The sequence below is a fragment of the Flavobacterium sp. DW-iso2 genome (assembly GCF_058725285.1).
This window is the reverse complement of sequence record NZ_JBZXDY010000001.1, coordinates 1-57,671: the sequence shown is the minus strand read 5'-3', so window position 1 is coordinate 57,671 and position 57,671 is coordinate 1. Positions and strand designations below refer to the sequence as shown.

Sequence of the window (57,671 nt, the reverse complement as noted above, 5' to 3'; positions counted from 1 at the left end):
TGAAAGTGCTAACAGCGGGGCATTTTACGAATTTTATATATTTGATGGCCACCAATTAGTAATAGAAGAATTTTTAACCACGGAAATTATGCGTTTTCCTTCAAAATTTGATAGCAAAAGTAAAACTATTTCCTCTTTATCACGTGGTGGACTTGGTGGTTATTATGAAAAAATATTCAAGTATAATTCGGTTGATAAAAAATGGTTATTAATTGAAGACCAGTATCATAATTATGAATAGATTTTTACACCTTAGCATACAATTGTAAATTTTCGGGTTTGGCTTCTTAAAAGAAGCTAAACCCTTTTTATTTTTCCTATTTAGAAAAATATGTATTTTATGCTACCTTAAAAATTATAGTTCTGAGCATTATTTAGATAATCAAAACCAGACAATCCATCTTCAATAATTTGTATTATCGACCTATCAATCTGCTCCCCACCAAACCAGCTTACAACAATATAACTACCATCAAATTCATTTTCGAGGTCATTAACTGGGTCAGAATCTAACCATGCTGTATAAATTACTGCTTTAGGAACACTTTTGTGTAGATAGTCTTTTTGTAAATGAAAAACAGATTTTCGTACACCCCAATTTAAGGGATATCTAAATTCAGCTAAAATTTCATTAATGGTTTCTTTATCTGGACTACCGACTAACATACCAGCAAATGCGTGTGAAAAATGAAAATTTTCAATTGAAAATTCTCTATTACCAAGTTTAATATTCCCCATAATATTTTTTATTTAAAAGTTGGTAAGTGAAATTGACGTTTAAAGATTTCCTTTTAAAATCAGAAGACTTTTCTCTAATAATGCTTTCGCTTCCTCAACTTCACTTTCTGTAATAACACTACCTTTTGTTGAAACAAACATTTCTCGAATATCAACATCCAAAGCTTCCGCTATCTGAAGCAGTAAACTTATGGTAGGTAGATTTTTTTCTGAATTTATGTTAGAGATTGTTGTCATTGATACCCCAACTCTATTTGCTAATTCTTCACGGTTCATTCCCTCTTGTGACATCAACTCCTTTAATCGTAGAATTCCCATATTTATTTTTTACAAATATATGAAATTAAATAAAGTAATACTTATTTTTTTTTAAAATAAATAAAGCAATATTTGCTTTTAAGTAAAATATTACTTTACTTTGCATTGACTTAATCAAGTTAAACTTTATTTATATGGAAATTGCTAAAACAATCATCACCCAAATTAAATATGCTGATAAATGGGCTCTAGGAGCTTATGGTTCTAAAAACTTTATAGCTCTACCTGAAACCAAAGATTACCAAGGCGGTTTGCAATTTAAAGTAAACGGATTCAAACACAAAGGTATTGTTAGGATTCAGTTAAAATGGATAGACACTTATACAATCACATTCATTAATAAGAGTGGCGAAGTTACGAATGAGGTCGAAGATGTTTACTGTGATATGCTGGTAGATATTTTAGATTACATCGAGGGGAAGTAATTCCCTTCTTTAAATTCAGGTTTTAGATTTAGACTATAACCATAAAATGAAACACATTAAAAAACCAAAGACCCAACAAAACCACGACTAATGTTTTAGAATAATTTAGACTCTAATTTTAAAACAAAATCACCTAAAAATCATCACTATGTATTACTTCTATTCAAGAATCTCAACCGCCCAACAAAATTCAAGTCGCCAGCTAGAAAATTTCAAATCTCATGTTGGGTACGATGTCGAAAAAGTGTTCATTGAAAAAATTCAGGGTAACATTCCTTTTTTCGAACGTCCCGAAGCAAATAAGATGTTTGATAAAATAACAGACGATTCACAAAGCTGTACGGTTGTTGTTGATTCAGTTGACCGATTAGGTAGAAACCTATTAGACATTCTCCATACCATTGAAACATTCACTAAAAATGGTATCAACTTAAAATCATTAAAAGAAGGTTTCACCACCTTACTTGATAACGGTGATGAAAACCCACTGGCAAAGCTTGTAATTAGTGTAATGGCTTCGATTGGAGAAATGGAGCGTAACCGTATCAAAACTAGAACCGCTGAGGGGATTGCTATAGGTAAGGCCTTGGGCAAATTTACAGGACGTAAACTAGGAACCACGCAATCGGATGAAAAATTATTACAACGTCATCAGATGGTTCAAAAGAAGCTCCAGAAGAGGTTCACGATTCGTGAAGTAGTAGAAATTACAGGGGCATCCTCAGCGACTATTATTAAGGTCAAAAGAGTAATGCAAAAAAGAAGCATGGTATAATATACATCCCTCCCTATGTAGTCCTTCCCCTGTTACCGCCGTCCCATAGGAGGGGGTGTGAGGCTTGGTAACTAGGGGTATGATACTGTAAATAAAATATTTACCAAATTTTGTGATAAAAATATTTTTAGAAAATTTTCACTATTTTTTATTACACTAATAAAGTTTTGACTACTGTTTGCTAGCGATATATTATTTTTTAGGAAAGTTTGAGATTTCTGATTCATCTCGACCACCGAAATATGCAACTACTTTACAAACCATTAAAAATCCTCAAATATACCTAAACCAAACAAGGCAAAATCATATTTAACAGGGTCTTTGAGGTCAAGTAGTCTCAATGAGCAATCTAGTTCGTTTAAGGATTTGGTATCGTTTTGTTTTCTGGTAAGAAGACCTAGTTTACGAGCAACGTTACCAGAGTGCACATCTAGAGGACATGATAATTTAGATGGTGATATTGATTTCCATAATCCAAAATCCACTCCTGTACTATCGTTTCTTATTAACCATCTCAAATACATATTGATTCTTTTTGAAACAGAACCTTTGTTTGGATTAGCTACGTGTTTACGTGTTCTTTCTAGATGTGGTATTTCAAAAAAGGCTTTATGTAGTTCAAATATCGCTGGTTGTAATGAATCTTCAGTTTGATACTTGTTAAAAACACCTTCTAAACCACTATGATTGGTGTAAATGTGTTTGAGTGCAACGATAAAATGTTTAAAATCATCTGAATTAAATGTTCTATGGACAAAACCTTCTAGTCGTTCTAGCTGGTAGTCTTCATGACTCATAACAAAGTCAAAAGGCGAATCGCCCATTATGTCCATCATACGATGACCATTTTTAGTAATCATGGTTCGATTTCCCCACGCTATTGTTGAAGCGAGAAACCCAGAAATTTCAATATCCTCTTTTAATGTATAACGATGTGGGATACTTATTGGGTCAGGCTCAATAAAATCAATAGTATTATATTGTAGTACCTTTGCATCAAGAAAATCTTTAAGTTCATTTTTATTAATGACCATTATAAGTGGTGTTTAGACTTTAGTTCACTTGCAAATATAGTGATTTATGATTTTAGGATAACGCCACCTTAATTGAGCGTGTAAACATGTTTTTGAGATGGATGTGCCGTCAGGATAGCAAAGGAGTTGACTTAGGAATATGGAAAAGTATTCCTCCTGCAATCCTATCATGCCCTTTAGACGTACATTCTGGAAATGTAGCCCGAAAACTTGGGCTTTTAGCTCGGAAACAAAATGATGGTAAAGCAGTGGCTGAATTAGATGCAAAACTGCGGAAACTTGACCCAAACGACCCTGTTAAATATGATTTTGCACTCTTTGGCTTGGGTGTTTTTGAAGGGTTTTAAGTTTCTTATATCTGTTTACCATTGACTAAGGTATTGATCGTCTACTGCACAATTGTAGGAGTTTAAACCCCAATTAGCATCTTTACTTTCAAAAACCGTATCTTTGCAAAAAATATACGTTTTATGACCACTTTCGAGCAATTCAATCTTCCCAAATCAGTCCAAAAAGCAATAGACGATTTAGGATTTACTACCCCTACTCCTATTCAGGAAAAAACTTTTTCTGTGATAATGTCTGGTCGTGATATGATGGGAATTGCCCAAACGGGAACTGGTAAAACATTTGCCTATTTATTACCCTTATTAAAATTATACAAATTCCTTCCTGGACATACTCCAAAAATAGTAATCCTAGTCCCTACGCGTGAACTTGTAGTTCAAGTTGTAGAGGAAGTGGAAAAATTGACCAAATACATGTCGGTTCGTACCGTTGGTATTTTTGGTGGTGTAAACATCAATACCCAAAAAACGACAATCTATCAAGGTTGTGATATTCTTGTAGGAACACCGGGAAGAATCATGGATTTAACATTAGACAATGTGATTCGTTTTGAAGAAATGCAAAAACTGGTTATTGATGAATTTGATGAAATGTTGAATTTAGGGTTTCGTACTCAACTGACTGCTATTTTAGCCATGATGCCTAAAAAACGACAAAACATCTTGTTTTCTGCAACCATGACAGATGAAGTAGATGCTATTTTAAATGACTATTTTGATTATCCACAAGAGGTAACATTGTCGGCTTCTGGAACACCATTGGAAAACATTCAACAAGTCGCTTACAATGCAACAAATTTTAATACGAAAGTAAATCTATTGAAACACTTGTTACAAGAAAACGAAGACATGAGTCGTGTTTTAATTTTTGTAAACAACAAGAAAATTTCAGATATGCTTCACGTTCGTATCGATGAAGATTTTGCAGATCAATTTGGAGTAATTCACTCTAATAAATCTCAAAATTACCGTTTGAGTACGATGGCTTCTTTCCAAGAAGGAAATCTACGCGGACTGATTACTACAGATATTATGGCTAGGGGTTTAGATATTTCTAATATTACCCATGTTATCAACTTTGAGATGCCAGCGATGCCGGAATTATACATGCACCGTATAGGTAGAACGGGACGTGCTGATAAAACTGGAATAGCAATAAGTTTTATTGCTCCTCGAGAGGAAGAAGCAAAAGTGGAAATTGAGGTTTTAATGAACATGGAATTACCTATTGAAGCGTTTCCTGAAGCTGTAGAAGTTTCGGCAAAGTTAATTGAACCAGAAAAAGAAAGACAAGTCGTTAAGTTCTTAATGAAAAAGAAAACGCTTGATGGAGATGGTGCTTTTCAAGAAAAAAGTAAGAAGAATAAGAAAGTCAATTTAGGAGGACCTGGTGTTACCAAGAAAAAAACTCATGGTTCTGTCAATCGTAATATGTTAAAAACGAGAGACAAGAAAAGAAAAGACAAGAAGAAATAGTAAGCAGTATTCAGTTATTAGTAGTCAGGCCATATACTACTGAAGACTAATAACTGAATACTGAACACTAATTACTAGCTGTAAAAACCAAGCATACAGGAGCGCACAACTCAATTCTTTTTCCGCTATCTGTTAGCGCACCAGTAGTACTATTTCTTTTAAATATAACAATGTCATTCGTATATTGATGTGCTACTAAAAGAAAATTTCCAGATGGATCAATCGCAAAATTTCTTGGACCTTTACCCAGCGAACTAACTTGTCCTTTCGATTCTAATTTTCCGTTTTTTAAGATCTTAAAAATTGAAATAGTATTGGCTTCCCCGCGGTTTGAAGCATATAAAAATTTACCGTCAGGAGAAATATGTATGTCGGCTCCAGTGAAACTTCCTTTAAAATCTTTGGCTAAAATAGTAGTTTGATCCACTTTTTTCAACTTTCCTTTAGAATAACAAAAGACCGTCAAACCTCCAGTAAGTTCTTGTAATAGATAAACATACTTCCCATTTTTACTAAAGGTCAAATGCCTTGGACCACTTCCTGACTCAACAGCAAAACTATCTTTCAGTTTTAATGCTACCGTGCTCGCATTTGGATTGTATTCATATGAATATACCTTGTCATTCCCTAAATCATTCGATAAAACAAACTTTTTATCTGGAGAAAATTGAACCATATGAACGTGCGGTCCTTCTTGTCTACCAGCGTTACTTCCCTTCCCATAGTGCTGAACAACTTGTTTGGCTTCGCCAATACTTCCGTCTTCATTTTTACCAAAAACGGAAATATTTCCGCCAGAATAATTAGCGGCAATTACATTTTTATTATCATTAATAATATAACAAGGGTCTGCTCCCATCGAATTCTGAGAATTTAGAAAATCTAATTTACCAGTATTTGGCGTATAACTAAAAGCGCTTACTTTACTTTCTCCACCGTCTTCATTTACGGAATAAACAAACTTATTATCTGCAGAAACAGTTAAATAACTAGGGTTTACCGTATTTTCAGAAGCATTTTTAAAACTGAAATCCCCTGTTTTCGAATCAAAATCATAAACATAAATTCCTTTGCTTTCGCATTCTTTTGTATACGTTCCAATAACCAAATTGAATTTATTCCCTTGAGCTTGTATACTGTTGCAGATTAAAACGAATAGAAGGATGGTAATTTGCTTTTTCATTTTCGTAAATTATATTTAAAAGCTAAAATACGTAATATATCACTGTCTATTTGCAGTAGTTAAAAAATATAAAGTCAATAAAAATATGATTTGTTATAAATTGAAAAGAAAAGAACATCTTCAATAAAAAATTTAAAGAATAGCGTATTACAACTGTTAACAAATTTGTATTTTTGGTTGCAACTTCATTGAGAATATAATCTAATGAAGCAAACTCGACATAAGAATGCAATTTAAACATCCTGAAATTTTATACTTTCTGTTCCTTTTGATCGTACCAATTTTGGTTCATTTATTTCAATTTCGCCGTTTCAAAAAAGAATACTTCACTAACGTTCAGTTCCTTGCAGCACTTTCTGTGCAAACTAGAAAAAGCTCTAAAATAAAGAAATGGTTGCTTCTTAGCTGCCGATTATTATTACTTTCTTGTATCGTTGTAGCTTTTGCCCTACCTTTTTTTGCGGCAAAAGATAAAGAGAATGCATCAAATGAAATGTATATTATTTTAGACAATTCATTTAGCATGCAGGCCAAAGGAAAAAAAGGAGAGCTAATGAAACGAGCCGTTCAGGAACTACTTGAAGACACTCCAGAAAACACTACCTTTTCTTTGTTGACGAATTCTGAAGATTTTTGGGACACTGATATTAAATCAATTCGGAGTTCCCTCCAAAATCTAAAATACAGCGCTTCGCCGTTTCAAATAGATCCTATAATTTCAAAAATAAAAGCACATAAGTCTGCATTTAAAAAAGATATCATTATTATTACAGATGCAATTGGTCTTACTGAAAAACAACTTAAAAACAGAGACAAAAATGATGTGCCTTATTTTATAATTCCAAAAGCAGAACAAAAAAATAATACTGCTATCGATAGTGTTTATATTAATGAAATATCAGATGATTTCTATGATATAACGGTCGAATTATCACATTATGGCACTGATTTTAAAGCGGTACCAATTGCAATTTACAATCAAAATAAGCTTGTTGCAAAAACCGCCGTTAACTTTGAAACTAAAAAGAAGAGTATCAATTTTACTATTCCAAAACAACCTTTTCACGGTTATGCCTCTATCACTGATAATGGTCTCGCTTATGACAACACTTTATATTTCACTATTTCGAAAATAAAAAAAACCAATATTATTAGTATTGGTGAACCCGAAAAAAGCAACTTCCTAAGTCGGATTTATACCGATAATGAGTTTAATTTTGTCAATTCGACTATTCGCTCATTAGATTACAACAGCATTGAAAAACAAGATCTAATCCTATTAAATGAACTAGATGATATTCCGCAAGCGTTACAAACTACTTTACGATCTTTTGTAGAAAAAGGCGGTAGCCTTGTCATTATCCCTTCAGAAAAAGACGCACCAGCAAATCTGAATCAGTTTCTTGGGAATTTTGGAGCCATCCAATTTAAGTCTTTTGAACGAATGGAGAAAAGGATTACCAAAATCAATTTCAATCATCCGTTGTTTAAAGCTGTTTTTGAAAATAGAATTACTAATTTCCAATATCCAAAAACAAACAGTTCCTTTACAATATCAAATACAAATCCGGCAGCACTATATAATGACGACCAAAGTACCTTTTTAACTGCATTACCAAATGCACTTTCTACCGTGTATGTTTTTTCGGCTCCAATAAACACTGCAAATTCCAATTTTCAGCAATCTCCGCTTATCGTTCCCACTTTTTATAAAATGGCAATGAATAACCAGCCAAAAGGTATAAATGCATTTACGATTGGAAATACAAATCCATTTCTTGTTGATGCTGCACTATCTAAAGATGCGGTCTTGACCGTTACCAATTTAGCTGAAAGTTTTATACCTGTGCAACGAATCATCAATGACAAGGTGAAATTAACTTTTAATAATTATCCAGAAGAAGCGGGTAATTACGGAGTCTACAACCAAAAAGAACTTTTGGAAAACATCAGTTTTAACTACGACAGAACAGAAAGTGATCTTAGCGCAGTCAATGAAAATCTACTTTCTGAGTATAAAATAATTGATTCCGTGGCAAATGTATTTGATACTTTACAAACCAACCGATTGGATAATCAAATTTGGAAATGGTTTGTTATCTTTGCACTGCTCTTTCTAGTCACTGAAATGGCAATCATACGATTCGTGAAATAAATTATTTATTTTTAGAATCCAGAATTAAAAAAAAAGTCTCTATATATGAAATTTATCCTCCGAAGCGCCAAAATTATCGATTCAAACAGTCCTTTTCACAATCAGACAGTAGATATTTTAGTGGTAGATGGTATTATCAAAAAAATAGCACCTTCCCTTCCCAATACAGATAAAACCGAAGAAGTAAAACTCGACAATCTCCATGTATCTCAAGGATGGTTTGACAGTAGCGTTTCACTGGGAGAGCCGGGTTATGAAGATAGAGAAACGATTGCTAATGGATTAAATGTTGCGGCAAAAAGCGGCTTTACTGCTATCGGGTTGCAGCCCAACTCCTTCCCTATCATTGACAATCAGTCCCATGTTAATTTTGTTCAAAATAAAGCTGTAGGAAGTGCTACGCAACTTTTCCCAATTGGTGCTCTGACTAAAGGAAGCGAAGGAAAAGACCTGGCAGAATTATTTGACATGACAAATTGCGGAGCCGTTGCCTTTGGCGATTATAATAAAAGCCAAGACAATGCTAATTTGCTGAAAATTGCCTTACAATATGTTCAAGATTTTGACGGATTAGTGATCGCGTTTCCACAAGACGAAAAAATAAAAGGTCAAGGTGTTGTTAACGAAGGTGTTGTTTCCACTCGATTAGGGTTAAAAGGAATTCCAAATCTTGCCGAAGAATTACAAATTGCAAGGAATTTATTTTTATTAGAATACACTGGAGGTAAGTTGCACATACCAACTGTTTCTACTGCAAAATCAGTTCAATTAATCAAAGACGCCAAAGCAAAAGGATTACAAGTTAGCTGTAGTGTAGCGGTGCATCATTTAGTATTGACCGATGAAAAACTGGAAGGTTTTGATACCCGATTTAAAGTTTCGCCTCCCTTACGCACGGAAAAAGATCGCAAAGCACTACTCGAAGCAATAGTGGACAATACCATTGATATGATCACATCAGACCATAATCCTATCGATATTGAACATAAGAAAATGGAGTTTGACATGGCTAAAAATGGGACTATCGGATTAGAAAGTGCCTTTGGCGCTCTGATGACTGTTTTACCATTAGAAAAAGTAGTAGAAAAACTAACTTCCGGAAAAACAGTTTTTAGTATCGAAAGTCATCCTATTGCAGAAGGAGCCAAAGCAAACATGAGTTTATTCACAACCAAAGGAAAAGGTGTTTTCACCAAGGCAGCCATTTTATCCAAATCTAAAAACTCAGCATTTCTGGGAACAGAAACAAAAGGAAAAGTGTACGGAATTGTAAACCAAGGAAAATTAATAATAGCATAATCATACAACATGAATAATACGATTGAAAAAGGAAAAACGGCAGCGATTACCAGTTATATTTTAGGTATAGGAGTTTTTATCGCCATGTCTATGAATTCCGAAGATAAAAATACATTTGCTTCATTTCATATCCGTCAAGGACTGGGAATAACGCTTACTTTTATCTCACTAGGCTTAATTATTAGTAATTTTGACAGCCTGCTAATATCCGCTCCAATGTGGATTTTCGTTTCCGTACTGTGGTCATATGGTATCTTCAGTGCAATAAAAGGAGAAACAAAACCGATGCCTTTATTGGGAGCATTATTCCAAAAATGGTTTTCAAATATCTCCTAAATATTAATTTCAAAAATTCCTCAACAATGTCAAAGTTTAAAACTTTGACATCGATTTTTTAAACCCATAAACAAAATGAATTCATCTTTACAATATCTCATTAGAGAGCCAAAAATAAAACTAGACAAAAACCCACTTTTACTTTTACTTCACGGATACGGTAGCAATGCCGAAGATTTATTTTCGTTTGCAGATGAGCTTCCTGACGAGTATTACGTGATATCTGCACAAGCGCCTTATGATATGCAATACGGTAGTTATGCCTGGTATGCGATCAATTTTGATGCAGACCAAAATAAATTTTCAGATAACGAACAAGCAAAATCTTCTAGAGATTTAATTGCCCGTTTCATTGATGAATTAATTCTTAATTATCCGATTGATCCAAAAGCAGTTTCGTTGCTAGGCTTTAGCCAAGGAGCGATATTGAGTTACGCAATTGCGTTATCACATCCAGAAAAGATCAATAAAGTAATTGCTTTAAGCGGCTATGTAAATGACGAGATTTTTGAAGAAAATTATCGAAATAACGATTTCTCAAAACTAAGTATATTTGCTTCTCACGGTGTCGTTGACCAAGTAATCCCAGTAACTTGGGCAAGAAAAACAAAGCCTTTTTTAGACGCATTAGGAATCAATTCTATATACAAAGAATACCCAATTGGACACGGAATATCACCTCAGATATTTGCTGATTTCAAAAACTGGTTATAAAAAAAAACAAAAAAAAAGGTTCCAAAATTTGGAACCTTTTTTTTATTTCTGATACAATAAGGTTTGATTTACTTCAAAAGAAATACTTTCATCACTATTTACGAAATACTTCAGTAGTACTTCACCCCAAATTTCTCCATCACTATAATCAGCAATAATCCATCTGTGGTTTAGAATTTTTACTTTATTAATAATAAATTTATGAGCCCCTATTTGATCTTGGCCTACATAAGGATTCCCTTTTGGATTTGTATTGAAATCCAGTAATTTTTCTGTTACATAAGGAATTAATTCTTCATACTTTATCATTTTTTCCGAATCTCCCGATTCAAAATAATTCTGAGCATTTTCATTTTTTTCCAAAGAAAAATAATTAGCATCATTCAACTTAGCAGTAATTGAGTTCAAGCTATCTTTTAATTTTTTAGTTGTTTTTTCATATCTTTTTTGTTCAAAACTGACCTCGCTACTATAAAAGCTATAGGTAAAAACATTCATAAGAACCAGTATTATAAAGGCATAGAGTAAAAACGATTTTTTCATTTTATTTTTTTGTTATAGTGTAATTTCTAAATTATCATAAGCGAGGAAAACATTTTTAGGTAACTTTTTTTGTACCTCTTCATGAAAACCGAACACATGACTTATATGAGTTAAATATGTTTTTTCAGGTTGTAGCAGTGCAATTAAATCTAAGGCTTCTTCCAAATTTAAATGGGAGAAGTGAGGTTCTTCTCTTAATACATTTATTACTAGTACTTTTAAACCTTGAAGTTTTAGTATTTCACTTTCATCGATTGTTTTAACGTCAGTAAGATAAGCAAAATCATCAATCCTATAACCAAATACTTGTAATTCACCATGCATTACATTTATAGGAATGGCTAGTTTATCCCCTATTTGAAATGGTTGATTATTGACAACAGCAATGGTTTTTACGGAGGGTGCTCCAGGATATCTATTTACTGCTGTAAAAATATAATCAAAACGTTCCTTGAGATTATCTATCACCCGATGATGGGCATAAATAGGAATCTCTCCCTGTTTAAAATTAAACGGTCGAATATCATCTAAACCAGAAGTATGGTCAGCATGTTCATGAGTAAAAAGAATTCCATCTACTTTTTGACAATTAGACGCCAGCATTTGTTGCCTGAAATCAGGGCCACAATCAATTACATAAGAATGGTCGTTCCACCTAATCCAAACAGATACGCGCAGCCTTTTGTCTTTCAAATCAGTGCTTTTGCATACTGGATGATTACTCCCAATAACAGGTATTCCTTGTGATGTGCCAGTGCCTAAAAAATATACTTTCAATTGCTCTTTATTTTTTTTACAAAAATAGGATTAATTATCTTTCATTAGAAACCTATTTAACTAACTTTGTATCATATTAGCCATATTTAAAATATAATGGATACAGAAATAAAACTAAAAGGTGACAAAGTCATCGCACAAATACCCTCTATAAAAGATAAAGCCCTCCGTATCAATTTGAACGAAAATATATATGGGACCTTTGCCGAAATTGGTGCTGGACAAGAAACTGTAAGACATTTTTTTAGATCTGGTGGTTCTTCTGGAACTATTGCAAAAGCGATGTCAGCTTATGATAAAGATTTTAGTGATGCGATATATGGTATAGAAAAAGACGGACGATATGTAACAGAAAGCCGACTTAAAAGAATGATTACCATGGAAGGTGAGCTAATTGAAAAGCGATTGAGCAGAGAAAAACACCCGAATAAAATGTTTTTTAGTTATGCCAATACTGTTGCTACAATCGATTTTGCCAAACAATTTAAAGGCCACGGATGGGTAGGTATCCGGTACCAGATTGAGCCAGATGAAGATTATAACGAAATTATACTTCATATCCGTTTTAAAGAGACTGATGCGCGATTACAACAAGAAACCCTTGGTATCCTTGGGGTTAATTTAATATACGGTGCGTACTATAAATACAATGATCCAAAACGATTACTGCGGTATTTATATGATCATTTAGACAAAGACCAACTGGAAATAGATACCATAAATTTCTCAGGTCCTCGTTTTGCAGATGTAGACAATCGTTTGATGAGTTTACAATTAGTAAAAAACGGAATGACTGATGCAGTTATGTTTGATCCTCAAGGAAGAAACATACTTCCAGCAGCAATCTTGTATAAAAAGAATATTCTTGCTCTAAGAGGTAGTTTCCGTCCTGTTACGAAAGTAAATATGGATATGTACGAGAAATCATTAAAGATGTTTCTAGAGGAAAATAAAGTTGAAAAAGAAAATACACTAGTTGTTTTTGAAATTACCTTATCAAACTTACGTTCCGATGGTGAAATTGACGAACGCGATTTCATGGACCGAGCCGAATTGCTTTGCTCCCTGGGACAAACGGTAATGATTTCAAATTTCCAGGAATATTACAAAGTGGTCGAATATTTTGCCAATTATACTAAAGCAAGAATGGGATTAGCTATGGGAGTAAACAACCTGGTTGATATTTTTGATGAAAAATACTATCGTCATTTAAGCGGAGGAATTCTGGAAGCTTTCGGGAAGTTGTTCTTCCGTGATATGAAGGTATTTTTATATCCAATGCTTGACGAAAATGGGGATATCATTACTTCTGAAAATCTAAAAGTACATCCTAGAATGAAAGAATTATACAAATTCTTTAAATTCAATGGAAAAGTGGTAGATATCGATGATTATGATCCTAAAATTTTAGAAGTATTCTCGCGAGAGGTATTAAAAATGATTAGTGACGGCAAACCAGGCTGGGAACCAATGCTTCCTCACGGTATTGCTGAAATAATCAAAGAGCATAGCCTTTTTGGGTATAATCCAATGAAAGTACTGAACGAAAACAACTTGAGTTCCGATTGTTAATACAAACGATTCAGTGCTAAAAAATAAAAAGCCAAGAAAGTAATTTTTACTTTCTTGGCTTTTTATTTTAGTGAAAATGATTACTCCGTGCTCTTAAATTTCTTTTAGAATCTGGTCTGCATGGGCTTTAGTTTTCACTTTGTCGATCACCTCGTCGATAATTCCATTTTCATCAATAACAAAAGTGGTTCTGTGAATTCCGTCGTATTCTTTTCCCATAAATTTTTTAGGTCCCCAAACACCAAAAGATTCTATTACTGATTTATCCTCATCTGCCAATAGCGGAAACGGGAAATCATATTTTTCTTTAAATTTAGCTTGTTTTGCTGGTGCATCGGCACTTACACCTAATAGTTCATAATTATTCGCTTTAAAGCGTTCAAAATTATCTCTAAGGTCACAGGCTTCGGCCGTACAACCTGGTGTACTTGCTTTTGGGTAAAAGAAAACAACTAATTTTTTTCCTTTGTAATCTGCTAATTTATGAGAGTTCCCGTCTTGATCTAATCCTGAAAAACTAGGTGCTTTATCCCCTTTTTTTAATGTTGTCATATTTTTTTTATTTATAATCTATGAAATGCCCCAGATGGTAATAGAAAGCCCGGACTGAAAAAAACTATTTTTTCTTGTTTATAAAGAGCGACCGGCAGGAAGCTCCTTTATAGACTTAAAAAAAAGGTTTTTTGAAGGAGGACTTGTAATGAACAGCTGGATTAGGCACATCCTAAAATTTATATTATTTTTACAAGATATAAAAATACAAAAATGACGAAGCAAGAACGGGTAACATTTGTTATAAATACGTTAAAAGAATTATACCCTACGATTCCTATTCCCTTAGATCATAAGGATCCATATACTTTGTTGATTGCTGTTTTACTTTCGGCACAGTGCACAGATGTGCGTGTTAACCAAATTACTCCTTTACTTTTTGCCAAGGCGGATAATCCGTATGATATGATAAAAATGTCCATCGAAGAGATTAGAGATATTATACGTCCTTGTGGGCTTTCGCCAATGAAATCGAAAGGAATTCATGGTTTATCCCATATTTTGATTGATAAGCATGGTGGCGAAGTACCTCAAAGTTTTGAATATCTAGAGGAATTACCAGCTGTAGGACATAAAACAGCAAGCGTAGTGATGTCTCAGGCATTTGGAGTTGCTGCTTTCCCAGTAGATACTCACATTCACCGCTTGATGTACCGCTGGAATTTGACTAATGGTAAAAATGTCGTTCAAACAGAAAAAGATGCTAAACGTATTTTTCCAGAGGAGATATGGAACGATTTGCACTTGCAAATAATATGGTATGGAAGACAATATTCTCCTGCCCGAGGTTGGGATTTAGAAAAAGATATCATCACTAAAACTGTAGGAAGAAAAACGGTTTTAAATGAGTATTATAAAAAATAAATTTCACTAGTTTGATATACAAATTAGTGAAATTTATCAATTCAAGTTTTAAAATAGTACGTGACCTTTACCCATTGAAATAACAATAGTTCTAGTTAGAAATAATTTCGAAACTATGATTGTCAATTTCTATCATGCTTAGTGCCTTTGAATAGTTTAACAAAAAAGAAACGACTTCTTTTCTTGGTTTCATTACCTTATTTGGTAATGATTTTTTAGAGTAAATTTTTGCCATGCTGTGCTACAATTAGTTTTTAATATTAACGCAGCATATATTTATATATTGTTAATTAGTTAAAACAATTTGATGTTTGTCAATAACTTTTCTCAGATTCATTAAAGCATAACGCATTCTACCTAAGGACGTATTAATGCTTACCCCAGTGATTTCTGAGATTTCTTTAAAACTCATATCCTGGTACATACGCATCACCAAAACTTCCTTTTGATCAAGCGGTAGCTCTTCAATTAGTTTCTTTATGTCAATTTCAACTTGATCTGCAATAATTTTATTTTCGATTGTAGGGGAATCATCTGACATTATCGAAAAAATAGAAAACTCTTCTGTTTCTCTAAACAAAGGCATTTTTTTATTTTTTCTAAAATGATCAATAATCAGATTGTGAGCGATTCGCATAACCCAAGGCAGGAATTTACCTTCTTCATTATAGGAATTTGACTTTAATGTCTTAATTACTTTAATAAATGTATCTTGAAAAATATCATTTGAAATATCTCTATCAGAGATTTTAGAGTATATAAAGCCATAAATTCTAGATTCATGCCTTTTGATTAATGTAGACAAAGCCTGTTCATTTCCTGCTACATAATGTTGTACCAATAAAGCATCTGGAGTTTGTATATTAGCTATCATAGTAATACTTTTTAGTTTAGTTTAAAATTTGGGTAATTTTTCTAAAAAGTAATTTTTTACTATAGGCTAATTTTGATTTGTGGTTTATCTAAAGGTCAAATCTAATAAAAATTTATTTTAAATAACAACAAAAATTAAGAAAATTTAACACACTAATTTTGAAAGTATTAAAAACAAGGAATTAAACATTCTATTTAAATTTTTTTAGAAAAAAACGATACAGCTTAAAGAACATTGGCGTCCATATATTGAACTTGGTATGGACTAAAAATAAAATATCTAAAGTTGAATGCCCTCTAAAAGCAAAAAAGCAGCAAGTGTAAATTTACTTGCTACTTTTTTATGGTGTACAATCCTATTTATTGATATACTCTAATGTAATCTACAGAAAAATCTTGTGGAAAAATAGAATCCTCTACTGCTGGTCCTCCAAAATTTCCTCCAATTGCCATATTTACAATGAAATAAAAAGGTTGATTGTATGGCCATATTGCTTCCGTTTTATTCGCTGGATTGAAAGTGTAGACTAAATTATTATCAACAAAAAAGTCTATTTTATCTTTTGACCAGTCCATCGCGTAGACATGATATCCGACTTCTATGTCTTCAAACTTTGTTTTTTTAGTGTTGATTGTATTTCCGTGACTATCCTGTGTATGCAAAGAAGTAAAAACCATATCTGGCTCTCTTCCTACATACTCCAAAATATCAATTTCTCCACATTTTGGCCAACCAACTTTATCAATATTAGATCCCAACATCCAAAAAGCAGGCCAAATGCCATTCCCAACGGGTAATTTAGCTTTGGCTTCAAAATACCCATATTGAAATTCTTTTTTCCCTTTGGTAGTGATTCGGGTAGAAGTGTATTTTTCATCTTCTTTTCTAGCGGTAATTACTAATTTTCCTTTTACTAATTGATGATTTTCATTGGTATACAATTGGCGTTCACTATTACCCCAACCACAATTAGGGCAACCATCTCCAAGTTCAACGTTCCAAATTGACTCGCTTAAATTTTGGCCATTGAAGTTTTCCTCCCAAACTAATTTTTTTCCTTTTGGCTGTGCCAAAGAAATCGAACATACCATCAGTAAGATTAAAAATTTATTCATTTACTACTTATTTAGATATTGAAAATCACCTTCTAAATTTTGGGCGGAACTGCCACCAACAAATACTTTAAAATCACCTGCTTCAGCTTCCCATTTTGAATTAGCCGTAAAAAATTCGATTGCTTTTTTATTGATTACAAAAGATACTTTTTTAGATTGACCAGGTTGCAATTCAATTATTTCAAATCCTTTTAACTCTTTTACTGGTCGTGTAACCGAGGCAAATAAATCACGGATATACAACTGAACTACTTCTTTACCCGTGTATTTACCAGTATTTTTTATCATAACAGACACTTCAATTTGTCCATTGTCTGCAAACGATTTTTGACTTAATTCTAAATTAGAATATTCGAATTTAGTATAACTCAACCCATAACCAAAAGGATACAAAGGTGTGTTTTTCTCATCAATGTAATGTGACCAAAAAACACTCTCTGGTTCATTCATCGCCGGACGACCTGTATTTTTATAATTGTAATAAATAGGTACTTGCCCAACGTTTCTAGGAAAAGTCATGGGTAATTTTCCGCTTGGATTATAATCACCGTATAATACTTGCGCAATTGCATTTCCACTTTGAGTTCCAAGTTGCCATGCTTCAACAATCGCTGGAATATGTTCATCTGCCCAAGGAATGGCTAATGGTCGCCCATTATTTAATACCAAAACAATATTAGGATTCACTTTATAGACTTCTTCTAACAATTCTTGTTGTACTCCTGGCAAACCAATATCGGTTCTACTTCTACCCTCTCCAGATTGCAATCCGTGTTCTCCTAGAGACATCAGCACTACATCAGCAACTTTGGCAGCATTGATTGCCTCGGCGAATCCGCTTTTATCGGTCATGTTGATTTTGGTTTCCCAAACAAATTGGGTTCTACCTATAGCTACATCAGCACCTTTTACATAAGACAGATTGTTGTCTTTGTAATTTTGCATTCCTTCTAGTAAAGAAACTGCAGAATTATCATCAGCTGCAATCCTCCAACTTCCTAAAGGACTCGTTTTATCATTTGCCAAAGCGCCAATAACTACTATCTTTTGACCTGATTTTTTAAGGGGTAAGGTCTCTTTTTCGTTTTTCAATAATACAATTGACTTTTTGGCCATTTCTAGAACTGCTTCTTGAAAAGCAGGTTTTCCTACTGTTTCTTTTTCATAGTTTTCGTCACAATACAAATACGGATTATCAAATAAACCCAACTCAAATTTCACTCTTAAAATTCTTCGAGCAGCATCATCAATTGTACTTTCTTTTACTTTTCCTTCTTTTACTAATGCCGCTAAATGTTCTACATAAGCACTTGATTCCATATCCATGTCAGAACCAGCGTTGATCGCAATTTCGGAAGCTTGTTTACTATCTTTGGCATAACCATGAGCGATCATTTCGTTAATAGAACCCCAATCAGAAACTACAAATCCATCAAATTTCCAATCGCCTTTTAAGATTTGTCGTTGTAAATATTTATTTCCTGTTGCTGGAATTCCGTTTAACTCATTAAACGAATTCATAAAGGTTCGCACACCTGCATCAACAGCCGCTTTAAAGGGAGGAAAGACAATATTTTGTAAAGTAGATTCTCCTACATCTACGGTATTGTAATCACGACCCGATTCGGCAAAAGCATAACCTGCAAAATGTTTGGCGCAAGCCAAAATCGTATTCTTAGCTTTTAAATTATCTCCTTGAAAACCTTGTACACGAGCAATTGCAATTTGGCTTCCTAAATAAGGATCTTCTCCCGCGCCTTCCATCACGCGTCCCCAGCGGGCATCACGAGCAATGTCTACCATGGGTGCAAATGTCCAATTCAATCCTACTGAAGCTGCTTCTTCGGCTGCAACAGCTGCTGATCTTTTAATTTCCACCAAGTCCCAGCTCGCCGCTTCCGCTAATGGAATTGGACTTATCGTTTTATACCCATGAATAACATCAAATCCAAAAATTAATGGAATTCCCAATCGGGTCTCTTCCACTGCAATTTTTTGCAAGGCCTTAACATCTTTGACTCCTTTGACATTTAACATCGAACCTACCAAACCGTTTTTCAAGTCTGCATATTTTTTGGCAGCTTGTCCTTCTTTTGGCGTAGGTCCTGTTATTTCCCAAAAACCATTGTATTGATTGAGTTGCCCAATTTTCTCTTCTAAAGTCATCAATTTTAAAACAGAATCAACTCTGATTTCTAAAGGATTATCTTTCACGTAAGAAACGGATGGTTTCATGATTTTATCACTACAAGCAACTACTGCAAGGCTGGCTGAAATAATCGTTAACATAAATTTCAAATTATTTTTCATGTCTTTCTATTTTTATGTTATTAAAATTAAAAGGCCGGTAAAAAACTCCGACCTTTTAATCTTATTAAATATATGCTTAATTATTGATAAACTCTCACATAATCAATCTCCAATGAAGATTGAGTAAAAGCAGGATCAATCACTCCACCGAAAGATCCTCCCATTGCAACATTAAATAGCAAGAAAAAATCTTTATTGAATGGTATGGTGTTATTATTGACTATTGAATGGACTACCGTATCGTCTACTAAAATTTTAATAGATGTAGGACTCCAAATCGCTTTATACACATGAAACTCAGTTGCCGCATTTGAAATAGGTACTTTATTTCCATCTGCATCTGCGCCAGAGCGTCCAGGGTAATGGAATGTACCGTACACAACATAAGGTTCATTTCCTTTATGCTCCATAATGTCTATTTCACCACATGCAGGCCAAGCATTAGTATCAATATCAGCTCCTAGCATCCAAATAGCCGGCCAAGTACCTCCTCCTGTAGGAAGTTTTGCTCTGACTTCAATTTTACCATATTTGAATTCATATTTATCTTGGGATTTTAATCTAGATGAAGTATATCCCGTACCTTCTTTTTTGGCAGTGATTTTCAAACTCCCGCCCTGTACAATCACGTTTGTTGCACTGCTCGTATAGTTTTGTTTCTCATCATTACCCCAACCTCCAGCACCTAAATCATAACTCCATTTTGTTGGATCTGGTGCACCATCAGTATCAAACTCATCCGAAAATTTAAGTGTTGTATAATCTACAGCGACAGTTTGAACTGGCTTTGTTGTTGTAAAAATCATATACCATGCTAATCCTGGATTATTTCCCTGTACAAAACGCACAAACATTCGGTTATCTGTAATTGATAGAATTTCGTAAGAACTTTGTCCTACATAATACCCCATAAATCCACCATCTGAGAAATTCATTGTTGTACCTCTTGTTTGTGTCAACCGATTAGGGTTACCCATCACAACTGATTCTGAAGGGCTCAATACTACTGTTTTAAGACCTCCTGTATCATAACTCAAACAAGCATCTACGCTTCCACTTCCACCACCAACACTTAAAAAAGCAGCGTTAAAAAATGTAGAGCCGCCATTATCTAATTTGAATTTCATGACATCTCCATCCAAACTGAACGTCAATACATTATCATAGAAACAACTAGTTGGTGCTCCAAGTGGCAATGCTTTTTCAAAAACTTTAGCTTGATAATAATTAGCAAAATAATTCTTAGTTGCATCGCCATCATTTTGTCCTACGCCTAAATGACCTAGTTCTGAGGCAGACACATACCATTTTTTAGTAGTACCACCTGTTAAGAACTGAATAGCCTCTGCATCTTCAAAATTACTGACTACCGTTACTTCAACAGTACTATTGGTCAGTACTCCTCCTTTACCGGAAGCAATTACAATTACCGTATAAGACTGTACTCCAACTTTTGTGAACGTTTTCTCAAAAATACCACTTGGTACATTTGTAGACGTACCATCAGGAAAAACAAATTTATAGGATATTGCATCATTAGCGGTAGCTGTAAATTTAACTTTACCAGAACCATCCCCATTTGGAAGATCTGCTGTTTTACCAACCAGCTCTACTTCCACTTTCAAGTTTGTTGGAGCAAGTAATGAACCGAAAGAGAAATCATCTTTCGAACAATTCACCATTAATAACAATATAAAAATGGAGATTGTGTTTATAATTATTTTTTTCATCTTTTCTATTTTTAGTTAGATTGTTTAATGTCGTCAAAATAATAGGTTGTTCCAGCTCCAATTTGACCAAAATCAAAGAAAACAACTACTCTTTGGTAATTATTAGAATTTATAACACCTGGAAAATCAAAAGTCAGTTCTTCCCAACCATTAGCGACTGTTGACGTGGCATCTACCTCAATATTTGTGGCATCTGTGGCAACTTTTGTCTCCAATTTCATTTTTACTACAATTCCAGCTTTTTCAGACCAAACTTTCATTTTAATCTTTTTCATCACCGCAAAATTGATAGGGCTATCTAAATCCAATGAACCACCTGCCCATACTTCAGCCCCATCTCCTTTAGTCAAGGCCGCAACTTTAGTAGATGTATTGATTCCTGAATCTTTAAGATTAGTAATGACGGTTGAGTTAGCACCACCAAAATTCCCAAAATTATAGGTCAAAGTTGCTGACTCAAAAGAAAGAGGCAAAACCAAGGTTTCAGCTCCCGTTACCAATTCAATGTCATCATAATAATAATCCGCTCCCGTACCTGAATTTCCAAAATCAAAAAATACCACAACTCTTTGATAATTATTTGCGTTGTTAATTGTCGTAAAATCATAACTCAATTCTTCCCATCCATTGGTAATAGTTGTAGTTACATCCGCTTCAATATTTGTAGCATCAGTTGCCACTAATTTTTCTAACTTCATTTTTACAACAATTCCTGCTTTAGGTGACCAAACTTTCATTTTAATCACTTTTTTGGTTGAAAAGTCGATTGGCGCTGCTAATTCCATTGTGGATCCTGCCCAGACTTCTGCTCCAAGAGGCTTAGTTAATTTTGCCACTTTAGCACTTCCATTAATGACTCCAATACTTGGATTGTTTGCGCCTACTGATATTGCCCCACCAAAGTTTCCAAAAGACGGTACTGCAGTTTCAAATGTAATTGGTAAGTTGATAGGATTTGAGATAACCACAGTTTGCGTAGTAGTTGTTTTAGCTACTCCACCACTCAAGGCTACTATTTTTACCTCATAATTTCCTATTTCTGTATATTTATGCGTAATCGTTTCACCTTCCATGAAATCTACAGGAACTTCATTTAATACATCTCCAAAATAAACTTGAAAAAAGGTTTCTAAATTTGCTGTAGCCGCAACTGTTATTGAGTAATTATCTCCCAAAACAGTACTAATAACAGGTGCTAAATTAGTAGGTGCTAAAAAAGAAACCGTTACTTTTTGAATTACTTCTGTTTTTTTCCCGTTGATAGTAGTTCCTATAATTTTAGCATCATAGATTCCTTCCTTATAGGTATGATCTATTGTTTCTCCTGCACCTACATAGGCAGGTTCAGTAGTTCCGTCTCCAAAATAAATTTCATATTGTGTTGCTCCTTCTCCACGAGGTAAAAAAGTAACTTTCCCTGTATTATCTTGCGTCACGGTGGTCAATGCCGAAATATTAGTTGGAGCTCCGAGAGTGTCTACATCAATTAGATCGTTCTCTGTCGAGCAACTAAAAACTAGTGCCGCCACAATAAGGCTTGTTATATATTTTAAATTTTTCATAGTTGCTATTTTTTAATATCCAGGATTTTGTTCCCAATTTCCACTTGAAAACTGCATTTCTTCAATCGGAATAGGAAATAATTCGTTTTTTCCAGCCGTAAATCCAACAATTTCTTGAGCTGCTTTCCCAGTTCTCACTAAATCGAAGAAACGAAAACCTTCACCAGCCAACTCTACTCTTCTTTCATTATAAATAAAATCAGTTAATGCCGCTCCTGATGCTGAAATGTTATGATTATTATCTCCAAAAGCTCTTGTTCTAACCTCATTTAAATATTTTCGAGCAGAAGCATCATTTGCTACTTTGCTTTTATTGTTCGCTTCAGCAGCCATCAAAAGAACATCAGCATAACGAATGGCTCTATAATTATTTGGGCTGGTTAATTTAACATCGCCAGCTGCTTCAGGTCTTCTTGTTCTCGGTATGTATTTTCTATTAAAATATCCGGTATCTTGATTTTGCTTAGTATATTTAGTACCTGGATTTTGAGCAATCCACGCCACCATATCTAAAATGGTTACCGGTTTTCTAGTGTCGCCCACTTCAAATGCATTAACTATTTTAGGAGTTGGTAGGTTAAAATTATTACCATCGGCAAAAACAGGTCCAACGTAACCAAACGGTCCTGCAAAACCAACAGCAACATTCCCTTCAACAAATTGCAACTGTTCGTAATTACCCCCTTCAACATCTGTATATTGAATTTCGAAAACAGATTCTGGACCATTTTCTCCCTCCGTTTCAAAGATGCTTCCATAAGGAGTAAGACCGCCACTAATTTGTTGTGGAGTTAAATCAGAAGTTTTTACTAAATGATACTTACCCGTTACAATCAATTTTTCAAAAGTGCTTGCAGCTTCATCATATTTTTCATCATACAAATATGCTTTTCCTAACAAGGCTAAAGCTGCACCGCTAGTCGCTCTCCCTTGTTGTGATGGAATTGCCGATAAATTTTCGGATGCGTAGATTAAATCTTTCTCTATTGAGGCGTATACGTCAGCAATTGAAGAACGTGGAATTGATTTTTCGTCTCCTGGAACGAATCTTGAGTCTCCTTTCATTGGAATACCTCCAAACCATTTCACTAATTCAAATTGATAGTAAGCTCTTAAGAAACGAGCTTCAGCAATAATCTGTTCTTTACCTACAAAATTAGTTTTGTCCTTAAATTCCAAAATATAATTAGCTCTTTGAACACCGGCAAACATCCAATCCCAAAGTTGTTTCAAATTAGCGTTCACAGGTGTTTGAATCATTTGATCGATTTGTTGGTATCCAGGAACATCTGTTGGACTGTTTCCACCAGCAAATGTATTATCTGAGGCTATTTCTCCCATCAAAACGTTGATAAAAGTGGACTGTAAAAGGTCATATGCTCCAATTAAAGCATTATCATAATCCGTTTTAGAATTAAAATAATTCTCGGAATCAATCGAATAGGCAACAGGACGATCGACAAAATCATCGCTACAAGAAATGGCCACTGTTGAGAAGACCGCTATGCTTGCTATTGTAATAAATATATACTTTTTCATTTTACTTCAAATTAAAAATTAATGTTTAAACCTAACAAATAGGTTCTTGGAGTAGGATAGAAACCATAATCGATACCACCACCTATTGGAGCACCATTGGAAGCACCAGGATCAAATCCTTTATATTTTGTGAACGTATAAAGATTATTTACACCTACATACAATCTTACTTTAGAGATCCCTGCCTTTTCAGAAACATCAGAATTCAAGGTGTACCCCAATTGGATATTTTGGATTCTGATATAAGAAGCATCTTCAACAAAATAATCAGAAAATAGTTTATTAGCTGTCGCTACCGTAGTCACTCTTGGTGTAGTATTACTGCTACCTTCTCCTGTCCATCTGTCTAAAACATAATTCAAACGATTTGCATCAGGAGAAATACTTTCATAATTACGTACCATATTATTTCCTACAGAAGCAAAAGTGTACATAGAAAAATCAAGCGCTTTGTAATTTAACTGAACATTGAAACCCATTGTTGCTGCTGGAATGGGGTCCCCAATATCAGTTCTATCATCAGCAGTAATTTTTTTATCCCCATTTACGTCAACATATCGAATATCACCAGGAGCTGCTATTGCACCTAAAGCAGATTGATCAGGAGCGGCATTAACTTCTGCTTGGTTTTGAAAAATCCCATTTGTTTTTAACCCATAGAAATATCCTATAGCATGTCCTACTTGCATTCTCGATGGTGCCAGTTGACCAATACCAAATGTACCTCCCTCAATAAAATCAGCACCAATTATTTCTGTCACTTTATTTTTAAGAACAGTTACGTTATATCCAACACTCATTTTAAAATCATCTGAAAATTTATTACTATAATTTACAGAAAACTCTAAACCTTCATTTCTTACCGTTCCAGCATTAATAGTTGGATTAGAAGCCCCAGGAGCTTGTCCACCTAATATGCCTGAAACTGGAATACCTGGAATTAATAAATCAGCTCTGGTATCAATAAAATAATCAGCAACTATATTTATCTTATTATTGAATAAATTCATATCTAAACCAACATCAAATTTTTTGGCCTCTTCCCATTTAAGATTCGGATTTGGTATTTGACCGCCAGCACGACCGTTAATTAACGCCCCATCAAAAACATAAGTGGCTTCCCCTCCTAATTGAGAAATGTAGCTATTAGCTGGAATTGCATCATTTCCTACTATACCATAGCTTCCTCTAAATTTTAAGAAATTTACGATCCCTGGCTCTCCAAAGAATCCTTCATCAGACACTACCCAACCAGCTGTTACAGATGGAAAATAGCCCACTTTGTTTCCTGGACCAAATCTAGTAGATGCATCACGGCGTATCATCCCTGATAAAAGGTATTTTCCCTTGTAGTCATATTGTATCCTTCCAAAATAAGAAAGCCTTCTATCATCATAAACATAAGACCTTACGGGTACAGTACCCACAGCAGGTGCTCCATTTGCTAATGCAATATCCGCAAAATCCCATGAATTGTTTGGAACATCATATCCTGTCGCAAATAATCCATTTCCGTACTCTTTATAAATCGTATTACCGACAACTCCAACAAATTTGTGATTTTCGGCTATTGTTTTGGTATACGTTCCATAAATATCAAAAGAATAATTATTATCATTTATAGCATCTTGAGAAACAGAGCTTCTGGTAGTGTTAAATACTTTTCCACTGCCGTAATCAAGTATCTTTGCAAAAGATTTAGACTCACTATTAGCCATTTTGAAACCTATTGTACTACTTAGGACAAAGGAGGGTGTAACTTTATAATCTAATCCAAAATTTCCGCTTATTTGCTTGAAATTATAATCGTTATACGAATTTGCAATTTGAGCCAGAGGATTAATCATTTCATTACCCAAAGACCCTCCTGGAAATAAGGTGAAATTCCCATCTGCATCATATGGGCTAAGAGTAGATGGACTGTTAACCGCATTTAAAAGCACCGAAGCATTTCCATTTTCTGGCAAAGTTTTTCTATTGAAATAGGTATAGATTACATTCGTTTTTAATTTTAATTTATCCGTAACATCAGCACCTAAAGATACTCTAGCCGTATTTCTCAAAAATCCAGATTTAGGACCTCCAACGATACCCTCTTGATCCAGATGCGAACCGCTAACAGAATATGTAATCTTATCAGAACCACCAGAAAATGTTAAATCATGACTAATAATTGGAACACCTTTACCAAGAATTTCATCCTGCCATTTGGTTCCTTTTCCAATACCGCTTACATTTGGAAACGGAATTGCTTTGCCGCTATTTGCATAACTTTCATTAAGCAATAAGGCATATTCTGTAGCATTTAATGTTGGTAAACTGCGCGAAGTTTCTTGAAAACCAGTATAAGTATTAAAAGATATCTTACCTTTAGAATTCTTTTTACCCATTTTTGTAGTTACCAAAATAACTCCATTTGCAGCAGCAGAACCATAAATAGCAGCTTGCGCATCTTTCAAAACAGTTATTGTTTCTACATCATTAGGGTTTAATAATCCCAACTCCCCAATATATCCATCTATAATAGTTAGCGGTTTGGCATCTCCATTAGTGGCAATACCTCTAATGCGAATATCTAGTGCCGCTCCTGGCGACCCTGACTGTGATGTCACATTGACACCAGAAATAGTACCCTGCAAAGCTTGTTCTATTCTCACAGGTTTTAAAGCCTCCAGTGTTTTGCTGTCTACAATCGAAACTGCACCGGTAATTTCCTTTTTTTTCTGAGAACCATACCCAATTACAACAACTTCGTCTAAGCTTTTAGCATCTTCTTGCATTTCGACACTAATACTGCTATTAGAAGCAGAAACTTTATATTCAAAATTTTTATATCCTATATAAGTGAATACAAGTGTCGAACCAGATGGAATTCCTTTTAAAGAAAATTTACCATCAAAATCTGTTGCAGTTCCCTTTGTGGAATTTTTAATTTGAACATTTACTCCTGGTGTGGGTAAACCAGAACCTTTTTCTTTTACAGTCCCTCCAATATCAAAATTCTGGGCGAAACCAAAAGTAGAAAGGAATAGAAAAATAATTAATAGATAATTAAACTTCATAATTTATGTTTTTTGTGAATGATAAAAATAGAATGAAAACTAAATTATTTGTTAAAAGAGACCTTTACAAAAAACATACATCGTAAAAAAAATACGTATTTTTATAGATTTTAAAAAAAAAACCACGTATTTACTAAGGAATTAAGAATGATATATTTCACTATGACATAAGGAAAAACAGCAACTACAACGTGAATGTTGTGGTAATGTATAGTTATATTGAAAGAATTTTAGAGAAACTATACAGCCAAAATATACTCTACAAGACCCTGTTCGTGAGATAACTCCATTTTCTTCCTCAAACGGTATCTTTTTATTTCGACACTGCGTACAGAAATATTCAATAATGGAGCAACTTCTTTAGAAGAAAGATTTAATCTTAGGTAAGCACAAAGTCTAAGATCATTTGGCGTTAAGGAAGGATGGGCTAGTTTTATTTTTTTCAAGAAGTCCTTATCAGCACTGTCGAAAGCTTCTTGAAAAACATTCCAAGTGTCATCCTTGGAAATATTTTTATTTATAGTTGATATAACTGATTTGATACTCCTACTTTCGTTTTCATTTGTTTTCTTCAAATCTTCTTTGATGTACGCCAACAATTCATTCTTACTATTTAAACTCATCGTTGATACTGCTAATTCTCTCCTTTTTGAATCGACATCCTGAGAAAGCTGTTCATTCCTGATTCTCATCATTTGTTGTTCGTTCTCTAATTCTTTTATCTCTAATAAAAGATTGTTTTCCTCAATCAACTTCTCTTCTTTTTTATGGTAATAATTTTTATATGCTTTATGAATATAATAAACCATAACAAGCATAAAAATGAGATATAAAAAAATGGCTATATTAGTTCGATACCAAGGTTTGAGAATCGTAAACGAGTATATGGCGGTATTATCTAAAGTTGCATTCGCAAATTTTGCTTTAACTTTAAAGGAATAATCACCCGGCGGCAAGTTTTTAAAATTTACCGAAGACTTTGCACTCCATTCACTCCATTCGTCTTGAAATCCTTTTAATAAATACTGGTACTCAACATTAATATATTTATTATACTCCGGCACAGTATAACTAAAGCTAATGTTATTGTCATAGTATTTAAACTCCCCATTTTCCTTGATAGACTGACTAACAATGGTTTCATTTCGTTTATTTATAGCTATGTTAACTATTGAAATAGTATAGTTTTTAAAACTAAGATCATTAATATTCATGATATAATAACCATCTGTTGTACCTATAAGGTATTCAGAATTTGACAACTGTGCTATGTTTTCATACCCCAACATTGAATTGGTCAATGACGAAGGAATAGAAATTACATTTTGCTTTAGCTGGTTATTAATTTTACTCAAAGAAAAGTAATGAATATAATTCTTTGAAAACAACCAGATTTTATTCGAATCATCTACAATCAATTTCCCCGATGTATATTCATCTTTTTCAAAAACCGCACTTAATAATTTATCTTTTTCAAATCGCTTAGTTTTATCATTTAACTTGAAAACACCTTCTTTGTAAGCATAATAGATTTTATTATTAAATTTTAATAAACTGGCATTTTTTCCTTTTTTTGGAGTTTCATAAGAAGTAAAAGAACTTACTTTCGAAAATTTATTATCTAATTGCAATCTAAAAACACCTTTATATTCATGACTGATATATATTTCATTTGTGTTTAAAATTTCAAAATACTTTGACGAATAGTCAAACCCTGAAATTTTGTTTCTAAAAACCCATTGATTATTGATTTTTTCTAATACTGAAATACCGTAATAATTCCCTTGAAGCAATAGCTCTTTTTTATGGGGAACCGTTTCAAACTTCCATGTTCCAGAAAAAGGAAAGATGTTTTTTGCAGTACCGACCCCCACAACAAATGTTCCTGAGTCGTGACCACAAAATAAAGTTCCATCGTATTCAAATAAAGACCAAACCTGACCTTTAGTACCTGAAATCAATTTAAAAGAATCACTACTGGGATAGTTTTTGTAAAACAACCCTTGATTGGTTCCGATAAATAATTTATTATTATACAATTTAGAACAATAAACTGTTCCCAGAACACCTGTATTATCTACAAAATTATGAATAGGTGACTGAAGGTTAATACAGTTTATACCATTGTCCAGCCCAGCCCAGAGATTTTTATCAGTATCTTCAAACAAGCATAATGCGGTATTATTACTCAGTCCTTGAGTTTGCGTTATATGGTATACTATTTTACCCTCACTATTTATGATGAAAATTCCATTAGATACTGTCCCAATTGCAATAGTACCATCCGAAAGCAATTGACTGCTATAAACACTAGTTGCTGTTAACTGGGCATCTGCTTCGGTTGAAAATTTAGACAAATCACTACCTATTAGGGTATAAAACCCATTTAATTGGGTCTGGATTAAAAGGCCCTCATTGATCGATAAAATATTGATTATCCTATTGTTTTTCAAAATAGCATGGTCAGAAACTAATCTTCCCTTACCACTTTCAATTTCAAAAAGTCCCCCAGTATTTGTTTGAAAATAAATAGAATTGTTTGTTCTAAACGATTTGTTTACGCCCGTATTAGGCGAAATAATTTTAAAATTGTCTTCCTTCGAATCATATATATATATTCTATTTAACGATTGAAAAATAACCCATTGGTCGAAATTTAATATATTCCAAAACTGCTCGTCGTCAAGAATTTTATTTTTTATAGTTTGACTTAAGGAAGTGTATTTAAGTTGTCCATCTGATTTTCTTGTCCAAAAACCAAATTCCATATAACTGCCCGTATAAATTTTACTGTCGATTACTTTAACAGAACGAATAATTGTTTCATTAGGAGATGGGTATAACTTCCAATTAGAACCATTATATTCCAAAAGTCCTTCATTGTTCGCAAAAAACAAATAACGATTTTGATCCTGAGAAATCATCCAATTTTGATTTCCTGCACCATAGTAATTTGGAGCGTATTTCACAATTGGAGGTAACTCTTGGGAAAAAGCAAATGAAGAAACTAAGTAGAAAAGGATATATAATTTTGTTTTCAATGGCTGGAGATTTTATTACATTTCAAAAATAAAACTAAAAACGGAATTTATCATTAGATAAATATTTTTTAAAAGTACACACTAATAAAAATAAGGATTCGAAGACAAAACTAATTTAAAATACTAGTATTAGCTAAAATTTGTGAATTGTTCAATCCCGCTTCTCTATCGAAAATTGATTACTTTTGTGAAAATACATTATTTTTTATGCAAGTTGACTTTTCAAAAATAGATCCAAAGAAAAATATAATTATAAAAGGCGCACAAGTCCACAATTTGAAAAATGTGGATGTTGTCATTCCGCGCAACAAATTGGTTGTGATCACCGGTCTTTCTGGTTCTGGAAAATCCAGTTTGGCTTTTGATACTTTGTATGCTGAGGGGCAACGCCGTTATGTAGAAAGTTTGTCTTCTTATGCGAGACAATTCCTTGGAAGGTTAGATAAACCTAAAGTAGAATACATCAAAGGTATTGCCCCTGCTATTGCCATTGAGCAAAAAGTAAACACTACTAACGCCCGTTCTACAGTAGGAACTTCTACTGAGATCTACGACTATATGAAATTATTATTTGCTCGAATTGGAAGAACATTTTCACCAATTTCCGATCAAGAAGTAAAAAAAAATACCGTTACCGATGTTGTTGCTGAAGTCAAAAAATTTGATTTGGATAGCAAATGGTTACTCCTAGCGCCAATACATCTCGAAGAAGGTCGAAAACTAGAAGATAAGCTTAAAGCATTATTACATCAAGGATTTGCTAGAATTTTAGTTGACGATCAAATGATTCGTTTAGACGAAATCGAGCAGCATGCACTTGACAAAAAAGATATATTGTTAATCATCGATCGAATTGTAGTAAAAGACGAAGAGGAATTCTATAATCGTCTTGCAGATGCGGTACAAACTGCTTTCTATGAAGGAAAAGGCATCTGTCATTTACAAGAATTAAATTCTGATAAAAGGTTTTCTTATTCCAATAATTTTGAACTGGATGGAATCACTTTCTTGGAGCCAAATGTGCACTTGTTTAGCTTCAATAATCCTTACGGTGCTTGTCCCGTATGCGAAGGATATGGGAATATAATAGGTGTCGATGCTGAACTTGTTACCCCGAATACCTCTTTATCTGTATATGAGAATGCCATTTTCCCTTGGAGAGGCGAAAGCATGAGCTGGTTCCGTGATGAACTGGTAAACAATGCTTACAAATTTGATTTTCCCATTCACAAACCTTTCTATCAACTGAACGAAGAGCAAAAAGAGTTGATATGGCAAGGAAACCAATATTTTCAAGGATTAAATGATTTTTTTAAAGAATTAGAAGAAAAAAATTATAAAATACAAAATCGCGTCATGCTTAGCCGTTACCGCGGTAAAACCAAGTGCCATTCCTGCAAAGGTAAGCGTTTGCGCATTGAGGCTTCATATGTTAAAATCAATTCAAAGACCGTTTCTGACTTAGTCGACCTTCCTATTAAGCATTTAGTCTCTTTTTTCGAAGGAATAGAATTAGATGTGTATGAAAAACAGATTGCAAGACGTTTGCTATTAGAAATAAACAACAGATTGTCTTTTTTGACTGAAGTAGGTTTAGATTACCTTACCTTAAACAGAAATTCCGCTACACTTTCAGGCGGAGAGTCTCAACGTATTAACTTGGCCACTTCACTAGGAAGTAGTTTGGTCGGTTCAATGTATATTTTAGATGAGCCGAGTATAGGGTTACACCCAAAAGATACGGAACGATTAATAAAAGTATTACTATCGCTTCGCGACTTAGGCAATACCGTAATAGTCGTTGAACACGATGAAGATATTATGAAAGCTGCTGATATGATTATCGATATCGGTCCGGAGGCCGGTTCCTTTGGTGGAGAATTAGTTGCGCAAGGTACCTTTGATGAAATTTTAAAATCAACGTCATTAACCGCAAAATATCTCAACGGAGAGTTAGAAATTTCAATTCCTAAAAAACGTAGAAAATTTAAAAATTTCATTGAAATAAAAGGAGCGAGAGAAAATAACCTGCAAAATATTGATGTTACATTTCCACTAGATGTCCTTACTGTAATTACAGGTGTTTCGGGAAGTGGAAAAAGTACCCTAATCAAGAAGATCTTGTTTCCTGCCATGCAAAAAAAATTAGATAATGCTGGCGAAAAAGCGGGTCAATTTAGTGAGATATCAGGCTCTTTTTCACAAATAAAGCACATAGAGTATGTAGATCAAAATCCAATAGGGAGAAGCTCTCGTTCTAATCCAGTAACCTACATCAAGGCTTATGATGACATTAGAGAATTGTATGCAAAAGAGAAATTATCAAAAATAAGAGGCTATCTCCCAAAACATTTTTCTTTCAATGTAGATGGTGGCAGATGCGAAACCTGTAAAGGAGAAGGTTCTATAAACGTAGAAATGGTTTTTATGGCCGATGTTCAATTGCCTTGTGAAACCTGCAACGGCAAACGATTTAAGAAGGAAGTACTCGAAGTTGCTTTTGCCGGAAAAAATATCAATGATATTCTGACCATGACTATTGATGATGCAGTAGCCTTTTTTGAAACTAATGCCCAACAAAAAATCACACAGAAATTAAAACCATTGCAAGATGTTGGATTGGGATATGTGCAATTAGGACAGTCCTCCTCTACCCTTTCTGGTGGTGAAGCACAAAGAATAAAACTGGCTTCTTTTCTGGTAAAAGGAGCGACAAAAGAAAAAGCTTTGTTTGTATTTGACGAACCTACGACTGGATTACATTTCCATGATATAAAGAAACTTTTAGCTTCTTTTGATGCTTTACTAGAAAAAGGGCATTCTATAATGGTAATAGAACACAATTTAGACCTTATAAAATGTGCGGATTGGGTTATTGATTTAGGCCCTGAAGGTGGAGAAAACGGAGGGCAATTACTGGCTGTAGGAACACCAGAAGAAATTGTAAAAAACAAAAAATCAATTACTGGAACGTATTTGAAAGCAGCCTTAAAACTATAAAAAAAAGCAGAAAAATCGTAATTGATTTTTCTGCTTTTTTATTTATTTTAATCTTTAAAATCTATATCCTAAACTTATACCACTACGAACACCTCCCCATGGTCCGCTTATATTTATTGTAGCCCCATTTGCATTAGCCTTGGCATTTACATCAGACAAGGGAAGCTCAATTTTATCAAGCTCTTTTTGAAGTTCTGCTTGTTCTGTAGGTGTTAAAAGTCTGCTAGTTACACCCGCGAAATCCCCTTTAGAAGTACCATAATGAGGTCCTACAATCCACCAATCTAAAATAAGATGTTTTCCTAAATTAAATTGTGCTCCCAATTGCAATCCAAACGTATTTGCTGAAAGCTTTCCTCCCATAGCAATGTCTTCTTGGGCACCTAAATCACTTGTGTAAGTAAAATTAATATCCGTAATATCGTATTGTAAGTGTCTATAAAAAGGAGCTATATAAAATCCTTTTCCATACCCTTTTCCTAAATAGAATCGAACTTCAGGTGTAATAGCAGTATACCCTAATTCTGCATTAGTAAACATATCTTTTGTGTCAGAACTACTTGATGTTAAATCATTTATTTGACTTTTAAAAGGAACACTCCCTTTTGGTATAAAACTATATCCAAAAACAAAACCAATACGTTTTGTAAGACTTCTTTCATATTGAAATTGAAAATTCTTAAAAACAAGACTTGTCAAACTTACTTTTACATTATTTTTTTTAGGTAAAACTACCTCATTATCTGTTGATACAGAAGTTGTTGCTGTTGTATCTGTTTGCGACGAAGCTACAAAAACATTGAATAAAACTGCCGTTAAGCATAGTAAAATTTTTTTCATAAAGAATAGGTAATAAATTTATTAATAATTTGATCTTAAATTCTGTCAAATATACTAAAAACATTTATCTTCAAAAGTATTTCCGTCTTCATCAATCGCAACTAATATTCTTTTTTCACGAGAAGAAACAAAACTTTGATACATCCATGGAATAGACCATAAACCTAGTGTAGCGCAAGAAAAAATAAAATTGACATTATGATTTACTTTCTGTCCTTTTTTGGATAAAACAGCAAAAGGTAATTTATCATTTCTTTCTACTATTACAAACCCCTTTTTCATTTTCTCTTTTAGAATTTTTGAGAATTTAATTCTATCCTCTTCCTGGGTTAACACTTGATTTTTCATAATAATCGTATGATTTAAATTCAACCTTGTTTTACTCGAACAATTATGACGCAACAAAATTACGAACTTAGAGCAGCTATCACAATACCCACTTTTAGTGATTAACATTTGTCTTAAAAAACTAAATGAATTTATGAAAAAGAACCTAACCTATTTTTAACTTTTTTAAGACGTTGTCAATTACCTGATTAATCTCTTTAGAAATCACCAATTTATAGTTTAGGTATACATACGAAATGGTTACTAAAATCGATTTTAGACCTATTGCAATTATTGGATGAAAAGGAAACTGCCAAAAATAAAACAATAAAAATAATACAATAGTTAACGCTATAGAATATAAAGTTTGAGCTGTGAAAGGATACAAATGCAAGCGCTTTACAACAAACATTAGCTTAGCCAAACTATAAAGAGTAATTGACAACAAAGTTGCAAAGGCAGAACCTAAAATGCCATATATAGGAATGAAAATCATATTTAATCCTACGGTTAGAAGAACCAACAAAACCCCCAAAAACAAAACTGCTCGATAATATTTTGTATTAAAAATGATCGCATTATTATTGCCTAAAATCAGATCAAAATATTTAGATATACCTATCATAAATACCACTAAAATCCCTCCACTATATTCTTTTGGAATCATTTCATACAATTGCTCAATATTTACAAAAATGCATAACATTACAAATCCGCCCACAATTTGTAAATTAATAGACGTTTTTTTATACAAATCGTTCAGTTCATCATGTTGATTATTGTGCATTAACTTTGCGGTAATAGGATACACAATTTGATGCATTGCTCTACTTGGAACCGAAATTACCAAAGCAATGTAAGTCGCAACCGAATAAAATGCAATATTACCAATGGCCATATATTGATTCAGCATTATTTTGTCTCCATCCAAAAGCAAATTAGCCACACTACCCGATAGAATAATATAAAATGTATATATTAATATTTCTTTTACATTTGACGGTATAACAAACTGAAAAACAGGTTTTTTTATTCGAAAAGCATATAACATAGTTACTAAAAATGCAAGGAAGTAGATTACTGCAGTGAAATAAATAAACTCTACAATTGTTATCCATTTAAAATAAATTGCCAGCAAACCCAATAAAGAAACAAAACGCAAACCCACTTCTTTTATAAAATTACCAAAAACAGAATGCATATGCACTCTTGCCCAAGCATAAAAAATTTCGAAATAAGCCATACACAATCCAATGAATGGGATAAGCCAAATAAAATCTTTTACAATTGCATTTTTCTTGGTTAGAAAATAAGCGATATCATCAAAAAAAAGCAACCCGATCAATATCAATGGAACACTTAATAAAAGTGGAAAAAGAACTGTAAAGGATAAAAAGCGACTTTCTTCCTCATCTGTTTTACATTGTGAATAAAACTTCACCAATGTATTTTGCATTCCAATAGCGAATAAAGGCATGATCACATTAGCACAGGATAGAATATAATTTGAGAGTCCGTAAAAGGTTTTACCTAATATATAAGGAAATAAAAAAATAGTACTTATTCCTCCAATACCAAAACCGATATAGGTTATAATTGTGTTTTTTAACGACTGATTTAGTACTATTCCCATTCGGAGATTAGAAGTTTTATGTTAGATTTTGAATATTTACTTTATTAAAGCAACTAATTCTTTTGTGAGATTCTTTCTGGAAAATTTTTGCAAACCTACACCATTCGATTTTAGTTTCCCTTCTAAAAATTGATTGTAAAAGTCCAAAATTACACTTTTCAATCTTGTTTTCTCCGAATATTCAAAAAATACTCCTGTATTGGTATTCGTAATGATTTCGGCAAAATCAGAATCTTTTGGTCCGATAGCAACAATTGGCCTGTTGGAAACCATATACTCAAACAACTTACCTGGAATAATGCTCTTAGTGTCTTGAGAATCAATTTCGATCAATAACAAAACTTGTGATTTGCGTTGGTGAGCAATCGCTTCTCCGTGCGAAACATATCCTAAATTATTCAAATAGGGATTTAATCCAAATTGTGAAATAGTTTCCAGTACTTCCTGACTTACTGCTCCTATTAATTTTATCTCTAAATGCGATTTGAAATCTGGAATATCATTGATTAACTCCACTAAACATTCCCATAAAATCGTAGGGTTTCGCTCGGAAAGAAAGGAACCAATGTGCGCCAAACTAAACTTGGTGTCCAATGGCTGGATTTCTATATTCTCGACATCATATCCATTTGTAATCACTGCAATAGGTTTCGTTGTAATGGCTTGAAATTCTGTTTTTGTAGTCTTGCTCGTAACAATAATCGTGTCTGCAGTATTCAAAACTTTATGTTCTAACCTCTTATGCTTCTTAGTGGCATAATTTGATAATCGCAACGATTTATGATAGCCAATAGTAGTCCATGGATCCCTGAAATCAGCAAACCACTTTAAATCTAACTTCTGTTTTAACTGCAATCCGATGAGATGTAAACTATGCGGTGGCCCCGAAGTGATAATCGTATCAATATTATTTTCTGCAATGTATTTTTCTAAATAAGAAACCGATGGTTTTACCCATAAAAAACGGGCGTCGGGAATAAACAAATTCCCTCTTATCAAAAGAAAAAGGGCATCCATAAAGGACTGCTTTTTCTGGTTTGGAATGATTCCGGAACTTATTTTATTGGTTTTATTCTTAGAAAAAAAAGAAGCCAATTGATAAGGCTCAAAAATTTTATGCTTCAACACAATTACCTTATCCGAAACTTCTTTTATTAAATTTTCATCAACAATGGGATATGTAGGGTTCTCTGGCACATAAACTATGGGCTGAACTCCAAAATCAGGTAAATATTTTGCAAATTTAAGCCAACGTTGAACACCTGGTCCTCCTGCAGGCGGCCAATAATAAGTTATGATTAAGATTTTTTTGTTTTCCAATTTATGATTTAATATTCAATTGATATTGATTGATTTTTGAATGAAATTAGTGATTTCAGATTTCTTACAAATTAAACGATCAATTTCCATTTAATTTTTCCAATTCCTCGATATCTAGAATGTCTTTTGGTCTATTTGTTGCTTTTTTGGCAATAATCAAATTATCATAATCAATAAAATAAACAGGAGTTTCTTTAATCATCAAAACAGTGGCGTCATTTAAAAGCGAATCAAATGATTTATCTTCCAAACCTTTAACGGCGGTCATAATATCCAATCGCAAACCATAACTCAATGTAAAATCTGTCCAACCAGGAATAAATTGCATGGTTTCAATGGCTTCAAAATCTCCTAAATCAATAGATTTTAATGCCTTTCTTAAATTAATTCGATTCTCAGGAGTGTCTTCTAAATAAATATCAATATCTCCTGTATTGCGATTATAACCATAAATATTTACGGCAAAACCTCCAATAGTTAAATATCTAACTTTGTTTTGAAAAAAACTATTCCAAATGGCAACTATTTGCTCATTCATTATTTTTTAGATTGTATTTTCTGCGCTGTTTTAAGCATATAAGAAACCTCTAAAATCGCCATTAATCGTTCTAATCTTTCGAGATAAGAAAGCGATTTAATTTCGACAATTCTTTTAGCTTCTAACTCCTTTGGAGTCCCACAATTAAGCACTACCTTTTTCATTATTGCTTTTTTTTAGATTACAACAAAGATACTAAATGAATAATGAAGTAATAAGATCAATAAATAATGAACACTACTTCTAAAGTTCTTAAATCAGAAATCATTAATCAACATTCTTAAATCTATTCTTTCTTTCATAATAAATCCCACCTACTAAAAGCAATAACATTCCCATAGCACTAATTAAGGTAATTGTACTTCCTGTTTTAATAACTTGGGGCTCAAATTTGAATTCAATCGTATGTTCTCCTCCAGGTACGATCAAAGCTCTCAATACATAATCAACAGGGAAATGTTCTGTCTTTACATCATCAATGTATGCATTCCATCCATTTTCATAATAGATTTCAGAGAAAACCGCTAATCCTTCATTTTTATTATTGGAACTGTATTTTATATAATTGGGTTTGTATATATCTATTTTAATTGTCCCTGTTGTGTCTAAATTCCTCTTTAAACGGGCATTCTTAAATTTATCACCATACAGATGAATATTGAAAATAGCCGCACGCTTTGTGTCAATCTTATCCAGCAATTTCATCTCATCATTCGCCTTATTCACTAACTTAACATCATTAACAAACCATGCGTTACCATTAGCGTCTGGGTTGATTACTGGAAAATCTTTTCCCTCTTTATCTTTTTGAATTACATATTTAACATTTAACATGTTAAGTACTTCTAAGTTATTTTTGGTCAATTGGTAATCAAACAATTGCTGCACTCTTCTCGGTCTTACAGCACTATAACCTCCAATAGATTTATGAAAATAAGATGATCTTGCTCCCATAAGATCTTGAACCTCAAAAACTCTATAAATACTAGTGTCTTTTAAAATCTCATTATCAACTGGAGTTTCTTGAAAAGGCACTTCGACTTGTCTTCCTGATACAAAATCTTCATTAGAAACATATTTTTTATCAACAAGAAACAAGTCTGAAACCATAAATAGACCAACCAAAATAATCGCTGTGTTCTGAGCAATTTTATTTTTTATAAAAAGCCATAAAACGCCTGAAACAAGCACAATAAAGAATCCTGAACGTAACAAATCAGCGGAGTATAACGTTTTTCTATCTGCTATTAAGGCTTCAATAAATTCGTTGCCAAAATTAGGATCACCACCTTGTTGGTTAAACATTTCTACCAGTCTGCCGTCAAATGCACCTGTAAAACTAAAAAGTCCTTTAAACAAAAACAGGAGAATCAATAACCCTAAACATACTGCACTAGTTTTTCTTAAAGATCTCCATTGCTCGTCTCTATTGGTTTTAAAAAAACTGTGTAATCCCATTATTGCTAAAACTGGAAAACATATTTCTAAAATAACTTGAATAGAAGAAACAGCTCTAAACTTATCGTACATTGGTACAAAATCAATAAAAAAGTCTGTCAATACTGGGAAGTTTTTCCCCCAAGAAAGCAACAGTGATACTATAGCACCTGATAGAAAAACGTATTTTATTTTTCGTTTATCAACAAACAAAGCTAAAACGCCTAAAAAGAAAACTACTGCACCTATATAAGCTGGAGCTGCCACTATCGGCTGATCACCCCAATATGTTTTTGCATAAGCTTCTGTAAAATCAAGTGCCTGTTCATTATTTGCTCCTTTTTTAGAAATAAATTCATAAACGCTTGATTGGCTTCCTAAATGCTCAGAATTAGATCCTCCAAATAATCTTGGCGCAATCAGATTAAAACTTTCGGCCACTCCATAACTATATTCGGTGATATATTCGCGGGTCATTGCACTTGTAGTAGTATTTTTAGACCCGTTAGGATTGTAACTTAGTTCACTTTTACCTCGTATACTAAAATTCGTATACTCGGCTGTAGCCATAAGATTTGTTGCATTGGCACCAATAGCAAATATTCCAGCTATAGCCAGAACTACTAGAGAATTTAAAAGTGGTCTATATGATTTGTCTTTAATATCTAAATAGATAAAATAAGCTGAAAGTATCAGCAAGAAAATCAATAAATAGTAAGTCATTTGAAAGTGATTGGCATTGATCTCTAATGCGGTCGCAAACATCGTCAATAAACCTCCGAGAACATATTTTTTTCGGTACACCAATATAAAGCCTGCAATCACCATTGGCATATAAGCAATGGCATGTGCTTTGGCATTATGTCCTACTCCAAGTATAATAATCAAATAAGTAGAAAAACCAAAGGCTAACGCACCAAAAAAGGCTTTTAACGGATCTGTTTTTAAAACTAATAATAAACCGTAAAAGCCTAAGAAGTATAAAAATAAATAATCTGCTGGACGCGGCAAAAATCGCAAGACATCATCTATCGCCCCTATAAAATCGTAAGGATACTTCGCCCCTAACTGATAAGTAGGCATTCCACCAAAAGCACTGTTTGTCCAATAAGGCTCCACATGTTCAACGGCTCTAAAGTCATTCTGCTCTTTGGCCATACCCGTATATTGGGCAATATCAGATTGGTAGATTTGCTTTCCTTGTAAAACGGGATAAAAATAGATTAAAGAGACAAGGACAAAACCAAGAATGGCTAAAGCGTGCGGGTAAAATTTATTTATAATTTTCAAATTTCCAGATTTATTTTTAAAATATGAGAGTATTAACTAGGACAAATCTAATCTATTTCTTCGTAATCGACATAATCCCCTACTTTTTTGGTTTCCCGTGGTTTGTTAGAATTTGAGGTATTATAAATGACTTGATCACTGGACTGTGTTTTCTTCCATGAAGTATCTTGTGTCCTATTTTGTTGTTGCTGATAATTCTCTCCTGCTTTTTGCACTACTTTTTTAACTAATAAAGGCAGGAATAATTTTGCCAAAAACTTAAAAATATAATAGAAAGCCAGAATGTAAAACAGTACTCTTATAAAACCTGTAAAGGAGGCAGTTTGCATAATCAAATATTTTTTAGCAAAATTAATAAATCCATCTCGAAATTTCGGGACAAAATTAAAATATCATTCTTAAATAAATGATAAAATATAGTACATTTGAACAGCGTTATTACTTTTAAACTCAAAAAAAATATGTCAAAACTTAAAATAGTACTTGCTGCTGTGATTTTTATATTTCCAATTATTCATTACGGGCAACATACTGATGTGATTAATTCAAATAGACCCGGTGAAACCATGTCAGCCTTTGCCGTTGGAAAGTCAGTTATTCAAGTGGAAAGCGGAATTTTCGCAATCAAAGAAAACCATCGTTTATTGGGCTATGATGCTACAGGTTTTGGATTTGACCTTACTTTACGATATGGCGCATTATTAGAGCGATTAGAATTAATAGCCGACGTGCAATACCAAAACGCAAAATTTACAACCAATTTCAGTGACGCTAAGAAATCAAATTTTAAACAAACCATCTTAGGTGCTAAATACCTGATATATGACCCGTTTAAAAATCAAGAAAATAACATCAATATTTACAGCTGGAAAGCCAACCATTCTTTTAATTGGCATCAATTAGTCCCAGCTGTGTCGGTATTTGCCGGAGCAAACTTCACCATGAAAAATAATCCGTATTATTTTTCTCCAGATGCCAGTATCTCCCCAAAAGTCATGCTGATTACTCAAAATCATCTGGGTGATGGAACATGGGTTTTTGTGACAAACATCATAGCTGATTATATCACAACTGATTATCCAAGCTACGGATACGTACTAACATTAACAAAAGGATTTAATGACAAATGGTCCGGATTTGTTGAAAACCAAGGGTTTAAAAGTGACTTTTACAGTGACGCTATCCTTAGAGGTGGTGCGGCCTACTTGTTAAGCAAAGACATGCAAATTGATGCTTCAATAAGCACAAATTTCAAAGATACACCAACAGTGCTTTATGGAGGAATAGGATTTTCTTGGCGCTATGATGCAAATTATAAGGAAGTTCGAATGAGCATTGACAGCGGCGACAGCTCCAAATCAAAGATGGAGAAGAAAGCGGGAAAAAAGATTAAAAAACGCAAAGACGAAATTGAATCTACAAAATAAGAATTTACAATGATTACTATAAAAGAAGCGATTACAAAAAGTGAATTAACTGCATATGTCAAATTTCCTTTTTCCCTATATAAAGACAACGAGTTCTGGGTTCCACCCATCATTGCAGACGAGTTAGAATCTTTTGATAAAAAGAAAAACCCTGCTTTCGAGAATGCTGAAGCTTATTTTTTTCTTGCCTACAGAAATGATGAAATTGTTGGACGAATTTCAGCAATTATCAATTGGAGCGAGGTAAATGATCAACAAAAAAAGAAAGTGCGTTTTGGATGGTTTGACGTAATTGATGATCTTGAAGTCACGAAAGCTCTTTTAGAAAAAGTATATGAATTAGGAAAGAAAAACGGACTCGAATATGTAGAAGGGCCTATGGGTTTTTCAAATCTAGATAAAGTAGGAGTATTGACCGAAGGATTTGACCAATTAGGAACGATGATTACCTGGTACAACCATCCTTACTACGCCACACATTTTGAACAATTGGGTTATACAACCGAAAAAGAATATATCGAAAGTAAATTTCCTTTCGAAAATGTAAAGCCTGAATTTTTTGAGAAGGCAAATGATTTGGTAAAAAGAAGATACCAACTAAGTCCACTTAATTTTAAGACTACAAAAGAGGTAATGCCACACGTGGATAAAATGTTTGATTTATTCAATGAATCCTATGCCTCTTTATCTTCTTTTGTAGCCATAACTGATATTCAAAAAGAATATTTTAAAAAAAAGTACATCAGCTTGATCAATCCTGAGTATATTAAATTTGTAGAAGACAAAGACCATAATATTGTTGCTTTCAGTATTGTTATGCCTTCCTTTTCTAAAGCTTTGCAAAAGGCAAAAGGAAAATTATTCCCTTTTGGTTTTATTCATTTACTTAAAGCTAAAAAACAAAGTAAAGATATGATTTTTTATCTCATTGGTGTTCATCCTGACTATCAGAACAAGGCAGTTACAGCAATAATTTTTAATGAATACTATCTTACTTTTAAAGAAAAAGGAGTGGTAAATTGCTTCCGCACACCTGAATTGGCAGATAACATAGCCGTTCATAATCTATGGAAACATTTTAATCCAGAAATTCATTGCAGAAGAAAAACTTTCAGGATAGCGTTATAACTTTCCTATCGAAATTTATAAAGAAGCCCATTTTACAAAAGTAAAATGGGCTTCTTATATTTACAGTTTCTATAAAGCATCACCTCTTACAATCCGCTTTTGACAAAACTGGTTTCCCTTCAAATTTTAATTGGCTAACATCCTTAAATTGTACTTTCCCGTTATTATCATCTATCACATCTCCGAAGCCTTCAATGTAAGTTTCTCCCTTTTTTAAAAATGCGATCTGACGAACTGATAATATCCCTTCCGAAATAAAAGTATAATCTGCAATAAGCGTGTGTCCTTTTAACTGCCCTACAAATGTCCCTTCATTTCTATCTTTTTCATAAAAATTGTAACTTAATTTTCCTTTAGCAACATGATTCCCTAAAATCGTCAAACTCATCAAAATAGTGTCTTTATTAATACTGCCGCTATAACATTTTTCAGAAATAGTTACTTTACCAATAGTTTTTTCTAGAACATCTGGAGTTACTTCTTCTTTACATGAAATGAAAAGGGCGACAAATACCACAATTATTATACTGCCATTCTTCATAATTACCTTATTAATAATTCTCTTTAAATTTACACAAAAACTACATTTATAACCTATAAAAAAAATCCATTCGTTATTAGCGAATGGATTTTAAATATAAATTGTAGTATAAACAAACTATGCGTCTAAATCAACTTTAGTTTTTGATGCAATTTCTTTATAAGTACCATTTTCTAACTTCTCACGAATTGCTTCAAAAGCAACTAGCGTCTCATCAATGTCAGACAATGTATGAGGAGCCGTTGGAATCACACGTAGTAAAATCATTCCTTTTGGAATCACAGGATAAATAACAATCGACAAGAAAATTCCGTAATTTTCTCTCAAATCATTTACCATAACCATCGCTTCAGGAACACTTCCTTCAAGATAAACAGGTGTTACACAAGTATTAGTGTCTCCTATGTTAAATCCTTTACTTCTTAAACCACTTTGTAGAGCATTAACATTCTCCCAAAGTTTAGCTTTCAATTCTGGGTGATTGCGTAACAGATCTAAACGTTTCAATGAACCAATAACTTGAATCATTGGTAATGATTTAGCAAACATTTGAGAACGTAAGTTGTATTTTAGGTAATCAATAATGTCCTTATCTGCTGCAACAAAAGCACCAATGTTAGCCATTGATTTTGCAAAAGTAGAAAAGTAAACATCAATGTCATCTTGAACTCCTTGCTCCTCACCTGCACCTGCACCTGTTTCTCCTAGTGTACCAAAACCATGTGCATCATCAACTAATAAACGGAAATTATATTTTTGCTTCATTGCAACAATCTCTCTCAGTTTTCCTTGTTGACCACGCATTCCAAAAACACCTTCAGTAATAAATAAGATACCTCCACCATTCTCTGTAGCTAATTTTGTAGCACGTTGCAGGTTTTTCTCCATGCTTTCAATGTCATTATGTCTGTAGGTAAAACGTTTACCCATATGCAAACGAACACCATCAATAATACAAGCATGAGCATCTACATCATATACAATTACATCATTTTTAGTAACCAAAGCATCAATAATAGATACCATTCCCTGGTAACCAAAATTCAATAAATAAGCAGATTCTTTCATTACAAAAGCTGCCAATTCATTCTCTAATTGCTCATGATATTTTGTATGACCACTCATCATTCTAGCTCCCATAGGGTAAGCTGCACCGTATTGAATCGCTGCATCGGCATCTGCTCTTCTCACCTCAGGGTGATTCGCTAAACCTAAATAGTCGTTCAAACTCCAGTTCAAAATCTCTTTTCCACCAAACTGCATTCTTGGACCCAAATCACCTTCTAACTTGGGGAAAACAAAATATCCCTCAGCTTGCGAAGCCCATTTTCCTAGTGGTCCTTTATTGTTCTGAATCCTTTCGAATAAATCTTTTACCATAATATATTTAAGTAATAATTTTAACTTTAAGAAGTTGCAAAAATAAATATTTAAACCTTAAAAAAGGATTTTATGTCATTTTTTTTTAGTACCCGTCTCGCACATTATTCTTTTTCCTATCAAAAAGGAGTGTTATGTCATGGTGAGAAAGGCAAAAATTCATTTTCAATAATAAACTTTGTACCTTTGAATAAATATTTCAATTCGACATAATTTATGGCACAAGATACAAAAGAATTAAAACTGGCTGTTCTAATTGACGCAGACAACGTTCCCTATAGTAACGTAAAAGGAATGATGGAAGAAATAGCCAAATTTGGAACACCTACGACAAAACGTATATATGCCGATTGGACGAAGCCAAATGCTGGAGGCTGGAAAAGTGTTTTATTAGAACATGCAATCACCCCCATTCAACAATACAGTTATACCGTTGGAAAAAATTCTTCAGATTCAGCAATGATAATTGACGCCATGGATTTATTGTATTCTGACAAGGTAGATGGATTTTGTATCGTTTCGAGTGATTCTGATTTTACCCGACTAGCGATACGATTGAGAGAATCCGGAATGAAAGTTATTGGAATTGGAGAAAAGAAAACACCTAATTCCTTTATTGTAGCCTGTGATCGATTTATTTACATCGAAGTTTTGGATGGTGCTATTCAGAAAAAAGCTAAAAAACGCTCTGCAGACATCAAAAAACCAGTCGAAAAACCCGTTGGGAAAACGATTGAAAAACCGATTGAGAAATCATCTTTAAACAAAATAGACACACAAACTATCGAACTCATTGAAAGTACAATCGAAGATATTTGCGATGACGACGGCTGGGCCTTTCTTGGTGATGTTGGAAATCTTATCGTAAAAAGAAAACCCGAATTCGATCCTAGAAATTATGGCTTTGTAAAACTAACTCCAATGTTAAAATCATTGACCGATATTCTAGAAATCGATGAAAGAGATTCAGAAAAAAAAGGAATTAAGCATGTTTATGTACGATTGCGTTTCAGCTAGGCTAATTCTTTTTTTCGTTTACATAACACTCACTACATCTGGTAGATGAATTTTTCGCCTTAGCTGTAAAACGATTCAATAAAGAAGTCGTTCTACGAATTAATGTGCGTGGTATAAATTTAAACATTAATTCGATTTATATTTCACGAATAATTTAAGAATGGTTAAAATACATTTTAAAAAAAATTATCATACAAAAAAGGAGGGCTATTAAAGCCCTCCAAGTGTTAGTTCTGATTTACCATTATCAACTCATACAATTAATAAAGTATAGCTGAATATTGCGTTGTCATTCTCATGTGAAGATTGATATACACAAGTAATTAATCAAAACCACATATCAAAGATACAATTAAATGCGACAAAAAAATTTATAAATCAGGCTTTTAACTAATGATTAACCACTTGACAATCAGTAATTAAAGAATCTTCATTTTTATTAATACATATTAAATTTATTGATATCAATTCGATTCATTTTTAGAATTTCCACAATTCTATATAAATACTGCTTAACCACAGAGCCCAATTTCTACGATATATTTCAATAAAAAGGAGGCCTTGTTACAGACCTCCAATTTTTAGACTTTGGTTTATCATCATCAACTCATACCTCTCGATACAATTGACTATTAAATACGCTACTCCTTCCAGATGGCCATAATCAATAACAAACCAAAACCATACTCAAAGATACAACCAATATATCTTTAATCATTTGATAATTAGACTTTTAACACCTTTTTAACTTGTCTGAAAAATGTTAAACTAAAGCCCATCGACAAGCTAGCTTACAAACCACTTCTCATTCCTAAATTATTAAAGGATGCTAATATACTTTAGACCTATTTTAAAAAACACCTATCTTTGATCAATCCAAAATCAAAATAAATGAAACTCGTCTTCGCATCAAACAATAAAAACAAAATAAAGGAAATTCAACAACTACTTCCATCAACTATAGAAATAGTAAGCTTGGAAGACATTGGTTGCCATGAGGAGATTCCAGAAACTGCCGACACTATCGAAGGCAATGCGATTTTAAAAGCCAATTATGTGACTGAAAAATATGGCTATGATTGTTTTGCGGATGATACAGGACTCGAAGTGGAAGCGCTGAACGGAGCTCCCGGAGTGTATTCTGCCAGATATGCAGGCGAACAACGCAGCTCTGAAGACAACATGGATAAACTATTGGAAGCCTTATCTGATAAATCCGATAGGAATGCCCAATTCAAAACGGTAATTACTTTGAATATAAAGGGGAAGCAACATCTTTTTACTGGTATAGCTCAAGGCCAAATCACCTTAGCCAAAGCCGGAACTGAAGGTTTTGGTTATGATCCCATCTTCCAACCTGAAGGGTATCAGGAAACTTTCGCCGAAGTGTCGTCTGCAATAAAAAATCAGATCAGTCACAGAGCAAAAGCAACACAGCTGCTAATCCGCTTTTTGAAAAACGAAAAATAAGCGTTAATATTTAACAATTTTAATATGTATTTTTATAATTCTCGCCGTTATTTCTTTATCTAATTCCAAATTCAAAGGGCGAAATCTAAAATTAAAAATATAACTTTCTGATAATCAAATATTAATAAAACAACAAAACTTGAAATAGCATTAGTTTATATCAATTATTAACAGTAATTTTGCACCCTATTTTAAAAATACATATGAATAAATTTGAACAATTAGGATTGAGTGAATCGTTACTGAAGGCGATTTTAGATCTAGGATTTGAGAATCCGACCGAAGTACAGGAGAAAGCGATTCCCCTATTATTGGAAAAAGACACAGATATGGTTGCGTTGGCTCAAACAGGGACAGGGAAAACGGCAGCATTTGGATTTCCAGTTATTCAGAAAATTGATGCCGACAACAGAAATACACAAGCATTGATTTTATCTCCAACACGCGAACTTTGTTTGCAGATTACCAACGAAATTAAAAACTACTCTAAATACGAAAAAGGTATTAATGTGGTAGCAGTTTACGGTGGAGCTAGCATAACAGACCAAGCAAGAGAAATTAAGAGAGGTGCACAAATTATTGTAGCAACTCCAGGAAGAATGCAAGATATGATTAACAGAGGATTGGTAAACATTTCTCAAATCAATTACTGTATTCTAGATGAGGCTGACGAAATGTTGAATATGGGTTTCTACGAAGATATCGTAAATATCCTATCCACTACGCCAGACGAAAAAAACACATGGTTATTCTCGGCTACAATGCCAGCAGAAGTAGCTAGAATTGGAAAACAATTCATGCGTGACCCAATTGAAATTACCGTAGGAGCTAAGAATTCAGGTTCTGCAACAGTTTCACATGAGTTTTACCTTGTAAACGCACGTGACCGTTACGAAGCTTTGAAACGTTTAGCTGATGCTAATCCAGATATCTTCTCTGTAGTTTTCTGTAGAACAAAACGTGATACACAAGCTGTTGCTGAGAAATTAGTAGAAGATGGATACAGCGCCGCTGCATTGCACGGAGATTTATCTCAAGCGCAACGTGATGGTGTAATGAAGTCTTTTAGAGGAAGACAAATCCAAATGCTTGTAGCTACTGATGTTGCAGCACGTGGAATTGACGTTGACAACATTACTCACGTAGTAAACTATCAACTACCTGACGAAATAGAAACTTACAATCACCGCTCAGGTCGTACTGGTCGTGCTGGTAAATTAGGTACTTCTATTGTAATTGTAACTAAAAGCGAATTGCGTAAGATTTCTTCTATTGAAAGAATCATCAAACAAAAATTTGAAGAAAAAACAGTTCCTTCAGGAATCGAAATCTGCGAAATCCAATTATTGCACTTAGCTAATAAGATTAAGGATGTAGAAGTTGATCACGAAATTGACAACTATCTTCCGGCAATTAATAACGTACTTGAAGACTTATCGAAAGAAGAGTTAATCAAGAAAATGGTTTCAGTTGAATTCAACCGTTTCATCAACTATTACAAGAAAACTAGAGACATCTCTAATCAATCTTCAGGTTCTGAAAGACGTGATGACAGAGATGGTACTCCAAGAGAAAATAATAATGGTGGTGCAACAAGATATTTTGTGAACATAGGTTCTAGAGATAACTTCGATTGGATGTCATTAAAAGATTACTTGAAAGAGACATTAGACTTAGGTCGTGATGATGTTTTCAAAGTAGACGTAAAAGAAGGTTTCTCTTTCTTTAACACTGATCCTGAGCACACCGATAAAGTAATGGAAGTGTTGAACAACGTACAATTAGAAGGACGTCGTATCAATGTTGAAATTTCTAAAAATGATGGTGGCGGAAGACGTGATCACAACGGAAGAAGTTCTGGTGGTGGTTTTGGTGGCGGAAGAAGTTCTGCTCCAAGAAGAGAAGGTAGTTTTGCACCAAGAAGAGAAGGCTCTGGTGGTGGTTTTAGAAGCGATAGAAACTCAGCCCCAAGAGAAGGTGGTTTCGGCGGAAGAAGCTCAGCTCCGAGAGAAGGTGGCTTTGAAAGAAGAAGCTCAGCTCCAAGAAGCGAAGGTTCTTCAGATAGAGCTCCTAGACGTTCTGAAAGTTTTGGTGACGCACCTAAACCAAGAAGACCAAGAAGAGACTAACATCTACTGTTAATTTTCTTATAATTATAAGAGAACTATAAAATATTTAATCCTGTTTTACTACTTTTAAAGTTTTAAATCAGTTTATGAAATATTTTATAGTTCTCTTTTTTTTAGCACTATCCTTAACCGCATCTGCACAAGAGATAGTTCATTCCCAAAAAGTATCCGGCTTTATCTATAACGACAACACTAAGTCGGCATTGATTAATGCAAATATCATCAATATCAATAAAGTTAGAGGAGCACGAACCGATTCTAACGGTTACTTTGAAATTGATGTACAACCAACCGACACCCTGCATATTTCCCTTTTAGGGTTTCAATCCCTTCGAGTTAAAGTTACGAATGACTGGATCAAGAACAAAGTAGCTAAGATTTTCCTTACCGAGAGTGCTATTGCACTTGAAGAAGTAGTCATTAGACCGTTTAACTTAACAGGATATCTGGAAGTAGATTCAAAAACAATTCCCACAAGTGAAAATTACCGCTATAGTATTTCTGGCTTAACGCATGGATATGAAGCAGGTGAATACTCTCCAAATGCGTTTGGGAGAGTTCTTGGCTCCATTTTCAACCCCGCAGATATGCTTTATAATTTCTTTGGTAACAACCCAAAAGAATTAAAAAAATTAAAAGAAATGCGTAAGGACGATACAGTGCGTAATCTTCTAGAATCAAAGTTTGACAGAGAAACCCTTGCAGTGCTTTTAGGGATTGATAAAAAAGAAATACCTGAAATATTGCAACGTTGTAATTACTCTGAATCCTTTATTCAAACCGCAAATGACCTTCAAATTATGGACGCTATCAGTGGCTGTTATGAGGAATATAAAATCTTGAAGAAAAGATAAAGGAAAATAAAATTCCAATCCCTAAGTTTAGGGATAAATTCCAAAAATTGAATTCTCCAATTACGATGAGTAGTTGGGGATTTTTATTTAGAAAAAACTCCTATATTACATTACAAATTATAACGCCAGAAACATGTCAAACATACCTTTCCAAACGATCGACTGGAATGCGATAGAAAAAATAGCATATCCAGGAGAAACTGGAACAGCCTACTGGCAGACAATACAATTGGGCGGACTAAGAATTAGAAAAGTAACCTATAGCGAAAATTACCTAGCAGATCACTGGTGCCAAAAAGGACATATAGTCCATTGTCTGAAAGGGAATTTCGTTAGCGAAATGGCAACGGGAGAAGAAATCCAACTTACGGAAGGAATGACCTATGTCGTTTCAGATGATTTAAGTTCTCATCGATCCATAACTGCAGCTGCTGTTGAATTATTAATCATCGACGGGGATTTTTTAAAATAATATTTAGAAGAAACCAAAATATTACATACATTTACCTACACTAAACACGAAAATTCAAATACTAATATCATGGCAAAAAGTCAAGACGCGAAGAAAACCGCCAAAAAAGAGCCTCTTAAAACGGCTAAAGAAAAGAAAGAAGAAAAAAGAGAAAAGAAAAACAGTCCAAAAAGAGATTAAAAATTAGTGTTCAGCACTCAGATAATAGTGTTCAGTTATACATAAACTGAACACTATTTTTTTTTAAATACTGAACACTAAATACTATTTCAACGGAATATTCGCTAGAATTTCTAACAAAAGTTTCCAAAATTTTTGAGATGATGAGATACTCGCTCTTTCATCAGGAGAATGTGCTCCACGAATAGTAGGGCCAAAAGAAATCATATCCATCTCTGGGTAATTTGTTCCCAGAATCCCACATTCTAATCCTGCATGACAAGCTACAACACTTGGTTTTTCACCCGTTTGTTTCTCATAAATAGGGACTAAAACATCTAGAATTTCAGATTCAGCATTTGGTGTCCAACCAGGATACGATCCTGCAAGCTCTACTTCACAACCCATCAATTCAAAAGCGGATGTCAAAGCATTCGCTAAATCAAACTTAGCCGTTTCTACAGACGAACGCGTTAAACACTGTACAGAAAGCTTTCCTTCGCCTAAAACTACTTTAGCTATATTATTAGACGTTTCTACTAAATCAGCAAAGTCAGCGCTCATTCTATACACACCGTTGTGAGCAGTATACATCGCTCTTACAAAATAATACTGAGCAATAGACGGCATTACTTTTGCCGGCGTAGTATCCAGTTTCTCAAAAACCACCTCTAAATTAGGTTCCGTTGTTTTTAATTCTGTTTTTATATCATTAACCACCTGTTGCATATCAAACACAAAAGCTTCATCAAATACCGAAGCAATAATTACTTGCGCCACACTTTCACGCGGAATAGCATTACGAAGGCTTCCCCCTTTAATTTCAGCTATTTGTAATCCAAAATTATCAAAACCATCAAATAACAGGCGGTTCATAATTTTATTAGCATTCCCCAGTCCTTTGTGAATATCCATTCCTGAATGCCCACCATTTAATCCTTTTACGGTAATTGAATACCCCACAGAACCTTCAGGAGTTTCCTCTTCATCATACTCAGCAGTAGCAGTAACGTCAATTCCACCAGCACAGCCAATGTCGATTTCGTCATCCTCTTCAGTATCTAAATTCAAAAGAATTTGTCCTTGCAAGATTCCGCCTTTTAGATTCAAAGCACCCGTCATTCCAGTTTCTTCGTCAATAGTAAACAAAGCTTCAATCGCAGGATGCGCAATATCTGTACTTTCTAAAATTGCCATAATTGCGGCAACTCCTAATCCATTATCTGCACCAAGCGTAGTTCCTCTAGCACGCACCCAGTCTTCATCAACATACATATCGATTCCCTGTGTATCGAAATCAAAAACAGTATCCGAATTTTTCTGGTGTACCATATCCAAGTGTCCCTGCATTACTATCGCTTTGCGGTTTTCCATTCCTGGAGTCGCCGGCTTGCGGATAATCACATTACGAATATCATCTTCAAAAGTTTCTAATCCAAGGCTTTTACCAAAGTTTTTCATGAACTCAATCACTCTTTCTTCTTTTTTTGAAGGGCGAGGAACGGCATTCAAATCGGCAAACTTATTCCAAAGCACTTTTGGTTCTAAATTTCTTATCTCTTGACTCATTTATTGTTGTTTGAAGTTTAACATTTTTAAAGCTCAAAGTTACAAAGTTTAAAATCGTTTTTAGCCTTACAAGGAAATTTCTCTCTTAAAATTAGCACAATCTTTTGGGCGTGCCACCAGTATAAAAAGGGGCTTATTTATTTTGCGCGCACAAAGCCCCTTTCTAAACTGCTGTCAGGTGATACGCACTACTTCGGTAGTTAGCTCCTCCCCTTCACGCGAGCAACTGCAAATAGATAAGATTTAAAAAAGAAAGAAAATACTTAAAACCTAGTGTTAAATATCAAAAAAGATGTATATATTTGATGTTATCTACTAGTTGGCAGAAATATTAAAAAAACGAATCGTGAATAAACAAAATATAGAAGTGAAAGACCAATTCAGTTTTTTTAATGAGTTAGTTTTCGAAGAAAAAATTGTCCTAAATAAAGAAATTGTTCTAAAACCAAAAAAAAGTAATGTTTTTTGGTTTGAAGGTCAATCAAACGTTCAACACAATACTATTAGTGAAGACGTTGTTTTTATGGTTGAGCAAAGTAAGAGAGATAATAAATACGGAATAAAACTTCGGTGTCAAAATTTCATTAAACAACCATACTTTAGATTTGACTCTGATGGTCCTGCACACCGAAATGAAAATCCACAAATTCCACTTGAAGAACAATCAATTAAAACTCCTCATTTCAATTCATTTGATGAAAATGGTAATTATATAGCATACCAAAATGAAACTTTAAAAAATGAAACTGAAGCGCAAATAATTGCAAATGACATAAATTTTGGAATTTCATTATTTTGTATGGAGACAAATTCAAAGTTAATTGATAATAATTTTCCAACTGTCGCTCAACTAATTCAAGAATTAGGTTTTGAAGAAAATAATAATATTAACTTTGATAACATTAATTTTGAATAATGGAAAACGAAAAAGTAATTGAACAAATAAAGAAGTCTTTTTGTAACTTAACAAGTTTCAAAGAAAGAGAAAATGCCTTAGAGATAATAACTGCATTTTCAACCATTAATAATAAATTTGTTTCAGTTTTTGTAACCATTACAAATCAGAAAATCGTGGTTACAGATAGCGGTTGGATTGATCAAAATTATTATGAAACTCCATATTTTGAAGAATCAGAAGATTTAATAAGAAGAATAATTTCTTCTTATTCTTTAAATTATAAAGTAAAATCAACTTTAGACAAATCAGGTATTGAATATTATTATAAAATCTGTAGCAAAATTGAAGAAATTCCCAGTGCCGTATTTGATTTAGCAAATTTTATTGTAGGTGCTGTTAATTCATTTTGCATACAGTACAAAGATGAAAAAGAGGAAAAAGAAAGAGAAACTTTTAGAAGTGATGCAAATACATTTTTAAAGGTTAACTACATCGAAGATGTAAAACTAAGACATTATTTAGATGATTATAAAAACATAAAATTTAATGCGATTATTACAAAAAAATCAAAAATAAATTTAATCACTTATGTTACTGGTTCTACTCCAAGTTACTTTGAAAATGATTTAAGAAAATCAATTGTGAATTTTGAAATTGCTTTCAAATCAAAATATGAAAATTTCATAGATGAAAGATTAACAATTTTTAATGACAAATCAGAAGGATATTCTCCTGAAAGATCATCTTCTCTAATTCAACTTTTAAATGAAAAAACGACCAAAGAACCAATAATGTGGTCTGAGAAGGAACGTATATTAGAATACATATAAAAATACTTCTGCCAACCGCCATTTTGATATAGCTGGAATTTAGTGGAATTATCGTCCCGCATCAAGTTTTCGTTAAGCCGAAAATTGAGCGGTTACGAACTTCCAGCCATCTCAAAGTGGCATAACGTTGCCAGCAAGTGTAACCAAAAAACTGAACTAAACCAGATTTATAAAATGAAAATAATTCTTACTCTTTGTATTTCAGTCCTATTAATAAGTTGTTCGAAAAATCCAGACCCTTTTTTAGAGATTGAATTTGGAAAAATATCAAAAAATAAATTTGTTGAATTAATGAAATCCGAAAAGGTTTTAATTCCTAATGAAAAAGACACAACATCATCTTTAAGGTATTTTTTAAAAACAAGCGATAAAAAAATTCCAATCATAGTTTATATCAATGAAGAGGGATGGCTCACAAATTATAATCTTGGTAAGTTACGAAAGCTCAAGTTTGATATCGGAACAGATACTAAAGAAACTGGATATATTTGTACAGGTTGTGGACCAATCTCAAAAGATGATGTTGATTTAATTTATAATTATTATTTAGAACAATATGGTAAACCTGATTCGTTAGTAGAAAAAAATAAATACACTTATGGCGGAGATAAACACAAAGACAGATTACAAAAAGCACTTGACGAAATAAATCATAAAAATCCACGTATTGATAAAACTGTCCCTAAAAGTAAAAAAGCAATTTGGATGAAAAACAATTTCAAACTAATCATTGATATTCCTCACCCAACAAAAGATGAATCAAATGGCGGAAAATTTTATTACAATATGCGAAATTCTGAAGAAGGTGATGTTTCTATAACATATGAAATGAAAAATTATAAAAAAGAATTTAATAGAATTTTAGATTCAATAAGATTGTCACTAAAACCAAATGATATTATAGATTTACATTTAAAAAATCCAAATTGGTACACTTTGAATACAAACAATTCGAAATTAGTTATTGCGTTAGGACAAGTAACCCGAAAAGACAAAGAAGAGCCAAAAAGAGTAAAAGGATTTAAATACGATATTGTTTTTACTGATTCATTCGGTGAAGAACTTTACAGATTTAAAAATAGAACATTTGACATTGATAATGAACAAAGTTATCTAGAAAGTCGAGCAAGTAAAGGTCATAATGGACTATTAATGTTTATTGATTCAAATATATCATTTAATGTAGATTATAATAATCTTACTGAACAAGGTCGAAAATTAGAAAACTTAAAGAATTTTATAAAATCAAATAAAGTAATAATTAAGGCAGACATTAAAAAAGTTTTATATGAAGACAACACTATTTTACAATGAAAAACTATGGAAACAGTATTTTTTACGTTATTAGGCACGATAATAGGATCCTTGACTAGTGGTATAATTACATATTGCTTACAAAAACAAAGATTTGCGCAAGAATTAAAAATTAAACAAGAAGAATTTAAAACAGAATTTATTGCTGAAAATACAATTAAACATTTTCTAAATGATGAAAGATATTCAGACAGAACATTTTCTACAATAAAAAAACATTTAGGTGGATTTGAAGATAATGAGTTGAGAAAATTATTAGTAAGGTCGGGGGCAATTCGCATTTATAATAAAAATGAAGAAGAACTCTGGACACTATTAATTAAAGATAATAAATAAAAACACCAGCTGGCAACATCGGTTTGGCTATATGGCGGGTTTAGTGCTAAATTCAAGTTCAGTTTTTCAGTTGAACTTTAGTGCAAAACGGAAAAATTCGTCTTCGATTTCCGCCACATCGCCAAGCCGAGAACCGTTGTACGACATTTTACAAAGCGCCAGAGATATCGGTAAACTCACCCTTTTCATTCACGATTTGATTGCCCCAAATGGTTAAAGCATTTAAAACTGGAATAAATGACTTGCCAAAATCAGTTAAGCAATAAATAACTTTAATAGGAGGTTTTTTACCATAAACTTTTCTTGAAATTAAACCATCTTTTTCCAATTGTTTCAATTGCAAACTCAAAGTCATTTCCGTAACCGAGAACAACTCTTTTTTTAGTTCACTAAATCGTTTTTGACTGTCTTGCAAATGATAAAGAATAACTGTTTTCCATTTGCCACCAACTAAATCCATCGCTAAACTTACTGAACAAGGATAAATTTTATTAGCAAGTTTCACATACTTTCCGAAACATTCATCTTCCATTTGACTAAATTTTAAACCTATCAAATATGATAGTTATTGCAAATTTAGATAACTAAACATAGTTTTGCAACTATCATTTTAATAGTTTAAAAATTTAAAACAAAAAATATGGCATTAATTATTTTAGGACATCCTAACATTGAAAAATCTTTGGCAAACAAAACAATTATTGAGGAAATTAAAAATAGTGAACTTGAAATTGAAATTAGGAATATTAACACATTATATCCAAACTTTGAAATAAATCCTAAAAAAGAACAAGAAGCATTATTAAGGCATAAAACAATAGTTTTTCAATATCCAATCTTTTGGTATAATATGCCTGCAATTCTAAAACAATGGTTTGATGTTGTTTTAGAATATCAATTTGCTTATGGCTCTAAAGGCGACAAATTGAAAGATAAAAATTTTATTCCAAGTTTTACTGTTGGAGCGCCTGAAAATGAATATACAACTTTAAGAGAACATCATTTTAGAATTTACGAATTTTGTAAAAATTTAGAACAAACTGCTTATTATACACAAATGAATTACGTTGAGCCGTTTTACTTTCACGGTACTTCCATTAATGCAGGTTATACAGAAGAGGATATTAAAATTAAAGCAAGAAATCAGGCGCAGAATTTAATAGAATTATTGAAGAAAATGGGGTAAAAAAACGTCGTACAACAGCGGTTTTGCGAGATTGCGAAATATGTGGTGAATTCACGTTTATCTTTCGCAAGAAATTTTATCTTAGCAGAAAATATGCGGTTACGAAGTTCGCAACCTCGCAAAGCCGCAAAACGTTGTACAACATTTTGGTCGTTAGCGGAGAATTCAATAACCTAACGCAACAAATGATAAATTTTATCTTTGTTGAATTATGAAAAAAACGTACAAGCGAATT

51 protein-coding genes and 1 pseudogene (1 of these 52 running past the window's edge) are annotated in these 57,671 nt (G+C 33.4%); 24 read left to right on the top strand and 28 right to left on the bottom strand.

The window, feature by feature from the left end:
• Positions 1–241: the 3' end of an XAC2610-related protein gene (locus AC4PRO_RS00260; protein ID WP_492115851.1), read on the top strand. 866 nt of this gene lie to the left of the window's left edge; 241 of the gene's 1,107 nt are visible here — the last part of the coding sequence; its start codon lies beyond the left edge, outside the window; it ends in the stop codon at positions 239–241.
• A gap of 107 nt (positions 242–348) precedes the next feature.
• On the opposite strand, the gene AC4PRO_RS00255 is transcribed toward AC4PRO_RS00260, so the two are convergent.
• The gene (locus AC4PRO_RS00255) at positions 349–738 is read right to left on the bottom strand and encodes a hypothetical protein (RefSeq protein WP_492115850.1); all 390 of its coding nucleotides are present in this window, start codon (positions 736–738) and stop codon (positions 349–351) included.
• A 39-nt stretch (positions 739–777) separates the two neighbouring features.
• Entirely contained in the window at positions 778–1,056 is a 279-nt protein-coding gene (locus AC4PRO_RS00250; RefSeq protein WP_492115849.1) for a helix-turn-helix transcriptional regulator, read from the bottom strand.
• 134 nt (positions 1,057–1,190) lie between these two features.
• Between AC4PRO_RS00250 and AC4PRO_RS00245 the strand changes: the two genes are divergently transcribed.
• Positions 1,191–1,481: a hypothetical protein gene (locus AC4PRO_RS00245; protein WP_492115848.1), complete on the top strand. Its 291-nt coding sequence runs from the start codon at positions 1,191–1,193 to the stop codon at positions 1,479–1,481.
• A gap of 148 nt (positions 1,482–1,629) precedes the next feature.
• A complete protein-coding gene (locus tag AC4PRO_RS00240; protein WP_492115847.1) occupies positions 1,630–2,256 on the top strand; it encodes a recombinase family protein in 627 nt (208 codons plus the stop codon).
• A 263-nt stretch (positions 2,257–2,519) separates the two neighbouring features.
• Here AC4PRO_RS00240 and AC4PRO_RS00235 read toward each other — a convergent pair whose 3' ends face one another.
• Positions 2,520–3,284, bottom strand: coding sequence for a TIGR02757 family protein (locus AC4PRO_RS00235; RefSeq protein ID WP_492116023.1), 765 nt, complete (start codon positions 3,282–3,284; stop codon positions 2,520–2,522).
• An 83-nt stretch (positions 3,285–3,367) separates the two neighbouring features.
• Here AC4PRO_RS00235 and AC4PRO_RS00230 point away from each other — a divergent pair.
• Positions 3,368–3,637: pseudogene (locus AC4PRO_RS00230) on the top strand (DUF2400 family protein); the annotation flags it as partial.
• A gap of 123 nt (positions 3,638–3,760) precedes the next feature.
• Positions 3,761–5,113 (top strand): DEAD/DEAH box helicase, encoded by a 1,353-nt coding sequence (locus tag AC4PRO_RS00225; protein ID WP_492115846.1) that lies wholly within the window; start codon positions 3,761–3,763, stop codon positions 5,111–5,113.
• A 67-nt stretch (positions 5,114–5,180) separates the two neighbouring features.
• Here AC4PRO_RS00225 and AC4PRO_RS00220 read toward each other — a convergent pair whose 3' ends face one another.
• Positions 5,181–6,296 (bottom strand): lactonase family protein, encoded by a 1,116-nt coding sequence (locus tag AC4PRO_RS00220; protein ID WP_492115845.1) that lies wholly within the window; start codon positions 6,294–6,296, stop codon positions 5,181–5,183.
• Positions 6,297–6,522: 226 nt separating this feature from the next.
• On the opposite strand from AC4PRO_RS00220, the gene AC4PRO_RS00215 reads away from it, so the two are divergent.
• From AC4PRO_RS00215 to AC4PRO_RS00200, 4 genes are all read left to right on the top strand, one after another.
• Positions 6,523–8,451, top strand: coding sequence for a vWA domain-containing protein (locus tag AC4PRO_RS00215; RefSeq protein WP_492115844.1), 1,929 nt, complete (start codon positions 6,523–6,525; stop codon positions 8,449–8,451).
• 45 nt (positions 8,452–8,496) lie between these two features.
• Positions 8,497–9,750, top strand: a complete 1,254-nt coding sequence (locus tag AC4PRO_RS00210) for a dihydroorotase (protein ID WP_492115843.1) — start codon at positions 8,497–8,499, stop codon at positions 9,748–9,750.
• 9 nt (positions 9,751–9,759) lie between these two features.
• The gene (locus AC4PRO_RS00205) at positions 9,760–10,086 is read left to right on the top strand and encodes a hypothetical protein (protein WP_492115842.1); all 327 of its coding nucleotides are present in this window, start codon (positions 9,760–9,762) and stop codon (positions 10,084–10,086) included.
• A 75-nt stretch (positions 10,087–10,161) separates the two neighbouring features.
• Positions 10,162–10,800, top strand: a complete 639-nt coding sequence (locus AC4PRO_RS00200; protein ID WP_074723180.1) for an alpha/beta hydrolase — start codon at positions 10,162–10,164, stop codon at positions 10,798–10,800.
• Between the two features lie 42 nt (positions 10,801–10,842).
• Here AC4PRO_RS00200 and AC4PRO_RS00195 read toward each other — a convergent pair whose 3' ends face one another.
• Together AC4PRO_RS00195 and AC4PRO_RS00190 are read right to left on the bottom strand one after the other, a co-directional pair.
• The gene (locus AC4PRO_RS00195) at positions 10,843–11,343 is read right to left on the bottom strand and encodes a hypothetical protein (protein WP_074723181.1); all 501 of its coding nucleotides are present in this window, start codon (positions 11,341–11,343) and stop codon (positions 10,843–10,845) included.
• 12 nt (positions 11,344–11,355) lie between these two features.
• Positions 11,356–12,120 carry an MBL fold metallo-hydrolase gene (locus AC4PRO_RS00190; protein ID WP_074723182.1) on the bottom strand — a complete coding sequence of 255 codons (765 nt, stop codon included), beginning with the start codon at positions 12,118–12,120 and terminating at the stop codon, positions 11,356–11,358.
• A gap of 96 nt (positions 12,121–12,216) precedes the next feature.
• On the opposite strand from AC4PRO_RS00190, the gene AC4PRO_RS00185 reads away from it, so the two are divergent.
• Positions 12,217–13,692 carry a TonB-dependent receptor gene (locus tag AC4PRO_RS00185; RefSeq protein ID WP_074723183.1) on the top strand — a complete coding sequence of 492 codons (1,476 nt, stop codon included), beginning with the start codon at positions 12,217–12,219 and terminating at the stop codon, positions 13,690–13,692.
• A gap of 93 nt (positions 13,693–13,785) precedes the next feature.
• Here AC4PRO_RS00185 and bcp read toward each other — a convergent pair whose 3' ends face one another.
• A complete protein-coding gene (gene bcp, locus AC4PRO_RS00180) occupies positions 13,786–14,244 on the bottom strand; it encodes a thioredoxin-dependent thiol peroxidase (RefSeq protein ID WP_074723184.1) in 459 nt (152 codons plus the stop codon).
• Positions 14,245–14,457: 213 nt separating this feature from the next.
• Here bcp and AC4PRO_RS00175 point away from each other — a divergent pair, with 213 nt between their 5' ends.
• The gene (locus AC4PRO_RS00175; RefSeq protein WP_492115841.1) at positions 14,458–15,108 is read left to right on the top strand and encodes an endonuclease III domain-containing protein; all 651 of its coding nucleotides are present in this window, start codon (positions 14,458–14,460) and stop codon (positions 15,106–15,108) included.
• Between the two features lie 91 nt (positions 15,109–15,199).
• Here the strand turns inward: AC4PRO_RS00175 and AC4PRO_RS00170 are convergent, their stop codons facing one another.
• The 9 genes from AC4PRO_RS00170 to AC4PRO_RS00130 form a co-directional block, all read right to left on the bottom strand.
• Positions 15,200–15,343: a hypothetical protein gene (locus AC4PRO_RS00170; RefSeq protein ID WP_175460274.1), complete on the bottom strand. Its 144-nt coding sequence runs from the start codon at positions 15,341–15,343 to the stop codon at positions 15,200–15,202.
• A 51-nt stretch (positions 15,344–15,394) separates the two neighbouring features.
• On the bottom strand, positions 15,395–15,982 hold the full coding sequence (locus tag AC4PRO_RS00165; RefSeq protein ID WP_492115840.1) for an RNA polymerase sigma factor: 588 nt from the start codon (positions 15,980–15,982) through the stop codon (positions 15,395–15,397).
• Between the two features lie 359 nt (positions 15,983–16,341).
• Positions 16,342–17,097 (bottom strand): glycoside hydrolase family 16 protein, encoded by a 756-nt coding sequence (locus AC4PRO_RS00160; RefSeq protein WP_492115839.1) that lies wholly within the window; start codon positions 17,095–17,097, stop codon positions 16,342–16,344.
• 3 nt (positions 17,098–17,100) lie between these two features.
• A complete protein-coding gene (bglX, locus tag AC4PRO_RS00155) occupies positions 17,101–19,407 on the bottom strand; it encodes a beta-glucosidase BglX (protein ID WP_492115838.1) in 2,307 nt (768 codons plus the stop codon).
• A gap of 80 nt (positions 19,408–19,487) precedes the next feature.
• Complete coding sequence (locus AC4PRO_RS00150; RefSeq protein ID WP_492115837.1) at positions 19,488–21,137, bottom strand: family 16 glycosylhydrolase; 1,650 nt, start codon at positions 21,135–21,137, stop codon at positions 19,488–19,490.
• 11 nt (positions 21,138–21,148) lie between these two features.
• Complete coding sequence (locus AC4PRO_RS00145) at positions 21,149–22,699, bottom strand: hypothetical protein (RefSeq protein WP_492115836.1); 1,551 nt, start codon at positions 22,697–22,699, stop codon at positions 21,149–21,151.
• Between the two features lie 12 nt (positions 22,700–22,711).
• Entirely contained in the window at positions 22,712–24,238 is a 1,527-nt protein-coding gene (locus AC4PRO_RS00140) for a RagB/SusD family nutrient uptake outer membrane protein (protein WP_492115835.1), read from the bottom strand.
• A gap of 11 nt (positions 24,239–24,249) precedes the next feature.
• Complete coding sequence (locus tag AC4PRO_RS00135; protein WP_492115834.1) at positions 24,250–27,300, bottom strand: SusC/RagA family TonB-linked outer membrane protein; 3,051 nt, start codon at positions 27,298–27,300, stop codon at positions 24,250–24,252.
• Between the two features lie 239 nt (positions 27,301–27,539).
• Complete coding sequence (locus AC4PRO_RS00130; RefSeq protein ID WP_492115833.1) at positions 27,540–30,341, bottom strand: helix-turn-helix and ligand-binding sensor domain-containing protein; 2,802 nt, start codon at positions 30,339–30,341, stop codon at positions 27,540–27,542.
• A 207-nt stretch (positions 30,342–30,548) separates the two neighbouring features.
• Between AC4PRO_RS00130 and uvrA the strand changes: the two genes are divergently transcribed.
• Positions 30,549–33,341: an excinuclease ABC subunit UvrA gene (uvrA, locus tag AC4PRO_RS00125; RefSeq protein WP_492115832.1), complete on the top strand. Its 2,793-nt coding sequence runs from the start codon at positions 30,549–30,551 to the stop codon at positions 33,339–33,341.
• Positions 33,342–33,395: 54 nt separating this feature from the next.
• Here the strand turns inward: uvrA and AC4PRO_RS00120 are convergent, their stop codons facing one another.
• The 8 genes from AC4PRO_RS00120 to AC4PRO_RS00085 form a co-directional block, all read right to left on the bottom strand.
• A complete protein-coding gene (locus AC4PRO_RS00120) occupies positions 33,396–34,181 on the bottom strand; it encodes a DUF3575 domain-containing protein (RefSeq protein WP_492115831.1) in 786 nt (261 codons plus the stop codon).
• A gap of 54 nt (positions 34,182–34,235) precedes the next feature.
• Positions 34,236–34,529 (bottom strand): hypothetical protein, encoded by a 294-nt coding sequence (locus AC4PRO_RS00115; RefSeq protein ID WP_074723194.1) that lies wholly within the window; start codon positions 34,527–34,529, stop codon positions 34,236–34,238.
• Between the two features lie 145 nt (positions 34,530–34,674).
• Positions 34,675–36,141: a lipopolysaccharide biosynthesis protein gene (locus tag AC4PRO_RS00110; protein ID WP_074723195.1), complete on the bottom strand. Its 1,467-nt coding sequence runs from the start codon at positions 36,139–36,141 to the stop codon at positions 34,675–34,677.
• 36 nt (positions 36,142–36,177) lie between these two features.
• Complete coding sequence (locus AC4PRO_RS00105; RefSeq protein ID WP_492115830.1) at positions 36,178–37,461, bottom strand: glycosyltransferase family 4 protein; 1,284 nt, start codon at positions 37,459–37,461, stop codon at positions 36,178–36,180.
• 79 nt (positions 37,462–37,540) lie between these two features.
• Positions 37,541–37,999 (bottom strand): hypothetical protein, encoded by a 459-nt coding sequence (locus AC4PRO_RS00100; protein WP_492115829.1) that lies wholly within the window; start codon positions 37,997–37,999, stop codon positions 37,541–37,543.
• Positions 37,999–38,163: a hypothetical protein gene (locus tag AC4PRO_RS00095; protein WP_175460275.1), complete on the bottom strand. Its 165-nt coding sequence runs from the start codon at positions 38,161–38,163 to the stop codon at positions 37,999–38,001. The genes AC4PRO_RS00100 and AC4PRO_RS00095 overlap by 1 nt, the downstream gene beginning before the upstream one ends.
• Positions 38,164–38,266: 103 nt before the next feature.
• The gene (locus AC4PRO_RS00090; protein ID WP_492115828.1) at positions 38,267–40,726 is read right to left on the bottom strand and encodes a YfhO family protein; all 2,460 of its coding nucleotides are present in this window, start codon (positions 40,724–40,726) and stop codon (positions 38,267–38,269) included.
• 47 nt (positions 40,727–40,773) lie between these two features.
• Complete coding sequence (locus AC4PRO_RS00085; RefSeq protein ID WP_074723199.1) at positions 40,774–41,055, bottom strand: DUF4834 family protein; 282 nt, start codon at positions 41,053–41,055, stop codon at positions 40,774–40,776.
• Between the two features lie 132 nt (positions 41,056–41,187).
• Between AC4PRO_RS00085 and AC4PRO_RS00080 the strand changes: the two genes are divergently transcribed.
• Positions 41,188–42,153 (top strand): transporter, encoded by a 966-nt coding sequence (locus tag AC4PRO_RS00080; RefSeq protein WP_492115827.1) that lies wholly within the window; start codon positions 41,188–41,190, stop codon positions 42,151–42,153.
• Positions 42,154–42,162: 9 nt separating this feature from the next.
• Complete coding sequence (locus tag AC4PRO_RS00075) at positions 42,163–43,281, top strand: GTP cyclohydrolase (RefSeq protein ID WP_492115826.1); 1,119 nt, start codon at positions 42,163–42,165, stop codon at positions 43,279–43,281.
• Positions 43,282–43,360: 79 nt separating this feature from the next.
• On the opposite strand, the gene AC4PRO_RS00070 is transcribed toward AC4PRO_RS00075, so the two are convergent.
• Together AC4PRO_RS00070 and capB are read right to left on the bottom strand one after the other, a co-directional pair.
• Positions 43,361–43,822, bottom strand: a complete 462-nt coding sequence (locus AC4PRO_RS00070; RefSeq protein ID WP_492115825.1) for a hypothetical protein — start codon at positions 43,820–43,822, stop codon at positions 43,361–43,363.
• Positions 43,823–43,939: 117 nt separating this feature from the next.
• Entirely contained in the window at positions 43,940–45,202 is a 1,263-nt protein-coding gene (capB, locus tag AC4PRO_RS00065; RefSeq protein ID WP_074723203.1) for a cysteate-C-fatty acyltransferase, read from the bottom strand.
• 216 nt (positions 45,203–45,418) lie between these two features.
• Here capB and AC4PRO_RS00060 point away from each other — a divergent pair, with 216 nt between their 5' ends.
• The 5 genes from AC4PRO_RS00060 (at position 45,419) to AC4PRO_RS00040 (ending at position 51,144) form a co-directional block, all read left to right on the top strand.
• On the top strand, positions 45,419–46,219 hold the full coding sequence (locus AC4PRO_RS00060; RefSeq protein ID WP_492115824.1) for an NYN domain-containing protein: 801 nt from the start codon (positions 45,419–45,421) through the stop codon (positions 46,217–46,219).
• Between the two features lie 891 nt (positions 46,220–47,110).
• Positions 47,111–47,689 (top strand): non-canonical purine NTP diphosphatase, encoded by a 579-nt coding sequence (locus tag AC4PRO_RS00055; RefSeq protein ID WP_074723205.1) that lies wholly within the window; start codon positions 47,111–47,113, stop codon positions 47,687–47,689.
• A 203-nt stretch (positions 47,690–47,892) separates the two neighbouring features.
• Entirely contained in the window at positions 47,893–49,818 is a 1,926-nt protein-coding gene (locus tag AC4PRO_RS00050) for a DEAD/DEAH box helicase (RefSeq protein ID WP_074723206.1), read from the top strand.
• A gap of 86 nt (positions 49,819–49,904) precedes the next feature.
• Positions 49,905–50,672 carry a carboxypeptidase-like regulatory domain-containing protein gene (locus tag AC4PRO_RS00045; protein ID WP_074723207.1) on the top strand — a complete coding sequence of 256 codons (768 nt, stop codon included), beginning with the start codon at positions 49,905–49,907 and terminating at the stop codon, positions 50,670–50,672.
• Between the two features lie 133 nt (positions 50,673–50,805).
• Positions 50,806–51,144, top strand: a complete 339-nt coding sequence (locus AC4PRO_RS00040) for a DHCW motif cupin fold protein (protein ID WP_074723208.1) — start codon at positions 50,806–50,808, stop codon at positions 51,142–51,144.
• Between the two features lie 264 nt (positions 51,145–51,408).
• Here AC4PRO_RS00040 and AC4PRO_RS00035 read toward each other — a convergent pair whose 3' ends face one another.
• Positions 51,409–52,872: an aminoacyl-histidine dipeptidase gene (locus AC4PRO_RS00035; protein WP_492115823.1), complete on the bottom strand. Its 1,464-nt coding sequence runs from the start codon at positions 52,870–52,872 to the stop codon at positions 51,409–51,411.
• Between the two features lie 346 nt (positions 52,873–53,218).
• Here AC4PRO_RS00035 and AC4PRO_RS00030 point away from each other — a divergent pair, with 346 nt between their 5' ends.
• The 4 genes from AC4PRO_RS00030 to AC4PRO_RS00015 all read left to right on the top strand — a co-directional run bounded on the left by AC4PRO_RS00030 (position 53,219) and on the right by AC4PRO_RS00015 (position 56,250).
• Positions 53,219–53,788 (top strand): hypothetical protein, encoded by a 570-nt coding sequence (locus tag AC4PRO_RS00030; protein WP_492115822.1) that lies wholly within the window; start codon positions 53,219–53,221, stop codon positions 53,786–53,788.
• The gene (locus AC4PRO_RS00025; RefSeq protein WP_492115821.1) at positions 53,788–54,600 is read left to right on the top strand and encodes a hypothetical protein; all 813 of its coding nucleotides are present in this window, start codon (positions 53,788–53,790) and stop codon (positions 54,598–54,600) included. Before AC4PRO_RS00030 ends, AC4PRO_RS00025 begins: the two co-directional genes overlap by 1 nt.
• A gap of 174 nt (positions 54,601–54,774) precedes the next feature.
• On the top strand, positions 54,775–55,914 hold the full coding sequence (locus tag AC4PRO_RS00020; protein ID WP_492115820.1) for a hypothetical protein: 1,140 nt from the start codon (positions 54,775–54,777) through the stop codon (positions 55,912–55,914).
• Positions 55,915–55,920: 6 nt separating this feature from the next.
• Entirely contained in the window at positions 55,921–56,250 is a 330-nt protein-coding gene (locus AC4PRO_RS00015; protein ID WP_492115819.1) for a hypothetical protein, read from the top strand.
• A 148-nt stretch (positions 56,251–56,398) separates the two neighbouring features.
• Here AC4PRO_RS00015 and AC4PRO_RS00010 read toward each other — a convergent pair whose 3' ends face one another.
• On the bottom strand, positions 56,399–56,782 hold the full coding sequence (locus AC4PRO_RS00010; RefSeq protein ID WP_492115818.1) for a winged helix-turn-helix transcriptional regulator: 384 nt from the start codon (positions 56,780–56,782) through the stop codon (positions 56,399–56,401).
• Between the two features lie 108 nt (positions 56,783–56,890).
• On the opposite strand from AC4PRO_RS00010, the gene AC4PRO_RS00005 reads away from it, so the two are divergent.
• Positions 56,891–57,436, top strand: coding sequence for an NAD(P)H-dependent oxidoreductase (locus AC4PRO_RS00005; RefSeq protein WP_492115817.1), 546 nt, complete (start codon positions 56,891–56,893; stop codon positions 57,434–57,436).
• The last annotated feature ends 235 nt before the right edge of the window (positions 57,437–57,671 follow it).

What these genes read in the sequence shown, in the direction of transcription:
- AC4PRO_RS00120 (WP_492115831.1), bottom strand. Translation starts at nt 34,181, where the DNA reads ATGAAAAAAATTTTACTATGCTTAACGGCAGTTTTATTCAATGTTTTT.
- AC4PRO_RS00165 (WP_492115840.1), bottom strand. Translation starts at nt 15,982, where the DNA reads ATGATAGCTAATATACAAACTCCAGATGCTTTATTGGTACAACATTAT.
- AC4PRO_RS00045 (WP_074723207.1), top strand. Translation starts at nt 49,905, where the DNA reads ATGAAATATTTTATAGTTCTCTTTTTTTTAGCACTATCCTTAACCGCA.
- AC4PRO_RS00140 (WP_492115835.1), bottom strand. Translation starts at nt 24,238, where the DNA reads ATGAAAAAGTATATATTTATTACAATAGCAAGCATAGCGGTCTTCTCA.
- AC4PRO_RS00020 (WP_492115820.1), top strand. Translation starts at nt 54,775, where the DNA reads ATGAAAATAATTCTTACTCTTTGTATTTCAGTCCTATTAATAAGTTGT.
- AC4PRO_RS00010 (WP_492115818.1), bottom strand. Translation starts at nt 56,782, where the DNA reads ATGGAAGATGAATGTTTCGGAAAGTATGTGAAACTTGCTAATAAAATT.
- AC4PRO_RS00200 (WP_074723180.1), top strand. Translation starts at nt 10,162, where the DNA reads ATGAATTCATCTTTACAATATCTCATTAGAGAGCCAAAAATAAAACTA.
- AC4PRO_RS00110 (WP_074723195.1), bottom strand. Translation starts at nt 36,141, where the DNA reads ATGGGAATAGTACTAAATCAGTCGTTAAAAAACACAATTATAACCTAT.
- AC4PRO_RS00250 (WP_492115849.1), bottom strand. Translation starts at nt 1,056, where the DNA reads ATGGGAATTCTACGATTAAAGGAGTTGATGTCACAAGAGGGAATGAAC.
- AC4PRO_RS00015 (WP_492115819.1), top strand. Translation starts at nt 55,921, where the DNA reads ATGGAAACAGTATTTTTTACGTTATTAGGCACGATAATAGGATCCTTG.
- AC4PRO_RS00050 (WP_074723206.1), top strand. Translation starts at nt 47,893, where the DNA reads ATGAATAAATTTGAACAATTAGGATTGAGTGAATCGTTACTGAAGGCG.
- AC4PRO_RS00085 (WP_074723199.1), bottom strand. Translation starts at nt 41,055, where the DNA reads ATGCAAACTGCCTCCTTTACAGGTTTTATAAGAGTACTGTTTTACATT.
- AC4PRO_RS00195 (WP_074723181.1), bottom strand. Translation starts at nt 11,343, where the DNA reads ATGAAAAAATCGTTTTTACTCTATGCCTTTATAATACTGGTTCTTATG.
- uvrA (WP_492115832.1), top strand. Translation starts at nt 30,549, where the DNA reads ATGCAAGTTGACTTTTCAAAAATAGATCCAAAGAAAAATATAATTATA.
- AC4PRO_RS00245 (WP_492115848.1), top strand. Translation starts at nt 1,191, where the DNA reads ATGGAAATTGCTAAAACAATCATCACCCAAATTAAATATGCTGATAAA.
- AC4PRO_RS00075 (WP_492115826.1), top strand. Translation starts at nt 42,163, where the DNA reads ATGATTACTATAAAAGAAGCGATTACAAAAAGTGAATTAACTGCATAT.
- bglX (WP_492115838.1), bottom strand. Translation starts at nt 19,407, where the DNA reads ATGAAAAATAATTTGAAATTTATGTTAACGATTATTTCAGCCAGCCTT.
- AC4PRO_RS00080 (WP_492115827.1), top strand. Translation starts at nt 41,188, where the DNA reads ATGTCAAAACTTAAAATAGTACTTGCTGCTGTGATTTTTATATTTCCA.
- AC4PRO_RS00205 (WP_492115842.1), top strand. Translation starts at nt 9,760, where the DNA reads ATGAATAATACGATTGAAAAAGGAAAAACGGCAGCGATTACCAGTTAT.
- AC4PRO_RS00175 (WP_492115841.1), top strand. Translation starts at nt 14,458, where the DNA reads ATGACGAAGCAAGAACGGGTAACATTTGTTATAAATACGTTAAAAGAA.
- bcp (WP_074723184.1), bottom strand. Translation starts at nt 14,244, where the DNA reads ATGACAACATTAAAAAAAGGGGATAAAGCACCTAGTTTTTCAGGATTA.
- AC4PRO_RS00185 (WP_074723183.1), top strand. Translation starts at nt 12,217, where the DNA reads ATGGATACAGAAATAAAACTAAAAGGTGACAAAGTCATCGCACAAATA.
- AC4PRO_RS00100 (WP_492115829.1), bottom strand. Translation starts at nt 37,999, where the DNA reads ATGAATGAGCAAATAGTTGCCATTTGGAATAGTTTTTTTCAAAACAAA.
- AC4PRO_RS00005 (WP_492115817.1), top strand. Translation starts at nt 56,891, where the DNA reads ATGGCATTAATTATTTTAGGACATCCTAACATTGAAAAATCTTTGGCA.
- AC4PRO_RS00115 (WP_074723194.1), bottom strand. Translation starts at nt 34,529, where the DNA reads ATGAAAAATCAAGTGTTAACCCAGGAAGAGGATAGAATTAAATTCTCA.
- AC4PRO_RS00215 (WP_492115844.1), top strand. Translation starts at nt 6,523, where the DNA reads ATGCAATTTAAACATCCTGAAATTTTATACTTTCTGTTCCTTTTGATC.
- AC4PRO_RS00220 (WP_492115845.1), bottom strand. Translation starts at nt 6,296, where the DNA reads ATGAAAAAGCAAATTACCATCCTTCTATTCGTTTTAATCTGCAACAGT.
- AC4PRO_RS00040 (WP_074723208.1), top strand. Translation starts at nt 50,806, where the DNA reads ATGTCAAACATACCTTTCCAAACGATCGACTGGAATGCGATAGAAAAA.
- AC4PRO_RS00210 (WP_492115843.1), top strand. Translation starts at nt 8,497, where the DNA reads ATGAAATTTATCCTCCGAAGCGCCAAAATTATCGATTCAAACAGTCCT.
- AC4PRO_RS00055 (WP_074723205.1), top strand. Translation starts at nt 47,111, where the DNA reads ATGAAACTCGTCTTCGCATCAAACAATAAAAACAAAATAAAGGAAATT.
- AC4PRO_RS00035 (WP_492115823.1), bottom strand. Translation starts at nt 52,872, where the DNA reads ATGAGTCAAGAGATAAGAAATTTAGAACCAAAAGTGCTTTGGAATAAG.
- AC4PRO_RS00145 (WP_492115836.1), bottom strand. Translation starts at nt 22,699, where the DNA reads ATGAAAAATTTAAAATATATAACAAGCCTTATTGTGGCGGCACTAGTT.
- AC4PRO_RS00025 (WP_492115821.1), top strand. Translation starts at nt 53,788, where the DNA reads ATGGAAAACGAAAAAGTAATTGAACAAATAAAGAAGTCTTTTTGTAAC.
- AC4PRO_RS00255 (WP_492115850.1), bottom strand. Translation starts at nt 738, where the DNA reads ATGGGGAATATTAAACTTGGTAATAGAGAATTTTCAATTGAAAATTTT.
- AC4PRO_RS00150 (WP_492115837.1), bottom strand. Translation starts at nt 21,137, where the DNA reads ATGAAAAAAATAATTATAAACACAATCTCCATTTTTATATTGTTATTA.
- AC4PRO_RS00225 (WP_492115846.1), top strand. Translation starts at nt 3,761, where the DNA reads ATGACCACTTTCGAGCAATTCAATCTTCCCAAATCAGTCCAAAAAGCA.
- AC4PRO_RS00135 (WP_492115834.1), bottom strand. Translation starts at nt 27,300, where the DNA reads ATGAAGTTTAATTATCTATTAATTATTTTTCTATTCCTTTCTACTTTT.
- AC4PRO_RS00060 (WP_492115824.1), top strand. Translation starts at nt 45,419, where the DNA reads ATGGCACAAGATACAAAAGAATTAAAACTGGCTGTTCTAATTGACGCA.
- AC4PRO_RS00070 (WP_492115825.1), bottom strand. Translation starts at nt 43,822, where the DNA reads ATGAAGAATGGCAGTATAATAATTGTGGTATTTGTCGCCCTTTTCATT.
- capB (WP_074723203.1), bottom strand. Translation starts at nt 45,202, where the DNA reads ATGGTAAAAGATTTATTCGAAAGGATTCAGAACAATAAAGGACCACTA.
- AC4PRO_RS00160 (WP_492115839.1), bottom strand. Translation starts at nt 17,097, where the DNA reads ATGAATAAATTTTTAATCTTACTGATGGTATGTTCGATTTCTTTGGCA.
- AC4PRO_RS00240 (WP_492115847.1), top strand. Translation starts at nt 1,630, where the DNA reads ATGTATTACTTCTATTCAAGAATCTCAACCGCCCAACAAAATTCAAGT.
- AC4PRO_RS00170 (WP_175460274.1), bottom strand. Translation starts at nt 15,343, where the DNA reads ATGGCAAAAATTTACTCTAAAAAATCATTACCAAATAAGGTAATGAAA.
- AC4PRO_RS00095 (WP_175460275.1), bottom strand. Translation starts at nt 38,163, where the DNA reads ATGAAAAAGGTAGTGCTTAATTGTGGGACTCCAAAGGAGTTAGAAGCT.